Below are 57,671 nucleotides of genomic sequence, written 5' to 3' on the forward strand. Positions count from 1 at the left end.
ATCACAGATGTATCCAGCATGTGATCGTAATAGGAGAAGTCTCCGACAGGAATGCGATCAATCCCCTTATCGCGTTGCTTGCTCAGATGCTCCAACCGTAATTTTTTCATTTCCGTCTGCAGTTCGCTTTCGTTAATGCTGCCGTTCCAGAAGCGTTCCAGTGCTTTCTTCCATTCCCGATTTTCGCCGATACGCGGATATCCCAGATTACTGCTAATTAAGCCGGACAATTCAGGCCATTCAATAATGGACATGTACTTTTCCTCCTAGCGGGTAGCTGTTTTATTTTTACGTACCAAAAAAGGCATTCTTCCCCCCAAGGTTAAAAATAAGTAGGGGAAAGAATGCCTCCGTGATTAAAAAATCAAAAATACGGCGACTGCTCTTAACACCTCCCTATCTTCCGTAGGTACTTGCGATGTTGTTAAAATAGGCAGGTCTCCTGACTTACGGATCATGACGCTCAGCATTCCTTCCCGGTCTGTGGACCAGTGGATATATGAACAGCTGAAAGTTCCCCGTTTACAGTGGCGGGACCGTGCCGGATTTGCACCGGCTTCCCTTTTAAGCCTGATCTGAATAGAACAGACACCTATCTCCAAGCTATGCGGTTAAGGTATGACGAATAATTATGCACTCGTATACTTGTTCACCATCATAAGTGAAACTTACAGGATGCGCAATAGAAACTCCAATGGAATCTGTTAGCTATATGAAAAAAAGACAAGCCTTACCCATGATGGGGGCTTGTCTTAGATTAGATATAGCATCTTGCTTGCTGGGTAAGCATCGCCTTATGTCAATGAAACGGTATAGCCTGCCTGAATACTGGCTTTCACATCTACCAGACGCTGGTTGCGACTGCCCCGGAAGGGAAGGGTCAGGTCCTTTTGCTGTTCTACAAAACGACCATCCACAATCACATCGCACAAAAGCGCCAGTTCCTGTCGCTCCGGATCTGTGAGTAGATCTTCATAGACAAAGCCAGTGTAAGCCCACACGGTTCGGTCGGGACAGGCCTCGCGGAAGTCACGCACAAATTGCGAGCATTCTGCTGCTGAGAAAAACGGGTCTCCCCCGCAGAGAGTCAGTCCGTCCAACAACGGATTTTCCATGATGTCACGAATGACCTCCTGTTGTCGTTGGGGGGTGAATGGCTCGCCTGCACGGAAGCTCCATGACTCTGGATTAAAGCATCCAGGACAGGCATGACGGCAACCGCTAATGAACACGACGGTGCGCAGGCCGTATCCTTCGTTCAGAGATTCCGGAATGTAGCCACACAAATTCACTTATGTTTCACCCGGTCTCGAACTTCTGCCTGTTTTGCGGCATTAAAGCGAACGGTATAATCTCCTGTCAGATATCCGGTTACCCGACGTAAGCGCTGAAAGTGTGTGTGCTCCTCATCTGTGCCACATTGGGGGCAGCTTGTCCCGATAATCCCTTCATAACCACATTCCGTACAACGATCCACCGGATGGTTGATGGAGAAGTAGCCGATGTTCTGATGCAGCGCATACTGAACAATTTTAAGAAACGCATCCGGGTTATTCCGCGCATTACCGTCCAGCTCAATGTATGAAATCGCACCAGCGTTGCATAGGTTATGGAACGGAGCTTCCAAGCTGATTTTACGAGCAGCCGGGAGCGTGTAATACACGGGAATATGAAAAGAATTCGTGTAATATTCTCGATCATTTACCTCAGGAATAATCCCGAAATCACGTTGATCCAGCAATGTGAACTTGCCCGACAGACCTTCGGCAGGCGTAGCGAACAATGTAATATTTAAATTGTGGTACTCACTCATTCGATCGCAATACACGCGCATGGAAGTGATGATTCGCTGTGCCTCGCGGTATACGAAATCATCCTCCCCGTGATGTTTCCCGTATAGTGCCTTCATGCACTCAGCCAGCCCGATGAACCCGATCGAAAGCGTACCGTGCTTTAGTACACTTCCCACCTTATCATCTGGTGCCAGTTGTTCTCCACCTTCCCATACCCCTTCGCGCATCATAAAGTCCGAGGCTTTGGCCGGTTGGCTGGTCTGGATTTGATAACGATGAATTAGGCCATCTACCGCAATGCGCATAACTTCTTCTAGTCTCGCATCAAAGCGATCACGGTCAGGTGTCAGGCGTTTGCCTGTGCAAATACCATACTCAATGCCAAGTCGCACCAGATTAATGGTATTGAAGGAGAGATTCCCCTTGCCACTCTGCCGGTTTCTACCGAAACGGTCAGAAATGGTGCGGGTACGGCAACCCATTGTCGCTATAATGGTATCTGGATCATCAGCACGGTAAAAAGGCAGGTTGAAGGTGGCATCCACATTCACAAAATTGGGATACATCCGTCTACTAGAGCATTCTACCGCCCGTAAGAACAAATCATAATTGATGTCGCCTTCTGCCTGGTTGATTCCCTCTTTACATTGGAAAATATGTTGTGGAAAAATAGGAGTTTCCCCGCTGCCCAAGCCGCGAATAGTGGCCTCCAGCAGCGATTGAGTAACAAGCCGTCCCTCAGCAGACGTGCACATTCCGTAATTCAGTGAAGTGAATGGAATCTGTCCCCCCGCCCGACTGCTCATGGTGTTCAGGTTATGAATGAGCGATTCAGCAGCCTGCCGGGTTTCCGTTTCCGTTTCTTCGCGTGCGAATGCGTAGGAACGAGGGCAGACTTCTTGCAAATGGGGATTGGCCATATGTAGTTCGTCTTCAGACAGACTGGATTCTATCTCTTCCTCGAACAACCGGAGTCCCTTGCGCAGATGCTTGCGGAAGGACCGGGCAACGTATGGGGCAAGGTCCCAATCGATTTTATTGGCAGAGACACCTCCGAATTGGCTGTTTTGCTGAGACTGGAATATGATGGCGACTAGTGCCATAGCAGACATAATCGTTTGCGGTGTGCGCACAGAGCCGTTGCCTGTATTGAAGCCGTCTCGCAGTAAACGACCAAAAGGGATAAAGATACAATTTGTAGTTCCGAGTGCATATTGGTCCAAATCGTGAACATATACATACCCGTGGTCAATCGCGTTCGTCAGTTCAGGCGGAAGTACCCGCAGGCGCGCATACCATTTGGCATACTCGGACCCAAGCTTGCTCATTTTGCCGCTGAACGATTCTCCATTCAAATTTGCATTCTCCCGCAGCATGTCCAGATCTTGTGCCCCAATGACCCGCTCGCCGATGTCGTATAATTGATGTTCCTCCAGCACCTTCATCGTAAAACCCTCCATATAGTAAAATATATATATTTTTCACAAAAACAACATATTGATGATATCTTGTGTTAACCAATTGTTTCGATCTATATATTGTATATACGTATACATTGAGAGTATGTGACTATTGTCACATTGGTAGGAGCAGGCAGCATAAAAAAGCCAGATACAGAGTAAGGGACACATCCACGGATATGCACCTTACTCTATATCTGGCCATCGTAGTTGCGATGAAAATGATAGGCTTGCGAGTACATAGTATATGATCTTGGGATATTGTTTTGAGAAGGTTTAGAGTAGCTTTTTCAACTGGGACACCCGGCCTTGAGAAATATCTAGCATTTCTGCATATACTTTTTGTGGCAGGTTCGGGTGTTCCTGAATTAGCTTGCGTAGCTTTTTTACCATTTCACCTTGTTGCACTCTAGATTGCTTGGGTTGCCAGGTTGTGTTGGTTCGGGTCGGCTTAGAATCTTCTTGAGCCTGGATAGCATCGGTGCTTGTGGCATGCACATTTTCATCGGTCTTTAATACCTGGATGCACTCTGCGCAAATAAAGCTGTCGCGAAAATAAGTTAAATGATCCACCGCGCCGCAAAATTTGCAGGAGACACCGGTGTATTTTCTTAGTACAAACCCTTCTTCATCTACGAAAAATTCAAGTGAATCACCGATATTGATATCCATTGTGGTCCGCATTTCCTTAGGGAGTACAATCCGGCCCAATTGATCTAGAGGCCGTGTCATTCCAGTATTTTTCATTAGCGCTTCCTCCTTCCATGATATATCCTGATTATACCAAAAAATATTATTTTTAGCTTTGTATATTGAAGGTAAAATACAACTTTTTTTGTCTTTATGCTGCGGTCTCTCTTTCAACCAGTATAGGATGTTTTCGGTACTGTTGCCGGGGTATCCCTTTTTAGCTATGATCTATTAAAACGCTTTCATAAATGAACTTTTTATCATCTTAATTAAGCTTATGCCACAATTGAGCTGCGTTTGGATGCGCCGGACAACGAAGCTGTGGCACGTGTGAACGTGGGCAATACAGGAGGGGCGCAAGCATGGACTACGCTCGCGGAAGCGGTACATTCAGTCTCTGGCACACGTGATGTATACCTGTTGTTGAGCGGAGAAGTGCGGCTAGCTCATTTTACTTTGGGCGCTAATGCTACAGAGGATTCCGGCTTTCAGGCTTGAACTTACTTCTGACATCACGTACAATGCATTCAACGAAGTTTCTACAGCTTAGGGGTGTCATCTCATTTGAATAGTGAAAAACGACTACGCACCGCAACGCCCAAATGGCTTGGGGTGGCGGTAAAGGCGCTTGTCTATTTGGAAAAGCACGGAGAACTCTGTGCCAGCGGTTCAATTGCCCGTTCCATTGACTGCGAAGTCACTTTGGTGCGCAGGGTGCTGACGCGACTTGTACAGGCAGATTTGATTGCAGCACGCGAAGGTCGTGAGGGAGGCTATGTGCTTACCCGCTCGGCCGACCATATTACACTTGCCGATATATATCACGCCATTGAAATATGTGATCCGATTTTCCCGGGTATGATGCATGAACCGGAAACCAATCCTTTTTGTGAGGAGTTGGCGATAGCCGTATCCGAAATTTTAGCCGAGAGCGAACGACGTATGCTAGAAGTATGGGGGTCCCATACGCTGGCTTCGCTTGCCAATCGTACATCACTCGTGGTGGAGAAATGCAATCATAATGAAGATTCAAAATGATAATAGCCGATACGACTCTCAAGAGAGGGTTGTATCGGCTATTTCTATGAAATGGTCATGCCTCAAATTATATTTCATATGAGCAAACCCGGTTACGCCCTGCATTTTTAGCTTCGTATAGTGCTTTATCTGCCTGCTCCAGCAGGGCTGCCCCGGACATATCTTCCCCGGTACCAGGAAAGGTCGTCACGCCGATGGACACGGTGATTTTAAGAACAAGATCGTCCGCTAAAATAAACTCGTGCTGATTTACTCCACTTAGAATCTGATTAGCTATGCGCAGCGCTTGTCGAAAAGCACAATTCGGTAAAAGCACAGTGAATTCTTCCCCCCCGCTGCGGGTGACTACATCATTAGGACGACATTTTTCCATTAAAATCTGCCCAAGCTGGCGCAGCACTGCATCTCCTGCCGCATGTCCGTAGGTATCGTTGACTTCCTTGAAGTGATCAATATCCAACACCAGTACAGATAAGTGCTCATGACGTTGGCGAGCTTGAGGGAGCTTCTCTTCCAATGAAAACTCAAGCTGTCTTCTGTTGCTTAAATTAGTGAGATGGTCTGTGTAGGATGTATGCTCCAGTCGAAGTAACAGCTCATTGGATGTGTTGATAGATTCAGCAATGAGGTACAGAAGACATCCGCCGACCATGGAAATGAAGAATTGGAGCGGATACACGTGCAGAACATCATCAAGATTTTTCAAATTAATCATAAGAGGACAGAATATAATGCCCAAAGCAAAAACGTTCATAATCATCAGCTTGGGTAAACGTGACCAGGACAGATGTGACAATAAAGCGCACCCCAGGCCAACGAGCATCATAAAAATAGCGCCTACAATGGCTTGAGTGTTGATACCAAACAGCAGTAATCTACCTACACATACAAACAGGGTAGCCATGAGCGCTGCTGGGCCGCCGATGTAAGTGGCGGTAGCTACGATGGCCAGATGACGAAGATCGGCAATCGTATTAAATCCTACTGGAATTGAATAGTACATCATAACAATGCCGTAGCACCCAAAAAGGGCACCTCCAATCCAATGTATCTTACGCTTCAAGGTGTGCAGCCGGATTTTATATCTTTGTGATATAAGGCCGGTTATGTACAAAAAGGTGACAAGGATACAGGTATTTACAAAAAACGTACTGAACAAGATGCTAACCCTCCCGAGAGGCATATTTCTTCATTTTATCAAAAAAACTGACATTAAGCTTGCAAATGAAGAATTTATTGAAATTTATTACGCGGGTGCGCATATAACGTTTCGTCCACGTGTTTGGTGCATAACTGGGAATAGATTGAGCATACTCCAAAGATACAAGAATAAGGAAAAATGGGCGGTATCTATTGCTGCCTTACTGGAGATGAGGTTTGCTCATGATTCGCTATCCCTATCGCAAACATAATAAAAAGTCGGGTGCGGACAAGAATAAAGAAAATTCTTCACGTTCTTTAAAGATCGAGGCTCATTTGGATACCAACTTACAGCAAATTAAGGAATCGACGTCAAACAGCCCAGACTTCTTGATTCGCCGTTTTAATGTCGGACTAAAGGCGGATGTCCCTGCCGCCATTGTATTTCTAGATAGTATGGTCAAGACGGATACAGTGAATGAGCTCGTCATGAAATCATTGCTTAGCCGCCCATCTGCCGAGGTGGCTGCTGAGGTAGAAAGTGCAGAAGAGCTTTACAATCGGATACAGGCTCATGCGCTGGAACTGGGTGAAGTAAAGGATTGCGATGATTGGAATTCCATGATGGAACAACTCTTGATGGGAGATACGATCATTCTGCTGGAAGGCTGTAAAAAAACCATCGCATGCGGCACACGCGGAGGAGAGACGCGGGCGGTTAACGAGCCCTCCACACAGTCTGTCGTCCAGGGGCCGAAGGATGGATTTGTGGAATCCCTGTTCACGAACGTCTCTCTTGTACGTCGGCGGATTAAAAGCTCCGATCTTACGATGGAGATGTTCAAAGTGGGAAGTACGTCCCTCACGAATGTGGCCATACTGTATATGAAAAATATTGCAGATTCTAGTGTCGTAGATGAAGTTCGCAAACGGGTTAAAGCCATCAATATTGACGCCATATTTGAATCTGGCATGGTAGAAGAGATGATACAGGACCAAAATCTCACACCATTTCCAACGATCTATAACTCGGAAAGACCGGATACGATTAGCAGCAACATTATGGAGGGTCGGGTGGCACTCATCGTCGATGGAAATCCATTTGTACTGGTGATGCCCACTGTATTTGCTCAATTTTTTCAAAGTTCTTCCGATTATTCGGAACGTTATGACATGGCAACTGTCATCCGAGTCATCCGTTATATCAGCTTTATTATTCTAATTTTGGGGCCTTCTCTCTACATCGCCTTAACCACTTATCATTATGAAATGATACCAACCCCACTGCTTATTAGCATACTAGCGCAGCGAGAATCCGTTCCTTTTCCGGCATTTCTGGAGGCGTTTATTTTGGAAATCACCTTTGAAATCTTGCGAGAAGCAGGTATTCGAATGCCCCGTGTGGGCGGACAAACGGTATCCGTTATCGGTGCGCTTGTATTGGGACAAGCGGCTGTGGAGGCTGGAATTGTCACCCCGCTACTCACGATTGTAGTAGCGCTGACGGGAATTGCCAGCTACGCGATTCCGACATATAACATGGCGGTAGCCGGGAGACTGTTCCGGTTTGTTTTTATGGTGCTGGCTGCATTTATGGGGCTGTATGGCATTACATTGGGGCTCATTGCGCTGATCGCCCATATGAACAGTCTTCGCTCTTTTGGGGTGCCCTACATGGCCCCTTTCAGTCCTTTTGTGCTGGAGAGTCAAAAGGATGCGGTATTGCGAATGCCGTTTTGGATGATGCGGAAACGTCCTAAAAGTATTACATCAACAAATCAGACACGAATGAAGGATGGAAGCGGGATTTCCCCTTCCGATAAAACTTCACCAATGCGGGAGGGGGGCGCTCAGGGTGCATCTGGAGAAGGAGAGTGAACGAAGCACAGTAACCTTTAAATGGAGAATATGGATGCTGAGTTTGGTGGGGCTACTAGTCATGCCGCTTCTCTCTGGCTGCTGGGATTCAGTGGAGTTGAACCAGCGGGCAGTAGTCGCGGCTATAGGCATTGATGCGGATGGTGAATCCGATTATGTGGTTTCACTACAGATTATCGTAGCGGATGAAATTGCCGGGGCTAAAGCCCGAGGAAATACCCCAGTTGTGCTGTATCAGCAAAAGGGAAGCAACCTTTTTCAAGTGATTCGCAAAGCTTCACAGAAGATTCCGCGGGTAGTTTCTCTGGCCCATGCGAGGATTGTCGTTTTTGGAGAAAAGCTGGCTCGACGTGGTATCGGGGATACGTTGGATTATTTGGAAAGGGCTGCGGAGCCCCGACTAACGATGAAAATGCTGGTAGCACGTGGTGAAACGGCCAAGAACGTACTGGCATCCATGACTGCAATCGGTCGTATTCCTGCTAATGATATCTCGGGTAAGCTAGAAGCGTCCCAGCGTATGTACGCCGGGGATTACGCAGTGAGTCTAGACGATGTTATCCGGAGTATGTCCAATAAAGGTAGTGGGCCTGTCCTTACTGGTGTAGAAGTAGAAGGTAATTTGGAGCAGGCTCCCCTTAAGGCTAACGTGGATACTATTTTGCCCGAAGCGGTTGTTCGCATTAACGGTATGGGTGTGTTCCGTAAGGATCGTCTCGTCCATTGGCTGGACGATAACCGAGCTATTGGATTATCTATAGTAAACAATAAAGTGAAAAGTGCTGAAACCGCGTTGAGCTGCGGCAAAAAAGGTGAAATCATTGGAATCGAAACCTTGTATTCTAAAACACATGTACACAGTCTGATCGAGCAAGGGAAGCCGGTATTTGTTATTAATTTGGAGCAGACCGGGACGATTCAGGAAGCCGAGTGCTCGATTGACTTAAAAAGTCCAGAGGTTATGTATAGCTTGCAGAAACAGTGGGGAGAAGAAACAAAAAAAGTGATTACTTCAACGGTTAAGGAGGTTCAGCGTAGTCGCAGTGATGTACTCGGCCTAGGCCATGCACTGGAGAAAAGCCATCCTGAACAGTGGAAAAAACTCTCACCTGAGTGGAACCGCTATTTTGCAGAAAGCACCGTTCGTGTTCAGGTGACTTCGGTACTGAAGCATACACAGGCACGGACTAGCCCTTATTCAAAAGGAGAGTCCAATCAGTGAAATCGGGAAAGGAGGGAAGGCATTGAAAAAGATACAAATCGACGCAAAAGAGATGATTTCCCTGATGATGCTGTTTGAGTTGGGGACGTCCATGATGTCTATTCCCGGAAGAGATGCGGGCAAGGATGCGTGGATTGCTATTCTTATCGCCGCAGGTTTGGGAGCCCTACTTTTTCTATGCTACGGCAGCCTTCACCGCCACTTTCCCGACCTACTCATGACACAGTACTGCAAGGTGCTTCTGGGCAAAACTGCTGGGAGCATGCTTGCCTTTTTATATATTGTGTTTTTTCTTTACGGCGGAGCACGCGATCTTCGAGATACTGGAATACTGATTGCCGACCGGACATTACAGCATACGCCGTTAACTATCGTCTGTGTCCTGATGATTGGTCTTGTGATGTATGTGATGCATTTGGGAATTGAGGTCGCAGGCCGGACGGGACTTATGCTTTTATTCTTGCTGCTGCTGCTGGGCTTCGCTACGAATATCTTGATTTTATTGTCAGGTATTGTTCATATGAGCAATATATTGCCTATTGCCCAGCATGGCTGGCAGCCGATATGGGAGGTTGTCTATTCACAAGCCTTGATGTTGCCATACGGTGAGATGGTCACGTTTGCGATGATCCTTCCCACATTAAAGAAAGGCTACCGTGCCAACGGGGTTGGGGTCACCGCTGTATTGTTGGGAGGCGCAATCCTGTCTTTTGTTACACTGTCAAATGTGGTTGTGCTTGGGGAGGACGTATTCAAACGGGCCACTTACCCGCTGCTTTCTATGATCAGCAAGGTGGAAATATCAGATTTCGTCGATAGAGTGGATGTAATTGGGGTCATGACTGTCATTATTTTTGATTTTTTCAAAATTTTTATTTTCTATTATGCAGCGGTTAAGGCTGCTGAAGATGTATTACGTGTTTCATACCATAAACTGATTCTGCCGTTTGGGCTTATCATGCTTGTTTCTTGCGTGTTGATGGCTCAGGGCTATCAAGAACATCTTGCAACAGGCGAGTTTGTACTGAAATGGGTGTTTCCGGTATTTGCTGTGTTCCTTCCTTTCTTGTTGCTTATGGTGTCATGGCTGAAAAAGTTTCGCAACAAAAAAAGAAAGGAGTATGCCTCGTGAGTCATCGTCTTGAAAACAAAACATACATCAGCACGGGGCAATTGCTCATTCTTATGTTTCATTTTCTTACAGGCAACGCAGTCACCATTAATATGGATAGTTATATGGAGCGGGACACGTGGATTATTCAACTCGTTGCTATGATTCTGGGGATGGTATTGTTCCGAATGTACTGCTACACAGCTGAAACGTTCCCTGGTAAGCCTCTTACAACCTATGCTAGTGAATTGGTCGGTCATACATGTGGAACAGTCATGGGAGTATTATATATTTTATTTTTTTTATTTCTAACAGGTGGGAATTTGCGCGATGAGACAGAGCTGATTCGTATTTCCGTACTGGAGCAAACGCCCAACCTGGTCGTTGCCTTCCTTATGGTTTTGTGCGTAATGTATGTCCTTTGGTTAGGATTTGAAGTATTAGCTCGAACAGGACAAATCATGCTTATTGCAGTGGTGACCGTCATTTTTGTGGGGAATGTACTGTTGATTTTATCGGACAGCATTCATCTGCATGAGCTGACGCCGGTGATGGAGCATGGCTTTAAATCTGTGCTTCATTCAGCCATTCGGGAACACTTGGCATTTCCATACGCAGAAATGATTTGTTTTATGATGTTCGTGCCCCATTTGAAAAAAACGTCGCAGATGGCCAGAACAGGCTATGCGGGCATTATCGTAGGTGGTTTCGTTTTAGCTGAAGCCGCAATACTAAATGTGGCTGTTATGGGCACTGACATTGCACAGCGCTCCATCTTTCCTTTACTCAGCACATTTGGGAATGTACAGTTTTCAGAATATTTACAGCGTCTGGATGTGATTGTTCTGATGACGATGATTGTGGGCGATTTTTTTAAAATTGCCCTGTTCTTCTATGCTGCGGTGCTCGGGATCTCCGATATTTTTAACCTCCCCTACCGGAAAACACTACTTTTTGTCGGGATCATTGTCTTACTGTGGTCACAGGTACAAACACCCAGCATGATTGAGCATCTTTCTCTTGGACGATTATCGTTTATTTATATTCATCCGTTATTTGTTTACATCTTTCCCTTGCTGCTCTTTTTGGCCGCTCTTTTGCATCGAAGCAGAGTTAGAACCCGAGGAAGAAGCGGAAACTTTCAGAAAACGGGACCATCGTGAAAAGAGGAAGTGAAATCCGTATTTAATTTGTTTTTTTGCCACGGTCACAAAGAATACAAGCAGCATTCCTGCCAAGACGATATATTCGGATGGACGCATAGTACTAAAAGCCAATGCCATCGATTCCCACGGGGTATGAGTACTGAATAGCCAGTTCACTAGCAGATTGGTGCCGAGCATAAGCATCATAAAGAGTGTGAATATCCACAGTATTTTCATAAAATATTCCTCCTATGTGTATGAGCTGAGATGTACCATGTATACATTGTGTTGCAAAGCTGTTCAATTTATCCGATCCCATTGACTTGAAATAAATTAAGATTTATACTTATTCTAAATTGATTTTTATTATGATTGTAAGTTTGTAATTAATATAATCTGCGTTGGTTAAGGGAGATGCGGTATGAGAACTTTAAATTTAACTTCGCAGCGCCAAGCGGTATATGATGTGGTTCGTGAAGCCCACGATCATCCTACTGCGGCCGATGTTATGAATCGGTTGATGGAGCGCGGATATAATCTGGCCTATGGAACGGTATATAATTCACTGCGTTATTTGACGGATAAGGAATTAATCCGTGAATTGAAGCTGGGGGAAGCTGCTAGTCGTTATGACGGACGGATGGACGATCATCAGCATATTATTTGTCAGGTATGCGGCCGGGTAGATGAAGTGATGAGTGAAGTCCCACATGATTGGATTGACACGGTTGCGCATGAAACGGGGTATAATATTGCCCATGCCCATGTCGTATTCGGAGGAGTGTGTAAGGAATGTCAAAGCAAGCGAATCAGATAACGAATCGTTTCAAAGTGGCTGACATGCCTAGAAGGGTGAAGGGTAGTTGGACATCGATGTTAGCAGCTCCCTCTACACCTACGGTGCAGACCGTTCCCTCCAATGAGCCTTTGTATTGTCCGACCACACGTCGTATCATTCTAATCAGTTCGGTACCGGGTGTAGTTCACGGGTTGGTGCGTACGTTGTCAGATGCGTGTTTTGATGTGATGGTATTTCATCGCTGGGAGCCTGAAGTGCAGCGTCATCTGGGAAGCGATCTATTGATTTACGATTTGACCGCCACCGAACCACAGAGTGAATTACTGGATATCCGCAATCGTCTGGAGGTAGAACACATGAAAGACACACCGGTTATGTACGTGGTTCAGGATCGGGTGTCTGTACATGCGAATGAGCTGCTTCCTTCAGAAGAGGTGCTGGTGTGGCCGCTGGCTTCCAATCATATGGTGCATGACATTGAACGGATGATTGTACGCCATCCTGCCGCTTCCCGTCAGGCAGCGCAAGCCAGCCGTCGTACGGTGTTCAAGGACCTCTGGATTGACCGAGATAAAATGCTGGTATATAAAGAAGAGAGTCAACTGAATCTGACTAAAACAGAATACGATTTGCTGCTCAAGCTGATTGATGCTCAAGGCAAAGTGATCTCTCGCGAGCAAATGATGCACGATATCTGGGAGACGGATTTTGTAGGCGGCAGTAACGTTGTAGATGTGCATGTCAAAAGTTTGCGCAAGAAGCTAGATGATCGACCTGCGGAACCTGAATATATTGCAACCGTAAGAGGTGTAGGATACAGATTGGCAGATTGACCTGAAAGTTATGAATACCGATGAATTTCCGCCGGATGGAGACATTCGGCGGTTTGTATATGATTCCATGAAGAAACTGACATTAGGTGTGACGGTTGACTTTAGCCGGATATATACACTACAATCGGTAGTGTGAGGTGCTTCTTATGAAACGACTGAATTTTAAAGCTGGCGAAACCGGGCTTAACCGATTTTTCGGGCCTCTGGAAGCCAAGATAATGGATATTTTATGGTCCACTTCGGATCGGAGTATCAAAGAAGTGCAGACCGCGTTGGAGGGGGATCGGGACTTTAACTTCAATACGGTAATGACCGTGATGAACCGTTTAGTGGACAAGGGAATACTGAGTAAGAGTATACGTGGGAGAACGTCTTTATATCGTCCAGTTTTAAGTAGGGAAGAGTTCATGGATGAGCAATCCAAGGGACTCAGTCACGAATTGGTGGATGAATTTGGCCCGCTTGCTGTCAATCATATGATTGATGCTCTGGAGGTGGCCGATCCGAAGTTGATCGAACGTCTGGAACAAAAAATTAAACAATGGAAAAAGGATATGTAGCGATGTGGAAAACACGTTCTAAATTACTGTTTACAGCAGGCGCCTTGATTTCGGGTTTCGCCCTTATACAGATGGGTATGTACGCCGGGCAGCATGTTTTCGGCTGGAAATTGAATTATAACGTGTTTCAAATTTGCAGAAGTTTGTTGCAGCACTACGGAATTGGCTACATGGTAGATGCGCTCAGCGGGCTGGTTTTCGTTACCTTTGCTATTGCTGGAGGAGAAGCAGTCAGACAGTGTATGGCTACCAGGGCAGCTTTTCGCAGACTGCACCGAATGCGAGATCTTGCGCTGACCGAAGCACTGGGTGAGCGATATCGTGAACTCGGGACCGATCGGATATGGGTCATTGATTATGCCAAGCCAGCCGCCTTTACCATGGGATTATGGAAGCCACGCATTGTATTGTCCTCTGCACTATTGTCCGTACTGGACAAGCACGAGGAAGAGGCTGTCATATACCACGAAGCCTATCATATGAAACATTATGATCCGTTGAAGACCTGGTTGCTGCAAGTGTGTGCTAAACAGCTGTTTTACTTGCCGGTGCTGCGCCACATTACCAATCATTATAAGACGGCCCGTGAAATTTTGGCTGATAACGAAGCGATCCATCGAGCTGGTTCACCCGTTGGGATTGGGAGCGCATTGCTCAAGCTTTTGAGTATGACGCCTGCCAATACTCGCCTGGTAAACTCCGCCGCTTGTTCCTCGTTTGCAGAAACGTCCATTAATTATCGTATCTCACGTATTTTAGACCCTCAGCAAGAACCGGTCATTCAAATGCCTTGGCGTTCGATTATGTTTTCCAGCTATGTGCTAGTGATGCTGACACTTATGTTCGCACTGGCGCTAATCTAGTTGGACAAGATGTTTCTTACGGGTGGCGCTTTTCGCGCTCCCGATTCTCAATGTGCAATACACTACACTATGTAGTTTATTGCAGGATTTTTATACAATTTAAAAGGAGATGAGCAAATGAATCAAACGCTTATGAATATTGGATTATTGTTGGTACGAATCTTTACAGGGGTTATTTTTATCGTTCACGGTGCACAAAAGTTTCAGGGATTAGACGGAACCTCCGGCTTCTTCCAAAGTATTGGACTCCCTGGTTGGATGGCCCCTGTGGTCGCTACGGTTGAGCTGGTTGGAGGAATTGCACTGGTTCTGGGTATCGGAACACGACTGGCTGGAGCGGCATTGACCATTGTTATGATTGGTGTATTGCTAACCGCTAAAAAAGGACAGCCTTTTGGCTCGATTGAATTTGATCTGCTGATTCTGTTCACCAGCCTTCAGCAAGCGCTTGTCGGTGGACGTTTTCTGGCAGTGGATCAGTTATTTGGCCGCAAAAAAGCTGAAAACAGTAACGTACAGGTCTAAATGTTCATATAACCGCGTCCTTAGTCTTATAGGGCGCGTTTTTTGTTTTTCCCCTTTGTGAAATTTCATTGTAAATCATTTGCTACTTTCAACCGATATAACTAACACGGAATGTAATTCAAATATATCGTTTTATGAGCAAAGGGGAAAAAACATGGGAACAACGCGAAAGAGAAAAACTATATGGACACTCAGGAACAAGCTAAGTTTAGGCTTTTTACTTGTTTTGCTGATTCCGAGCTTAAGTATTTCCATTGCGACCTATAAATCATCATATAATGCTATGGAGAAACAGCTTCACGGGAGTGCGAATCAGGGGGTAGCGACAGCTAACTCGATTATTGAATACGCAATCGCCAGTAAAATTAAAGATGCGAGTTATTTGGCGGAGCGTCTGGACGGCTCGATGATAAATGGTCGAAACAGCCCTTTGATTCAGCCCAAGCTGATCCAATACAAGGGTTTGCACGAAGATGCGACGGATATTTTTGTTGGTACACCGGAGGGGCTGATGATCCGGGGGGTGCCCAAGGAGGATGAAGGGACATTTGACCCTCGCAAACGTCCATGGTACATCGAAGCGATGAAGCAGCCCGGTAAGGTTGCAATTACGCCTGTGATCATCAATTCATCGGGTATTCCTGTAGTCGTAGTATCTCAGACGCTTTCCGACAAGTCCGGGGTTATTGGGATCTCTCTGAATCTGGAAAGTGTACGTAAACTGGCCTCCATCAAAGTGGGCCAGGAGGGGTACATCATCATTTTAGATCATACGAAGAAATTCGTAGTTCATCCTACGGCTAAAGCGGGCTCATCTCCTCAGGAGAGTTCGCTTGATACGTTGTATACTGCGCCGAGCGGGAACTTCAACTATATGCATGAAGGTCGTGAGAAATATTTGACCTTTGTAACGAATCCGGATACCGGCTGGAAAATTGCAGGTACCTTCTATCAATCTGAGATTAGCGATGCCACCGCTGCCATGCGTTATGTAACCATTTTCGTGTTGGCTGCCTCACTAGTGATTGCTCTTATCGCGATTTTCCTGATTACCCGTTCTGTTTTGGTACCGATTCGTAAGCTGCAAAAATCAGCAGAACGAATCAGTGAAGGAGATTTGACGGGCGATTTGGAGACTGGAAAAACGGATGAGGTGGGCGAATTGTCTGCTCACTTTCAAACCATGGTGGATAGTTTGCGCACGATGATTCGAAGCGTACACGAAACGACAGATCGGGTAAGTTCTTCAGCGGAGGAGCTGGCTGCAGGTGCAGATCAGACAACTCAAGCGATTGAGCATGTCACCATTGCTATCCAGGAAGTAGCTGTGGGCAGCGAACGTCAGGTGGAGAGCGTCAAGCACGGCTCCGTAAATATGGAGGAGCTTGCTCAGCAAGCAGCGAATGTATCTGAGCGTATGGTGGGCGTATCTGAACATGTGAAGATGAACGCCGAGTCGGCTCAGGAGGGCAGCAAGGCTGCTACGCAGGCTGTCCAGAAGATGCATGACATCGATGAGACCGTTAATGATCTCGGACAGGCCATGGACTCCCTCAATGAGCGCTCCGGTGAAATCGTGAATATTATCAGCGTTATATCCGGTATTGCCAAACAGACGAATCTGTTAGCTCTGAATGCGTCCATTGAGGCCGCACGTGCTGGGGATCATGGTAAGGGATTTGCCGTGGTCGCTACGGAGGTACGTAAGCTAGCTGAGGAATCAGCGAACTCGGCTACCTTGATCTCGGAGCGTATTGAAGCGATGCAGGTGGATATGAATCATGCTCTGGGCGCTATGCATCAAGCGCGGACACGGGTGACGGAAGGCATTGATTCGGTAACCACGTCTGAGCAATCCTTTGCGGAGATCAGCCAGGCCGTGGAACGAGCTATGGTACATATCAATGACATTACCGGAGTGACTCAGGAAATGGCACGAGGGACGGTAGGTGTCGTAGATATTATGAGCGATATTGCCCACATTTCGGACGAGGCAGCGAGCAACACCGAGTCGATCTCAGCAGCGGCTGAGCAACAGCTTGCTTCTATTGAGGAAATTGCTTCATCTACAGCGGACCTGAGCCAAATGGCAGAGGAATTGCGTGAACTGGTTGGACGTTTTCAGGTTGAAGGAAAATCCTAAAATGATAAAAAGCGCCCGGATACAGGAGATTGTACTCTGTATCCAGGCGCTTTTTTAATGTGTTTAGCATAATTTCTGGTTTGCAGGGTTAGAAGTTAACGTTGGAAGGACTTGCGGCGATCCAGACGGAAACGGACATCCCGTGAGCTGTCGGAAGGACGCAGCGAACTTCTCTGAAACATATTGTTCAGAATCAGTGCGAAAATGACTAGCACTGTCCCATATAGTTCAAAACGGCTAATGACATAACCTTGGAAGTACATGAGTACCAGCGTGGTGATCGGTACAAAGTTAATAAATAGAATTCCGTTCAGTGGAGACAGCTTTCGGATTCCGGCATTCCAGCTAAGCAGGGCAGCTAGTCCTGGAAGCAGGATCATAAAGCTCATTTCGTATTTAACTGACCACACAGCCTGCCAGTCCGGCACCACAATCCAGTTGAAAGCAGAGGCAAATGTGACGACTACGAAGGAGACGAGAGTTCCCAGCAGGCAGGTTAGGGTTGAATACCGAAGAGTAGACCATCCTGCAAAGTGGCTGCCTCCCATGGAATATACGACCCATCCGACGACGCCTACGAAAATAAGCAGCAGCGGCAGTAAATGTTGTCCGGCAAGTGTGAAAAAGGTCCATTTTCCGTTCGTGATCACAAGTAAAGCCCCAGCCAGCGCAATCACCATGCTGATTAGTGTATATTTTGGAGGCATTTTACGGGTCATGATCCACACCATCGCAATGGAAATCATCGGCATTAGCACTTCCATTATAGAAGCTACGAGAGTACCTGCTGCCCCCATCGCGTGCTGTCCCTGGAAAACGGCCATATTATAAATGGTGAATCCCATGGTCCCAAAGAATAACAACGTCTTGCCCTTGCCCTCAAAGCGAAATGCCGTCCGTCCCTCTTTGAGCCACAATAGCACGACTAAAATGAGTGTAACCGATAAATAGCGCAAAAATGAAAAGTACAGTGGATTGATATGTTGTAATGCAATGTGCGAAACCGGAAACATCGCCCCCCAGGACATACTGGCGATTAGGCATAATAAAGATCCGGTCATGATTTGTTTGTTCATGATGTACAAAAGCTCCTCCTTGCCGGTCTCAGCGGACATATCTTATGGACACATCATAAAGGATAGGAAGCTGTTGGTAAAATGATTGAAAATAAACATTATGATCATTTAAAATGATAATAAGTGACAAGGCGCGTCAATTTTGATGGCCCCTTGTCCTTCACAATAAGGAGGAGCAGTAGTGGATCTGAACGATTTAAACATTTTCCAGACGGTGGCTGCGCATGGCAGTGTCAGCAAGGCTGCAGCCGAGCTTAGCTATGTCCAGTCCAATGTAACGGCCAGAATCAAGCTGCTCGAAAAGGAACTGCAAACGCCTTTATTTAATAGACATAAGCGGGGAATGATCCTCAATGCAGAGGGCAAGCGTCTGCTGCAATATACGAAAAGCATTTTATCGCAATTTGAGGAAATGAAACATGCGTTTCAGAATACCTCTGCACCTTCGGGGGTACTGGAGATTGGCATTGTAGAGACTGTCATTGCCCTCCCGGCCATTTTACATGCTTATTATAGCAAGTACCCGGATGTCGAGTTGTCCCTCAAGGCCGGGGTTACAGAGTCTCTGGTGCAGGAGGTTGCAGAAATGCGGCTGGATGGAGCTTTTGTGACCGGGCCGGTCAAGCATCCGCTGATTGAACAGTTTGATGTGTTTCAGGAAAAACTGGTCCTCGTATCCCAAGGAGATGACTTTTCTGTCGAGGATCTTACAACCCGTCCACTCCTGCTGTATAAAAAAGGTTGCGGCTACCGGGGACGGCTGGAAACTTGGCTCAAGATGGAGGGGATTATTCCCAAGCAGATTATGGAGTTTGGGACATTTGAGACAATTATCGGCAGTGTGGCGGCCGGTATTGGAATGACTGTTTTTCCCGAATCGTCGATCAGCGGGCTGGTGTCTCAAGGCCTTGTATGCGGTCATGCGATGCCTGAGCCGTACAATGAAGTAACAACGGTGTTTATCCGGCGTAAGGAAGCCTTTGTTACCAGTACTTTGCAGTCTTTTATAGATGAGATTATCACTCAGACAGAGGCGTAGCTTTATCGCTTGGGCTCGGTTACAATGAGAGGGATTTGATCTCATTTTTCTTCCTGAAGGAGGGCTATTATGTTTACAATATATCCGGCGGCTTCCCGATTCAGCTTCGATAAGGGCTGGTTGCGGGGAAGTCACAGCTTTTCATTCGCGGAGTATCAGGATGAGAACAATACAGCGTTTGGCCCTATGCGTGTCTGTAATGACGATGTCATCGCACCGGGACGGGGATTTGGGGCGCATCCGCACAGTGATATGGAGATTGTTTCGATTGTGCTGTATGGGGAACTGCGTCATGAAGACAACCATGGACATGTAGCGGTAACCCGTTTTGGAGGCATTCAGCGAATGTCAGCGGGGCACGGCATCATTCATACGGAGCACAACGCTTCACAAACGGAGGATGTCAGTCTGCTGCAATTGTGGTTTAGCCCGCATACGAGAGGACTGAAACCGTCATATGAGGCTACAGCATTCAATCCTGAGCGTCTTCACGGTCAGCTTCTGCCTGTCGTTGCCGGAAAGCGCGTACCAAGCACGGAGGGTGAAATAGCTGCAATCAACCAGGATTTAACGATTTATTTAAGCAAGCTTCAGCCTGGAGAACAAGTAGAATTCACACAGGCCGAGGGTCGGCGCGTGTTCCTATTCGTCATTGAAGGCTCGCTGCGTGTGAACGGTGAACATATTCTGCAAGGACGCGATTCCGCTCGTATTGAGCAGGAGCCGAAGCTCTCACTGAAAGCAGAAGATTCTGTTTTTTATATGTTGATTGATTTGCCCTAAAAGGAGGTGCGCACAATGGCGCAGCAGGAAACATGGCTGATCAAGCATGCCGTCACGGGACGTAGCTTTGCTGACAGCCGCAAGCAGAGTTTCGATTGTCATTTTGAATCGGTGGACGGTGTGTTTCGCTTTACGCTTCAAGAGTTGCCGCGTGAGACGGCGGAGGCGATTGTGCGTTATAGCGGGGAGTTGAACGTATTTCGTTTTGTAACCCCGGTAGATGATGGCCCCCTGGTGAAGCATTGGTATTACGTCACCCCGGAAAGCGTGGAATATCATGATCAGACAGATAAGCTTACGTTCGAAGCTAGTTCTAAGATTGAATACCATCCCGAGGAGTATTGGGGCGATTAATCATTCCTTTATCATAAATTTTCGGATATATGATGGATTTTCGAAGGCTCTGCATCATTGCAGGGTCTTTTTGTTATCCGTTCAATATGTTGAGTTCATTGGATACATAATCCTTTGCAGGCTGGTACATCCTATATGTCATATTATCTGTTCGGCTCATTTGTAAAGGGGGAATAACGATGAAGAAAGGGCGCTTTCCCAAGTTGCCGAAGCCACCGTGGAGCCGGAGAGCGATTCCAGCCGCAGACCGCAAGACACGAAATTCCAATGTGCCTAAAGGACTGCCTGAGTCTTCGTGGCTGGAACAGCCGCTACGTAGCAGTGTGGAAGACAATTTGATTGCTTTGCGTGATATTTTCAAGGATTGCTCTGATATCGTCTATCGAGAGCTCATGATTTCCCCTGAACGCAAAGGGGTGTTGGCTTATTTTGAAGGTACGGTAAAATCGGAGGATTTGCAGGATCATATCCTGCGGCCTGTCATTCTGGGCATGATGCTCAAGGACCCTGAAGTGAACGGCAAATTGGAGCCGCTGGATGAAACTCGTATCTCCATGTCCCAGACCAAAACGATGGAAGAATGGAAGATGGTATCGGCAGCGATACTGGACGGCAATGCCGCCTTATTCGTAGATGGCACGCCTCGTGCGTATATTTTTAGCGCCAAGGGGGGCGTTCGTCGTGGCGTAGAGGAACCACAGACAGAAGCGGTTATTCGAGGTCCGCGTGAGGGCTTCACTGAGACTCTTCGCGTTAATACGGCACTGTTACGCTTCAAGCTGAAGACCTCCAAGCTCAAGATGTACAGCATGACCATCGGAACAGAAACTCAAACGAGCGTCGTCCTTACTTATATTGAAGGGATCATAGATTCGAAGCTGGTGGAGGATGTGAAAAAACGGCTCAGCGATATTAAAATTGATGGTGTTCTGGAGACGGGGTATATTGAGGAACTGATTGAGGATCATCCGTTTTCACCATTTCCGCAAATGGAATACACTGAACGTCCGGATACCGTCACTGCGCAGTTACTGGAAGGACGTTTTGCCATTTTTGTGGACGGAACGCCTTTTGCTCTGATTGGGCCAGTCACCATGTGGCAGATGATGCAAGCGAGCGAGGATTATTACGAGCGCTTTTTCATCAGTAATATGGTGCGCTGGATTCGTTTTCTTTTTCTCGTAATGGCTCTCTTTCTACCCGCATTATATGTAGCGGTGACGACCTATCATCATGATATGCTGCCGACGACGCTCATCCTGAGTATTGCGGCGGCTCGCGAATCCATCCCTTTTCCAGCACTGGTGGAAGCATTGATGATGGAGATTTCCTTTGAGGCATTACGGGAAGCAGGGATTCGTCTCCCCAAAACAGTCGGTCAGGCCGTCAGTATTCTTGGTGCGCTCGTCATTGGGCAGGCCGCAGTACAGGCAGGAATCGTATCGGCGCCCATAGTCATTGTTGTGTCGCTCACAGGTATTGCGTCGTTTACTATACCGCGTTTTAACTTTGCCATCACGGTTCGTCTGCTGCGATTTCCCATCATGCTGATGGCGGGTTTATTCGGATTGTTTGGGATCATTATTGCGACAACGCTGATTGCTACGCATCTAACCAAGCTAACCTCGTTTGGTGTCCCTTATATGAGTGGATATAGCCCATACAACCATATGGATCAAAAGGATATCGTCGTCCGCGCGCCTTGGTGGAAAATGACCAAACGTCCTTCCTGGATTGGTAAAGACAACAACAAACGAGCGAAGGAAAAGATGAATGGAACGCCTAAAAGCGAGGAGGGATGGTGATGAAGCCCAAATCGAATACACAACAAATACGTAAAGTCGCTGTGCTCTGTTGTCTGCTGCTATGCTCTGTTCTCTTGGGAGGATGCTGGGATCGCCGTGAAGTGAATGATGTTGCTTTCGTGATGGGTACCGGGCTGGACAAGGAAGGCGATCAGTACCGGGTAACGATGCAAATCGCTCTACCCGGACAACTCGGATCTTCGGGCAGTACAGGAGGAGGGGGAGGTACCAGTGGTACGAAATCCTACTATCTGGAGTCCAAAATAGGCCCAAGCTTTCGAGGAGCAAGTACCGAGGAACAGCGCGGAGTTTCGCGAACACTCAATTACTCCCATCGGCGGGTGCTGCTGTTCGGCGAGGCGCTCGCACGAGAAGGGATTAGCAAAATGATGGATGTACTGGCACGTGTTCCGCAGAACCGTCTGTCGTCCCTGGTTGTTATTACGAAGGGGTCAGCGATGGAAATGCTTCAGGCAGACGCACCGATTGAGCAATATCCAGCGGAAATGGTGCGTGAGCTCAATATTTCCTATATGAAAAAACCTCGTTCCGTTAAGCTGTTGATGAATTCCGTCCTGCTGGAAGGCGTTGACCCGGTGGTACCAGTAATGTCTCTGGTGAAGAATGGGCCCCCTAACCTTAAAGAACAGAAGACGAATATTCAGGTCGATGGACTGGCTGTGTTTCGCAAAGACAGGTTAACAGGAATTATTGATAACCACCTCAGTCGGTTTCTGCTTTTGGGTATGGAGCAGGCCAAGGAGACAGAAATATTTATTCCCCCTCCCAAAGGTAGAGGTTACATATCTGTACACCTCATCGAAAATAAAGTCCAAATTAAGCCCCATATCCAAGGGGATGAGATTCGAATGACCATTCATATGAACTGCAATGGGAATGTGAAGGAAAATGAGACGAGTTTCGATATTTCCAACGAGAAAAATTTGAAGTGGCTGGAGCAGCAGACAGCCGAGGAAATTAAGAGGGAGCTGGGAGAGGCTGTTCAGGTGATTCAGCAAAAGTATCGTTCAGACGTACTTGGTTTGGGCCGGGCTATTATTACGAGTCAACCGGATGAATGGAAACGGATCAAACCTCAATGGGAACAACTGTATCCCAAGGTGAAGGTCACCATAAATCCGGTCGTGCATATTGAGAATATCGGTGCGGTCACCAAACCATTCGGGGTCAAAAAGGAGCAAATCCAGAATGAATAAAGTATTTCTGTTACCTTTGGTGCTGGTTATGCTCTTCATGTATCTGATGGACCGTAAAAATATTCACAATGCACCAGCCATCAATCGCTGGGTCTCCCGCGTACTGTATGTTATTAGCATTGGTATCTGGATTTACGGAACATCAACGAAGAGCACCGTTTATGTGGCTACATGGCTGACCCGTTTTATTGACTTGTGGCTCCCCCCTACGTTGTAAATCGTGTAATGGATGCCTGCGGGCAAAAGGAGGATGTACCTGCATGAAACAGTTCACAACCAGACAAATTGTGCTGCTTGGTGTATTGATGGAGGTCGGTATTACCCTTATACATGCTCCGGCGCAGGCAGCGGATCACGCGAATCAGCATGCTTACTGGACCTGTATAATTGCGGCTATCGTGCTATGCTTGCCGATCTGGGCGATGTTGAAACTTAAACGCCGGTTCCCTGATCAGGATCTGATGCAGGCGATGGTGAGCTCTCACCCTGTGCTGGGCCGTGTGCTGCTTGCAATCTACCTTATTTTATTCCTGATCATCTTTGCACGGGATTTGAGGATTATTACGGATCTGGTGGAGGTGGTGCTTTTGCCGCTGACTCCGATTGTGGTCACTTCTCTTATTGTGCTGTTGACTCTGGTATTTATGGCTAAAGGTGGAATAAGCACCATCGTGAATATGACCGAGAATTTTATACCGCTGTTGATTGTGACGCTGTTGACTATGCCTCTTTTTTTTGGGCGTAATATGGATTTTTCGATGCTGAGACCCTACTTACATCCAGAAGTAGAGGGAGTAATCAAGGGGAGTTGGCGCATGCTGGGTTATATGGCCGATATTATGATAGTCCCCTTTGTGATTTCTGGGAAGAGCTATAATGGGCGTAGTGCGTGGTTTGGGCATTTGCTCGGAACCGCTTTTCTGACCATGCTGGTGCTGCTATCCGAGTTGGTTATTGGTGTTCCTATCTTGTCACGGCTATTTTATCCATCGTATGAACTGGTGCGTCAATTGCAGCTAACAGACTTTCTGGATCGGTTCGATTTGTTCGTGGCAGTACTGACCGTACCGACCTTTCTTACGAAGATTGGGGTTGATCTGTACGTTACCAGTTTGGCGGTAAAACGGATGTTTGCCCAAGCCTGGGGGAGCCTGATGGTTTGGCCCGTAGGTTTGTTAGGCTATGTCTGTTCGTTTATGCTGTTCTCCAACATTGTGCAAATTTATGAGTTCAGCCGGGAGTGGACCGCGGTAATAATCATTTTTTTTGTACTTATGCCCTTGGTGCTATGGATGTTGCTCCGACCCAAATCTAAAGAAAAAGACGACGGTGAGCATTCATCTAGTGGGGAGCGGGATAGTAGTAGTCAGAAAGAAAGCCAGCATGGAGGCAGAACAGAACACGGCCGCTTATAAGATTACTGTATTCATCGGAAAAGTAATTCTTATTTGTCTTTTACCCCTCTGATTGTATACTTGGTAGAAAGAAATACGACTTCTACAAGGGAGGCAACAGAATGGCACAACGCATGGCAGGTAAGAGAGTCGCTCTTGCGGGTCCCCGTAAAGCAGAAGAAATGGCGCTGCTAGTTGTGAAGATGGGGGGTGAGCCAGTACAACGTCCGGCTCAGGGCACGGTTTTTCTGGATGATATCGAGCTGCGCAACGCTGTTGTATCGTGGGTGAAGAACCCTCCGGACTGGTACATCTTCACGACAGGTATGGGGCTGGATGCCTTGTTCGATATGGCAGAGGATATGGGCGTGGCTGAGCAGATTATGGAGCTTCTACAATCTTCCAACATTGCAGCGCGGGGCTACAAGACGGTCAATGGACTCAAAAAGCGTGGCTTTACGCCAGTAGTACGAGACGAGGACGGAAGTTTGATCGGATTGACAGGAGCTTTCGCCCCATACGATCTGAAGGGGAAAGAAGTATTGTTGCAACTGCATGGCGATCCAGCCCCACGGTTGGTAAAATGGCTGGACGAGCAGGGGGCAGTGACCCGCCAGGTACTTCCTTATAAGCATATCCCACCTGAGGAAGCAAAATTGCAGGCGTTACTGGAGGATGTTATCCATCGTAATGTTGATGCTGTTACGTTCACGAGTGGTCCGCAAATCCGATTTTTAGCCCAATATGCGAGAGAGCAAAATCGAATCGAGGATTTACTGGAAGCTTTCCGCGAGGATGTGATTGCTGTATCAGTAGGGAAGGTGACTGCGCAGTCCATTGTGGAAGAGGGGATTGAACGAGTCGTGTTTCCAACCGAAGAGCGCATGGGCGCGATGATGGTGGAGCTTGGCAAATATTTTGAGCATAACGATTCGGTGCATGGCTGTGGTCTGAAGATCGTGAATGGTCATTGAAATGAGATAGAATTATAAATATAGTATGCTAAAAATGAACTTATATTTTTGGATAAAGCGTAAAATAAAGATAAGGGCCTGCGAGGTCTTTATCTTTTTTTTATTGGACATGCATCGACAAAGATTTTTGTTATAGCGAAAATATTTAGCTAATATAATGAATAAGTTTCGATGCATGATACTTAGGACAGGAGCTGAGACGTTAATGAATTCTATTTGTGTATTTGCCGGGTCCAGACCTGGACATTCATCGGTATATGTTGAAGCGGCAGGCAAGCTGGGAGAAGCCATGGCTCGCCATCATATCCGTCTGATCTACGGTGGCTCCAGTAGGGGGCTGATGGGTCAGGTTGCGGATGGCATGCTGGCGGGTGACGGTCAGGTCACTGGCATTATGCCCACCCTGTTATTTGATGCAGAGATCATTCATCGGGGAGTTACCGAATTTATTGAAGTAGCGAGCATGCATGAGCGTAAAGCGGCAATGAGCGAGATGGCCGATGCGTTTATAGCCCTTCCGGGTGGCTTGGGAACCTTTGAGGAGCTGTTCGAGGTATTGTGCTGGGCTCAAATCGGCATTCATCGCAAGCCGATTGGGCTGCTGAATGTGAATGGATATTTTGACCCGTTAGTAGAAATGGTGCGCCATAGCGTGCAAGAGGGGTTTACCGGGGCTGAGCATCCAGCGTTATTAAGTATCTCTGCGGACCCGGATGAATTGCTACATATGTTAAAAAATAAAGCAGAGAACTTGAAATAAAGCGTTTTTCGTGCTTGCACAACTGATTGAGGCAAGGTTATGATAAGACCCATAATCAAATAGCGGACAGACAAGGTGCCTTTGCGGTTGAGCAAAGGGTAACAGGGAATCGGGTGCAAATCCCGAGCGGTCCCGCCACTGTAAGGAAGAGGATTTTTTTAAATGGTCACTCGTGAAAAACGGGGAAGACGAAAGAATCTGTTGATGCCAAGCCAGGAGACCTACCTTGATCTGTATGCACCGTTAACCTTCGCGGAGAGGATGGGTGTACGAAATCAGGAAATCAGGCACACGTTGCTTTTTCCATGTTGGTTAGAGGTTTGCGTGGATATGAACGTGCAGCAGCGTTTGAAGCGTAAACAGACAGGTGGAAAACAACGGCAGGCTGGAGGAAGACAAATAGTGTCTTCTTACGCTGTTTGTTCGTCTGATGAGAGATACGTACATAGAAACCCCATCCGGGCAGGATGGGGTTTTTTGAGTTACAGGATGTCCATAAATCATTGAAATAGATAGGATAGCTGCCCTGAAAAGGATGAATAGGAGGAGCACGATGAGCCCATTAGGAAAATTGTTGGTGATTGGATTTGGACCAGGAGATATGGAACATATCACAAAACGGGCGCTGGATGCGCTGGCCGAAAGTGAGGTCATTATCGGCTACAATACCTACGTTGATTTGATCCGTCCGTTGTTGAACGGACAGGAGATTGTACGCACAGGGATGACAGAGGAAGTGAGCCGTGCGCAGGAGGCGGTTCGCCAAGCAGAGATGGGCAAGAAGGTAGCTGTCATTTCCAGTGGAGATGCAGGAGTCTATGGTATGGCAGGGCTGGTGTACGAAGTGCTGATGCAAAAAGGCTGGCGACGCGAGGACGGGGTTGAGGTAGAAGTCGTGCCAGGGATCTCTGCTATTCAGTCCTGTGCTTCACTGTTGGGCGCGCCAGTTATGCATGATGCTTGCACGATCAGTCTGAGTGATCATCTGACCCCATGGGAAACGATTGTGAAGCGCGTAGAAGCAGCGGCTTCTGCCGATTTTGTGATTGCATTATATAATCCGCGCAGTGGCCGACGTACCCGCCAGATTGTGGAGACGCAGTCCATTTTGCTGCGTTACCGCGATCCGCAAACTCCAGTTGGGTTGGTGAAAAGTGCTTATCGTGAACGTCAGCAAGTTATTGTCACGACGCTGGAAGATATGCTGAATCATGACATCGGGATGCTGACAACTGTAATCATCGGTAATTCCTCGACAACGGTGTATGACGGCTTGATCGTGACTCCGCGCGGATATCAGCGCAAATACACGCTGGATGCGACCGAGCAAGCGCTCAAGCCGCATCAGCGTCTCCGTACGGAAGCGGAGCCGTGGTCGCTGGGCGCGCAAGAGGCCGCACCGCAGGCAGGCGCAGCCCCGACTACGCTCGCTGGTCCCTCCGCGAGCGGCGCTGCGATTGCGACGCAGGCACGCCCGCAAGCGATGGCTGCCGTGCAGGCAACGACCGCTGTGCAAACCGGCGCAGCAACCCCGGCATCGCTGGCGGCAGAGGCACTAAGCCGCCTCGCTGTTGGCGGCAAGCTGCCTGACGCAGCCAACGCTCGCTGGAGCGGGCAAGCGCCTACCGCCGAGAGCACCGCAAGAACGTCAGCGGTGGCCGGAGCGGGGGCTACGGCCGGGATGGCGACAGGCGGCTTTGGCAAGCCTGCGCTGTTTGAGGTGGGCGTTTCCCCGGGTGTGGGAAACAAGAAGTTCACCGCTCGCCAGATGGCAATGCTCGCCGAGGTAGCGGGTGATGACGGCGAGCTGGAGTACACGCCGGATCATCAGATCGTGCTGCGTGTGCCGTGCGCAGACCCCGAGGAACTGGTCGGACGACTGCGGGATGAACGATTCATTGTCATGCCGATCGGCGATGTGTTTAAGGTGAAGGCGTGCGACTTCTGCAATATGGAGAAGGATGACGCTGTGCCTGTGGCTGAACATCTACAGGTTGTACTTGGCGGATTACAGGCACCCAAGGAAACGAGCATTGCTTTGAACGGATGCGGTATGGCCTGCTATGGAGCGGTGCTGGAGGATATTGGCATCGTCTATCGCAAGGGAGGATACGACCTCTTCCTTGGTGGCAAAAAATTCGGGCGCAATGCTCATGCCGCTCAGCCCGTAGCGGAAGGGATTCCGGGTGATCAAATTACTGACATTGTGGAGAACGTCATCGCTGAATATAAGGAAAAAGGGCATCCGAATGAGCGTTTTCATAAATTTTTTAAACGTGTAGGTGTCGTTGCGGGTTTCCGGCATGAAGATGCACCAGCAACGGTAGAAGTGAATGCGGTTTGTGGTGATTAATGGACTGAAGGCCTGATGAACTGGATACAAGCATATATATAAAATAGGGCGTCATGCAGGCTATCCCTATTAAAGAGGAGGAAAAAACAGCAGTGGATGCAATATTGTTAGTTGGACATGGAAGTCGGGACCCGGAGGGGAACCAGGAACTGCTGGAATTTGCACAGGCAGTGGCAGACCGGGTACCGGATATGTGCGTGGAAACCTGTTTCTTGGAGTTGACACGTCCCAGCATTGCTGATGGGATGCAAACATGTGTGGAGAAAGGTGCGACGCGTGTCGTTCTCATTCCGATTATCTTGTTCGCAGCGGTACATGCCAAAATTGATATTCCGATGGCTATTGATCGGGCAAAAGCAAAATATCCACAGGTGGAATTTGTATATGGACGCCCGATTGGCGTTCACGAGAAAATCGTCAGCATTCTGCAAAGCCGCTTGAAAGAGGCCCGTCCGGTTGCAGTTCCAGCGGGAATGAATAGCGCTGTAGAGGCATTTTCCGAGGTATCCGACGAAGAAACGGCGGTACTTGTGTTAGGACGCGGAAGTAGCGATCCAGATGCGAACAGTGACTTTTTCAAAATCACCCGTATGCTATGGGAACAGCTTTCTTATACGTGGGTAGAGAGCAGCTTTATCGGTGTGACGCAGCCTTCTTTTCCCGATGGATTGGAGCGTTGTGTACGACTGGGGGCCAAAAAGATTATCGTGCTTCCCTATTTTCTGTTCACGGGTGTGCTGATTAAGCGCATCGGAGAAATGACCCAGGAATTTGCCGAGGCTCACCCTACATTACAAGTGGAAATGGGAGGATATTTTGGTTTTCATCCTCAATTGATTGAACTGGTGCTGGAGCGAGCTAAGGAAGGCTTGTTCGGCAAGGTTACGGCCAATTGTGATAACTGCCAGTTCCGTCTGGAGGCGCAGGAGCACCACCATCATCACCACGACCATGACCATGACCATGACCATGACCATGACCACCATCACGATCATGAGCATCATCACCATCACCATGCACATGATCACGATCATCATGATCACCATACACACAGCCACGATCACACTCATGAGCATGTCGATGCTCACAGCCATGATGACCATGATCACCATCACGAGCATTCACATACGCCATCTGTAGTGAATGGAAGCGGGCAGGTGAAGGGCTCATGATATTCATGCTATGTGGAACGAGCGATGCTCGGGAATTGGCGCTGCAAATCCGTGACAATGGCTACAACGTATTGACCTCGGTCGTAACCGAAAGCGCGGCAGCCAGCTTGGCCGAAGCAGGACTGGACGTACGTACAGGCCGAATGACAGCCGATGAAATGAGTGCAATGATTCGGGAGCAGGGAATACAGGCGGTTGTTGATGCCAGTCATCCTTTTGCAGAAGAAGCACATGCGAATGCGATGACAGCCGCTCGCGAGTCCGGAGTTCCTTATATTCGCTACGAGCGGGCGGGACTGGTGTATGACAATCATCCATTGCTCCACATCGTTTCTTCCTATGAAGAGGCCGCATTAGAAGCGAAGCAACTCAAAGGCTCTGTCATGCTTACGACAGGCAGTAAGACGCTCGGCACGTTCACCAAGCATTTACTCGGAGACCCGGAGATTCGTCTGGTTGCACGCATGCTGCCGCGCTTGGACAATATGGAGAAATGCGGCGAACTGGGCATGGAGCAAAAGAATATTATTGCCATGCAGGGACCCTTTTCCCGCGAGATGAACGAAGCATTGTACAAGCACTATGGCACGACCGTGATGGTCACCAAGGAAAGCGGACGCACGGGAGCAGTGGATGAAAAGGTTCAATCTGCATTGGAGCTGGGGATTCACGTACTTTTGATTTCCAGGCCGGAAGTGGAATTTGGCACAGTATTTGATCATTTCGACGGAGTCATCGACGCACTGCGCATAGCAAAAGAGAAAACTTCAATTTGAGTTGAGCCTTACCCCTGCGAGTCCAGTCCATCAGGAACGACTTCTGGCATGTATTTAAAATATAGTCATCTTAAAACAGGTGTTTTTAAAAGGTATCTATGATTTTGTAGCAATGAATTGTCATTTTCCTAAACTATTTTCTAATTTTCCATAAGGGAGTGGTCGATACGATGGATTTTAAAACAGATTTCAAACCGCTAACGGTACAGCCGCAGGAAATTGAGGGTAAAAGCTTCGAGATGATCACAGAAGAATTGGGAGAGCATCCTTTTACAGCAGAGCAATATCCCGTTGTACAGCGTGTCATTCATGCATCTGCTGATTTTGAGCTGGGCCGCAGCATGGTGTTTCATCCAAAGGCGATTGAAGCTGGGATTGCAGCTATTCGTGCAGGACAGCAGGTAGTGGCGGATGTGCAGATGATTCAAGCGGGGCTGAGCAAGGATCGTATCCGTCAATTTGGCGGGGATGTGCATGTGTACATATCTGACCCTGACGTCATGGAAGAAGCGAAAAGACTGAATACGACACGCGCCATTATTTCGATGCGCAAAGCGATTCAGGCGGGCGAAGGTGGCATTTATGCCATTGGTAATGCGCCGACAGCGTTGCTGGAGTTGATCCGTCTGGTAAAAGAAGGAGCGGCTAAACCCGGACTGGTGATTGGCATGCCCGTCGGTTTCGTATCGGCAGCAGAATCCAAGGACGAGCTGCGCAAGCTGGATATTCCGTTCATTACGAATATTGGACGCAAGGGCGGCAGTACAATTGTCGTAGCAGCATTGAATGCGATCTCCTTAATGGCTGTCCGCTAGATGCGGTTGTCCGTTTGCTGTATCATGAAATGAATTAGAACATGATCAGCAGAAGAGGTTAAGGAGGAATTGGCATGGAAAAGGAAGCGGCGTCCGCCAACAGGCCCAAACGGATGAAAAGTGGTGAAGCTCCCGCGCCGGACAAGCCGATGCGGTCAGGCTTTACGACGGGGGCTTGTGCGGCTGCAGTGGCCAAAGGAGCGGTACAACTGCTCATCACGGGCATTCCACCGAAGGAAGCAGTGATATCGCTGCCCGCGGGCTTCGATCATGCGTTTGAGCTGATCGAGCCTGTGTTGGACGCGGACGAAGCTTCCTGCACGACGATCAAGGACGGTGGCGATGACCCAGATGCCACGCATCAGGCGAAAATTATCGCCTCCGTTAGCTGGCGCGAGGAGCCGGGTATTGAGCTGGACGGCGGCATCGGCGTGGGACGTGTAACGAAGCCTGGTCTGCCTGTGCCTGTCGGGGAAGCAGCGATTAATCCGGTGCCGCGACGGATGATTACGGAGGCTGTGACAGGCGTGCTTGAAGAACACGGATCGGCCAAAGGTGTCCGTGTCGTCATCAGCGTACCGGACGGCGAAGAAATCGCCAAGAAAACGCTGAACGGGCGACTTGGCATTCTAGGCGGTATTTCCATACTAGGCACGCGTGGTGTGGTCGTTCCGTTTTCCACGTCAGCTTATAAAGCCAGCGTCGTGCAGGCCATATCGGTTGCACAAGCGATGAACTGCCAGGAAATAGTCCTGACTACAGGCGGCAGCAGTGAAAAATATGCCATGCAAATGTACGATCAGCTGACGGAAGAGGCCTTTATTCAGATGGGGGATTTTGTCGGCTTTGCCATTAAGCATGGGAAGCGGCTGGGAATGAAAAAGATTATTCTCGTCGGTATGCCTGGCAAGCTGTCAAAGGTAGCTCAAGGTGTCATGATGGTACACTCCAAGAGCGCTCCGGTGGATTTTGGATTTTTGGCCCAGGTTGCACGTGAAGCAGGTGTGGATGAGTCACTTGCAGCGACAGTGGCAGAGGCCAATACAGCTACGCAGGTGGCGGATATGATGACCGAAGCGAATGCGCTTAGCTTTTTTGAAAAGCTGTGTACCTACGGATGTCAGCATTGTCTGGACCATGCAGGTGGTGGAATTGTCGTGGAAATGGTACTGGTAACGATGAAAGGGAACGTGCTGGGGAGGGCGAGAGTCGGTGAGTAGAGTGATTCGTGTCATTGGTATCGGTGAAAATGGAGCGGCAGGTCTGTCGCAGGAGACGCTGGAGCACATTGAGCGTGCCGACCTGCTGGTTGGTGGAGAACGCCAGCTAGCCTTTTTCAAGGCATTCGTAGGGGAAAAACGAACATTAAAGAGCGGCTTATCTACCGTGGTAGAAGAATTGGGACGGTTGCGCAAGGACAAGGATATTGTCGTGCTTGCGTCAGGCGATCCGCTTTTTTTTGGAATTGCAGGTTATTTGTCTGCCAAGCTGGGGTCGAAACATCTGGATATTTTGCCGCATCTCAGCTCGGTTCAACTGGCGTTTGCGCGTCTCGGTGAAAGCTGGCAGGATGCGGTGCTGGAAAGCGTACATGGCCGTCCGATGACTGGATTGGCGCAGCGGATCGATGGACAGAACAAGGTCGCGCTGCTGACGGACGACCGCAATCATCCCGCCGCACTCGCTGCCTATCTGCTGCATTATGGCATGACGGAATATGATGCCTTTGTCGGCGAGCATTTGGGCGGACCGGATGAGGCGTATCAGCATTATACGTTGGATGAGATGGCGCAGGGAACGTTCCAACCACTGAATGTGGTTATTTTGCGCCGCCGTAAGGGTGAAGACGTGCCTGCAATTCGTCGGGGATTTGGCTTCGAGGATGAGGAATTTCACCAGCGTAAGCCGGAAAAGGGACTGATCACGAAGCGTGAAGTACGCGTATTCAGCTTGTCCGAGCTGCGTCTGACCGAACGAAGCATCGTATGGGATATCGGCGCAGGTTCCGGCTCTGTAGCGGTGGAATGTGCGCGGCTGGCCAAGTATGGGCAAGTATTTGCCATTGAGAAGAACGAAGGCGATCTGGCTAATGTGGAAGCGAACAAAATCAAATTCCGTACCGATTTCCCGGTTATTCATGCCAAAGCGCCTGCCGGACTGGAAGATCTGCCAGACCCGGATGCGGTGTTTATCGGTGGGAGCGGGGGAGAATTGGCCGAACTGATTCGTCTGTGTGCTTACCGTCTGCGGAAGGATGGACGAATTGTAGTGAATGCTGCAACGATTGAGACGCTGCATGACGGGATGAAGGCGATGCAAGCAGCAGGTCTCGATACTTCGGTGACGTTATTGCAAACAGCGCGCAGCAAGCCGATTTTGAATATGACTCGTTTTGACGGACTCAATCCGATATATGTCATTACAGGACAGCCGTCGGTGGACGTGGCTGACGAAGTAGCAGGGGAGTAAGCTGGTAATTCAAGAGGGGGAGAGAGACAGCATGAATACGGCGGCAACAGGAACACTTTACGGCGTAGGCGTGGGGCCGGGTGATCCCGAGCTGATTACAGTCAAGGCGTATCGCATGATTCAGGAATGTGCAGTTGTGGCTTATCCGAAGAAACGCCGGGGAGGTAAGTCGTATGCTCACGAAATCGTGGAATTGTACGTCAACCCGGAGGAAAAGGAGATGCTGGGACTCATTTTTCCAATGACCAAGGACCCGGTTGTACTGGAGCGGGAGTGGAACAAAACGGTGGTTGCTTGCTGGGAGGCACTGAGCCAAGGCAAGGATGTAGCCTTTGTCACAGAGGGAGACCCTAATCTGTACAGTACCTTTATTCATTTGGCACGGCTCATGAAGGATCTCCATCCTGAGGTGCCGATTGTATCTATTCCGGGCATTTCGTCTGTGTTGGGAGCGGCGGCAGCGCTGGAATTGCCTTTGGCAGACGGAGATCAGCAGGTCGGTATTATTCCGGCTACGGATGATCGGGAAGCGATGAAGCAGGCGATTGAGAATCACGATACGGTCGTGTTTATCAAGGTTGCCAAGGTACTGGATTTGATTTTGGATGTGCTGGATGAACTCCATCTTGGGGACCGTGCATCAGTCATTACCAAGGTCACTTCCCCTTATGAAATGGTATGGCGCGACGCACGTGAGCTGCGCGGACAGGAGCTTGAATATTTGAGTTTAATGGTGGTGAGCAAATGACGTTGGAGCCCAAAGTATATATCGTAGGAGCAGGTCCCGGCGACCCGGAGCTGATTACTGTCAAAGGCTCCCGGATTCTACGCACGGCCGATGTGGTATTGTACACGGATTCACTCGTGAACGACGAGCTGATTGCCACGGCCAAGCCAGAGGCGCAGGTATTGCAAAGCTCAGGCATGGATTTGGAGCGGCAGGTCGAGATTATGAGCGAGGCTGTGCAGGCTGGACGCAGTGTAGCTCGCGTACATACAGGTGATCCGGCAGTGTACGGTGCGATTTTGGAGCAAATGGTGTTGCTGAAGCAGCGCGGAGTAGCATACGAAATCGTACCAGGCGTCAGCTCGGTCTTTGCTTCTGCGGCGGTGCTGGGTGCAGAGCTAACTGTGCCTGACCTGACGCAGACGGTCATTCTGACGCGTGCCGAAGGCCGTACACCTGTACCGGATCGGGAAAAGCTGCGGGACTTGGCGTCCCATCACTGTACAGTGGCACTGTTCCTCAGCGCAACGCTGGCAAAGAAGGTGGTCGTTGAGTTTCTGGCAGCAGGCTGGAGTGAGGACACGCCTGTAGCGGTTGTGCAGCGCGCGACCTGGCCGGATCAAAAGATCGTACGCACGACGCTTGCTCAATTACCCGCCGATTTGCGTGCAGCAGGCATAACGATGCATGCCATGATTTTGGCAGGCTGGGCGCTCGACCCGGAGCTGGTGGACAAGGACGCGCATCGTTCCAAGCTGTATGACAAGTCGTTCACCCATGGCTACCGGAAGGGAGTGAAGCCCGGTGAGTAATCCATTTGCCGCTGTGGCGATCACGAAGCATGGAGTGGAGATGGTCCGCAATTTGGGAGCCAGCTTTCCGGGCACGGATGTGTATTACATGTCCAAGTTTGAGCGTGGCGACGAGCAGCAGCGTGGCATTCAATTGTTCGAAGGCTCGGTCAAGCTGATTTTGCCGGATTTATTTAAACAATATAACGGTATTATTTTGTTTATATCTCTCGGTGCAGTGGTTCGTATGATTGCACCAATTTTGGTGGATAAAAAGGTAGACCCAGCGGTAGTTGTCATTGATGATCGTGGCGAGCATGTCATTAGCGTATTGTCTGGCCATTTGGGTGGCGCCAATGAATTGACCCGCCATGTAGCGGCTGTACTGGGCGCACGTGCTGTAATCACGACTGCATCGGACGTGCAGGGCACGATCCCGGTGGACATGTTTGGTCGGGAATTGGGTTGGGTGGTCGATAGCTTCGACAAGGCCACTCCTGTGAGCGCCGCTGTTGTGAACGAGGAGCCTGTTGCGCTCATACAAGAGACAGGCGAACGGAACTGGTGGCGTTATGACAAGCCTGTACCTGGACATATCAAGGTATATGCTTCGACGGCAGAAGCATTGCAAGAACCGTTTAACGCCGCATTGGTCGTGAGTGACCGTTTATTGGAGCCGGAGGAAGAGGAGCAGCTTCTTTCTAATGGCGTGCTGTACCGTCCGAAAAGCTTGGTGCTCGGCATCGGCTGCAACCGTGGAACTGCATTAGAGGAACTGGAGGCGGGTGTGCTGGACACCTTGCAAGAGCTGCGTTTGTCTGTGAAAAGCGTACGGAATATTGCCACCATTGATCTGAAAAAGGACGAAGAGGGCTTACTTGCCCTTTGCGCCAAATACGGTTGGGAACTGGTGACGTATACTCCGTCAGAGCTGAATAAGGTGCAGCTTCCCAATCCATCGGAAACCGTCTTCAAATACACTGGCGCATATGGGGTAAGTGAACCTTCAGCCTTGTTGTCTTCTGGTGCAGACCATTGGCTGCTGGAGAAGAAAAAAAGCGGCAATATGACGCTGTCTGTAGCGCGGGTTTCCTATGACTGACATCATGAAGCAGGCTGTACAGTCTGATCCGTCTGCCGCTACGCGCAGAAGCCGTATTGTTGTTGCCGGAACAGGCAGCGGCGCAGGCAAAACGACTGTTACCCTCGGGCTGATGAAGGCGTTCGCCGACAGCGGCCTGCGAGTGCAAGGGTTTAAGTGCGGGCCGGATTATATCGATCCGACCTATCATACTGCCGCGACCGGGACTTCTTCCCGTAATCTGGATTCATGGATGACCTCACCGGATACGGTGCGTGAAACCTTTATCCGTGCTTCCGAAGGCGCGGATATTTCCGTGATTGAAGGCGTCATGGGGCTGTATGACGGCAAGGACCCGCTCAGCAACACCGGCTCGACCGCTGAGATCGCCATGCTGACGGACAGCCCTGTATTGCTGGTGGTCGACGTGCGCAGTATGGCACGAAGCGCCGCCGCTATTGTGCTCGGCTTTCAGCGCTTGGAGCCCAAGCTGCGCATTGTAGGCGTAATTGTGAATCGCTGCGGTAGCCAAGGGCACTATGGCATCGTCAAAAAGGCGATTGAGCAGGAGTGCGGCATCCCCGTGCTAGGCTGGTTAAAGCGTGATGACGGGCTGGATATTCCTGAGCGTCATCTGGGTTTAGTACCCGCTGTGGAACGCGGCGAGCTGGAGCCGCTTTTCCAACGGGCGGCAGAGCTGATCCGCGCGGGTACGGATCTGGATGCACTGCGGGCATTGGCGGATTCGGCTCCGCCGTTGTCTCTGCCCGCACAACCGTTGTTTCCCCCGGATTGGCTTCCATCAGCAGGGCATGAAGCTGATACCGGGGAACGTCCCGTCATCGCCGTCGCCAGAGATGCGGCGTTCAATTTTTACTACCCGGAAAATATGGATTTACTACGTCAGGCGGGAGCAGAGATTGTCTACTTCAGTCCGCTGGCGGGAGAACGCGTACCTGAGCAGGCAAGCGGCCTATACCTGGGCGGCGGTTTCCCCGAAGAGTTTGCCGCAGATATCGCTGCAAATACGGGCTTTTTGGAAGATATCCGCAACGCGGTAAGCCGGGATATGCCAGTATTCGCCGAATGCGGCGGTTATATGGTACTGGCACGGACACTTACGGATCGTATGGGGAATGCCTATCACATGGCCGGGGTTATTCCGTCGGACGTCCGCATGCAGGAGAAACGGGCTGCACTGGGATACCGGGAAGCAACCGCTTTGCAGAATTGCTTGCTGCTGGAGGCTGGAGAGACCATTCGGGGACATGAATTTCATTATTCTGTCATGCAATATGATGAATCATCCGCCCCCTACTCCTACGCCTATCAAACCAAGGGGATGCGTGGTCTCCAGAGCGAGGGTTATGCGAAAGGGAACCTTTTGGCAGCCTACACGCATGTTCATCTTGCATCTCTTCCCAAGGCGGCAGCACGCTGGGTAGAACAATGCCGGGTTTACGGTCAATAGTTTTGCAAACGAGTGCATCACTTCATATAAGCGAAAAAAAGCCGAGTCCCTAAAGGGCCCGGCTTTTCTAAATTCAATAGATTTAAACCTTACATAGTATGGAAGCGTATACATTAATTTTTTGGTGATTCGCTTACATGAGTTTTTTCAGCTGGGAAATCCTTCCCTGGCTCACGCCAAGCATGGAGGCAAGTTGCTTTTGTGAAGATGCTGGATGTTCTTCCATAAGCTCTCTCATTTTTTCCAAAATAACGTCTGTGCGCTGATAAATTTTTTTCATATGCATATTTTGCTTAAGTGGGGGTGAATGGGTTTCAGTCGCTGTGACCGGAACTAAATCTTCCGTTTTCATCGAGGCTGCACATTCATCGCAGATAAACTGATCTTTAAAGTAGGTGTTGGTATCAACCGCACCGCAAAATATACAGTTGGTTGATTTGTACTTACGGAGCATGAGTGTCTGGTCTTCAATAAAAAACTCTAATGGATCGCCGATGTCAATCTCCATCGTCATGCGCAACTCTTTAGGAAGCACAATTCGCCCCAAGCTGTCCAAGGGCCGGGTCATTCCAGTCCTTTTCATTCATGCAACCTCCCCGGTTTTTTAAGATTTATAGAATGTATAAGGTTTGAGGCAATTCTTATCAATTCTATAACCGCAAGCATAAATTCTTACAAAAAGCGGCCCTTCATTGTTAATCAAGCATGGACGCACTTTTTTTCTTACGAGTATACCATAAACAGGCCGAATCGCCATCGTTCAGATTTATAAATTTTGAATAAGTTTTAATAAGTTTATTGCGAGCGAACATATATGCTATAATCGTCTGCTAAAGGATTTAATAGGTCGTCTGTAGAATTATTTATATATGCCGTAGCTCGGACAATGATGGCGGTGTTATGGGAAATGGATAAGGGCCAAACGGAATTTTCTGAGCGTTTTGACCCCACAAACAAGAATAAATGACACGGGCCCCGCCTTTAAAGTCCTTATATACAAGTCAGGCAAGGAGGATTTATCATGGAAAAAAGAAAAGCATTGTTGTTAGGAGATTATTCGTATCCGGAGTTTCACCCGCTGCAAGGGGTGGACGAAGAGATTAGCCATATTTTACAGGATTGGATGACCGTACAGTGCAGTGAGAATCGTAAAATGCTGCTCAAGGAAAATCTAACCTCATTTGATCTATGTATCTCGTACTGCGATAGCCGCAAGGAGGTTCTGTCACCTCAACAAACAGCAGGATTGCTGTCTTATGTTAGTGGCGGGGGTGGATTGCTTGTGCTGCATAACGGAATCACATTGCAAGGACGGTATGAAATTGCACAGTTAATGGGGGCACGTTTCTTGCGACACCCGGCTGCAGGTCCACTTTCCTTCAAAGTAACGGAGCCGGATCATCCGATTATGGAAGGAATCGAGCCGTTCGAAATGCAAGAGGAGCCGTATCGTTTTGATTTTGATCCATTCACTGAAAAAACACTACTGATGGAATATGAACACGAAGGCCAGTGGTGGCCGGCTGCATGGTCACTGTCCTATGGCTTGGGTCGGGTCGTCTATTTGATGCCTGGACATAATCAGCCAAGCTTCCAGCACGAGGGATACCGCAAGCTGCTGCTTCAGGCTGCCAAGTGGGCTGGACGCTTTCCGGGTTAAACATAGATCATTCCATTCATTGAGGAAGGGGAGCTGCGAACTTTATGCGGCTCCCCTTTTCAGGTTATACTATAGGTAATCACAGGTAGGGGAGGATATATTATGAGCGATTTGTTCAAAAAAGCCATCTCATTGGGGTGGGGCCTCACCGTTGTCAGCAAAGAAAAGGTGGAGAAAGCCGTCGAGGATCTTGTAAACCGGGGAGAACTTGCGCCCTCGGAATCCAAAGCGCTGGTCGATCGTCTGATCGAACGAGGGGCAGAGGAACAGGGACAATTCAAAACAGTGATCCGCGAACAGGTTAGCCGCATTTTGCAGGAGCTGGAAGTACCTACCGAAAATGATGTTACAAGTTTGGAGCAGCGTGTGGCATTGTTGGAAAAACAGGTAGCGGAGCTGGAAAAAGAAAAGGCGGCGCTTACGGGTTCGAGCGACGCTGAAGAAGCGAACCGGCTGGATTAAAATGGCGGTTCGTATGAAGCACGCCGGTCGTTACCGGGAAATTGCCATGGCGCTGGCGCGTCATGGCTTTGGCTATATGGTGGAAGAAATGGGACTGTTCCAGCTGCTGTCATTGCCTCGCAAGTGGCTGACGAGAGAAACTCCCGAGTCCAAAACGCTAGGTGAACGGATTCGACTTGTGCTGGAGGATCTGGGGCCTGCATTCATCAAGCTTGGACAGTTGGCAAGCACACGTGCTGACCTGCTGCCGGAGCCTATTATCCGTGAGCTGGTTAAGCTTCAGGATCAGGTACCGCCGTTTTCATCTGAAACGGCGCGTGGCATTCTGGAGCAAGAGCTGGACACGTCATTAGAGGACATACTGGTTCGTTTTGACGATGTTCCGCTGGCCGCTGCTTCGATCGGGCAAGTGCATCTGGGCAAGCTGCACAGCGGCGAAATGGTCGCCATTAAAATCCAGCGTCCTGGCGTTAATCGCATCATTCGGCGAGATTTGGACATTTTGCGGGAATTGACCGCTATGGCAGCCAAGCGCTGGGAGTGGGTAGAGCGGTATCAGCTTCGCCAGATGGTAGAGGAGCTGGGGAGATCGCTCATTCAGGAGCTGGATTACAACCATGAAGCCCGTAACACAGAGAAGATTGCGCTCCAATTTGAGCAGGACCCACATATCTATATTCCGAAAATATACTGGGATCATACCTCTTCCCGTATACTGACTATGGAGTTTCTAGACGGAACTCACTTGGGTAGTCGTGAAGAGCCGTGGATATAACTTGAAAGAACTGGCGCAGCGGCTGGTGAACAGCATGCTGCATCAAATTTTTATAGAGGGATTTTTTCATGCCGATCCCCATCCGGGGAATTTACTCGTTTTGAAAAATGGCAGTCTTGCTTATTTGGACTTTGGCATGACGGGAAGGTTGAGCGAAGAGATGAAGAATCATCTCGCTTCCCTCATTATTGCCCTGATGCGCAAAAATACCGATGCCATGGTTCGGTCTATCGAACGTTTGGGTCTGGTCGAACCGGACACCGACCTGAATGCGCTGCGTGCTGATCTGGACAAGATACGCGAAGATTACTCAGACGTTCCTTTCTCACAGATCAGTATTGGTGATGCTTTGAACGACCTATTTGGCGCAGCGCAGCGCCATCGGATTGGTTTGCCGTCGGATGTCCTGTTGCTAGGCAAGGCGTTGCTGACACTGGAGGGGGTCGTGGAGCACCTGGACCCCGATCTCAGTATTATCGCTTTGGCTGAGCCCTTTGGTAACAAGCTATTGAAGGAACGCTTCAGCGGTCGTCGTATCCGAGGCAAGCTGCTGGGTGGTGCGACTGAGCTGGTGGAGACGCTGATGGAACTACCAGGACATGCGAGGCATTTGGCCTCGATTATCAGCAAGGGCAAGCTTAAGCTGGAGGTTACTGTGCCGGAGCTGGAAATGCTTCTGCGCAGGCTGGATCAGATCAGTAACCGCCTGTCATTCAGTATCGTGCTGTTAGCGTTCAGCATTATTATGGTCGGACTTATTATCGGTTCATCGCTGAATCATCAGGTGACCATGCTGTGGAATGTACCTGCCATTGAAATCGGCTTTGTTGTCGCTCTCTTAATGGTTGCCTTTTTACTATATTCCATTTTTAAATCGGGAAGATTCTAGATACTGACCAGAAAGGAAAACTTATGGATACACATAAGATGAATAATCTCCAAATTGCAGATGTGCCATGGCACCGCCTGACTACTCCTTATGGTAGGGGCACGGAGTTGCCACAATTGATATCCAACGGGGAGTACGCAGCCATTGCTGATCTGATAGAGCATCAAGGCACATTGTGGCAGGTTACGCCATGGGTGTTACTTTTCTTATTGCGTAATATGCATATGGGAAATTCGGATGATATCACGCGGAGTGAGTTGGAACTGTACCATGCGGTTGTTGGAACATTGGACATGGAAAACGCACAAGAGGATTCACAGAAGTCTGTAGAATCCCTAACCATGCTGCTGGACGAAAAATATCTATGGCCGGCAGACAGCGATCCAGAAGAAGATGAACTGGAGTGGGAAGAGGAAGAAGCACGCGGTTATGATCCGGTAGCTTTTTGGAGTTATTATGACTATAGTTATCGATTATTGAAGCAAGCACTGCCTGACTTTGAAGGCTTACTCCAGCAGCATGCGGACTCTGAGATTGCTGAATCTCTATCGGAGCTTGTACAGAAATTGCGAAAATTTTAATTATAAGAAAACGAATAAGATGAAGATAATGATCGTTATTTCAAGGAAATAGATGATTTCTTTCTGTAAACAGCCTTTTAACTCATTCGTCTCTGCGAATTCCTTACGTTATAATGATGGACTGAATGTAACGGACCGGGTTCGTTTGGGAGAGACGAACTGAATGATAGGAGAGCCTTGGCGATTGGTCGCTGGACGGAGACCCGAAACACACGGGGTGCGAGTCAACACGCTACTCTCCGTAAATATAGGAGGCTGGAACGAGACAGTATGAATCTTAGACAACAATGGTTCGGTAATATCCGGGCCGATATACTTGCGGGCATGACCGTAGCGCTAGCACTAATTCCCGAGGCGATTGCCTTCTCGATCATTGCGGGGGTCAATCCCATGGTCGGACTGTACGCCTCCATATCGATGGCAATTGTCATTTCTTTTGCAGGTGGACGTCCGGCGATGATCTCGGCAGCAACTGGAGCGGTAGCGGTACTGGTCGTTGGCCTGGTGAAGGATCATGGCGTCGAATATCTGTTTGCAGCTACCATTTTGGCAGGAATCATTCAAGTGCTGCTGGGTGTTTTGAAAATAGGTCGCTTTATGAGCTTTATTTCGCAGCCGGTTATGACCGGATTTGTGAATGCGCTGGCGATCCTCGTCTTTATGGCGCAACTCACCCACTTTCATGGAGCTAATTGGATCATGTACGCGATGGTAGCGGGGACGCTGCTCATTGTGTATATTTTACCGAGATTTGTGAAAAGCATTCCTGCTCCATTGACGGCAATCATCATCATGACGATCATTACGTATGTATTTGGATTGAATGTGAAAACGGTAGGAGATATCGGTATGCTAACCAGCTCGCTGCCTTCATTCCATTTGCCGCAAATTGAGTGGTCGTGGCATACTTTGCGGATTTTGTTGCCGTATTCCTTTACGATGGCACTGGTTGGACTGCTGGAATCGCTGCTGACAGCCAGTATTTTGGATGAAATGACCGAAACGAAGAGCAATAAAAACCGGGAAGCCCGCGGGCAAGGGATTGCCAACTTTGTAAATGGCTTTTTTGGTGGTATGGGTGGTTGTGCCATGATCGGACAATCCGTCATTAATGTCAGCTCTGGTGGAAGAGGGCGTTTGTCCACTTTTACGGCTGGGGTATTCTTGGCCTTTCTGCTGCTCGTGCTTGGCGGGGTTGTAAAGGAAGTGCCAATGGGTGCATTGGTAGGAGTCATGTTTATGGTGTGTATCGGAACCGTAGACTGGAAATCGCTCCGAAACATTGCTAAGGTACCCAAGGCGGACACGTTTATTATGGTGGTCACGGTGATCATTGTGGTGGCTACGCATGATTTGTCCAAGGGCGTGATCGTAGGCGTACTGCTGAGTGCTCTGCATTTTGGCTGGAAAATGGCTAAAATTCGCATCAGCGCAACGGAGAACAACGACGAAAAGGTGTACCATGTCAGGGGTCCGATGTTTTTTGCTTCAACGACTCATTTTGTCGATCATTTCGAACCTTCGGATGATCCAGAACGTGTCGTGGTGGACTTCAGTCATTCTCATATTTGGGATCACTCCGCAGTTACTGCCATCGGCAAGGTGTTGCAAAAGTATACGAAATCCGGCAAATCCATCACCCTGCGGGGATTAAATGAGGAGAGCCGTTTAATTGTAGAGAAGCTCGGCGGCCCTCTTGTTACCGAGCCGCTCGTATGATGAATCGTATAGCATAAATCAAAGCTTGAAATGAAATTTATTCATTTCAAGCTTGTTTTATTTATTTCTGAAATAAAACAACACTTTTATTCCTGAATCATAGATAAATATGACAAATTTTCATCCAAGTATTGACGTAATAATTGGGCAGGAATACAATCATTGTTATTAAGCAGAGCAAGTACATAGGAATAATTGAAAATCGAAAGGTATACACATATGAACTTAGACTGGGAGTTTATTGTAGAGAGCTTGCCGTTATATGGAGAAGCTATGTGGTTGACGTTGAAGATCGCCTTTTTTGCTATTCTATTTTCATTAGTCGTCGGTTTGCTGTGCAGCACAGTACTGTATTACAAGGTAAGGGGAATTAGCGGCATCGTTGTTGCCTATATTGAGCTTTCCCGAAATACGCCGCTGCTTGTACAGTTATATTTTCTGTATTACGGGTTTACGAAAGTAGGTCTGCATATGAGCGAAATGACGTGTGCCATTGTGGGCATGACCTTTTTGGGCGGGGGTTATATGGCTGAGGCGTTCCGTGGGGGAATGGAAGCAGTGAGTAAAACCCAGACGGAATCCGGGCTGAGTCTCGGACTGTCCAAGATACAACTGGCGAGATATGTTATTTTGCCACAGGCTTTTGCCATCAGTGTTCCGTCTCTGGGAGCGAATGCGATATTTTTGCTCAAGGAGACTTCCATTGTTGGCGCCATTGCTTTATTAGATCTGATGAATGTGGCAAAAGACCTGATCGGCATGTACTACAAAACGACAGAATCGCTAATTCTGCTGGTATTGGCATATCTCGTTCTGCTTTTACCTTTGTCGATACTGCTGACATGGGTGGAAAGGAAGGTGCGATATGCTGAATTCGGGGATTAATGTACTTTTTGAAGGTTCCAATTTCGAGCGTCTATTAGGGGGATTGCTCGTTACGCTGGAGATTGCGTTACTTTCCATTATTATCGGTACTCTATTAGGCATTTTGATGGGGTTGCTGCGCACCTTAAAATCAAGACCGATTCGGTTTGTGCTGAAATTATATTTGGAGACATTCCGCATTATTCCAATTCTGGTGTGGTTGTATGTTGTATATTTTGGATTTACTCCTTTGTTGAATGTGAATATCAGCGGGGAATTGACAGCAATTATCGTATTCAGCCTGTGGGGAGCGGCCGAGATTGGTGACATCGTTCGTGGTGCATTGGAATCACTGCCCAAGCATCAGGTGGAATCCGGGCAAGCATTGGGACTGACATATGGACAGTTATACCGCTATGTGCTCATTCCCCAGGCGGTGCGCCGAATGCTTCCCGGTTCTATTAATCTGGCGACACGGATGATCAAAACTACTTCATTAGTGGTGCTGATCGGTGTAGTGGAAGTGGTCAAGGTCGGGCAGCAGATTATTGAGCTTGGTGTAATCAAGGCGCCCTCGGCATCCTTCTGGGTGTACGGCTTTATTTTCATATTGTATTTTCTCGTATGCTATCCGTTATCCAGACTTTCCAAAAGATTTGAACGCAGATGGCAAAATTAGCAGGATGGGGTGGATGTCATGGGAGAGGCTGTGGAGGTTTTACTCGAAATTCGAGGGCTGCACAAAAGCTTCGAAGACCGAAAAGTACTGCAACAGATTAATCTGGACGTAACGAAAGGGGAAGTCGTGGTCGTTCTCGGTCCTTCGGGATGTGGAAAAAGCACGCTCCTCCGATGTCTCAATGGTCTGGAGCCGGTCCAGAGTGGAGATATCCGTTATAGAGGGCAGGACCTGACGGATAAGAAAGTGAATTGGCGTGAGGTGCGGCAGCATATCGGAATGGTGTTCCAGAACTACGAGCTGTTTCCACATATGACGGTCTTAGAAAATATATTACTCGGCCCGCTTAAAGTTCAGCGGAGAAGCAAGCAGGAGGCACTTGAGCAAGCGGAGCAGCTATTGGAGCGAGTGGGTCTGCTGGATCGCAAAGATGCGTATCCGAGACAATTATCAGGCGGGCAAAAGCAACGGATTGCGATTGTGCGCGCCCTGTGTATGAACCCGGAAATTATGCTCTTTGATGAAGTCACCGCATCCTTGGACCCGGAGATGGTCAGAGAGGTGCTGGATGTCATGCGAGAGCTGGCACAGCAGGGCATGACCATGATTATCGTGACGCATGAAATGGGATTTGCCAAGTCGGTAGGAGATCGTATCGTTTTTATGGATCAAGGACAGATATGCGAAATGACTACGCCACAGCAATTTTTTACCCAACCGGAAACAGAGCGTGCCCAGCACTTTCTGGATATATTTCAGTACGAAACGATATAAACAGGGGGATGAATACAGATGAGAAAAGGAATGAAGTTCACGACGTTATTACTGGCTTTGAGCTTGCTGATTGTTGGTTTGGCGGGATGTGCAGGAGGCGGAAATACCAACGGTAGTTCAGGCTCGGCTAAATTTGCTTCGATTGAGGACATTAAAAAGAATGGCAAGATTCGAATAGGTGTATTTGCAGATAAGCCGCCTTTTGGCTACGTGGATTCGGAAGGGAAGAATCAAGGCTTTGACGTCTATATTGCGAAGCGGTTTGCCAAAGATCTCTTGGGTGACGAGTCCAAGGTGGAATTTGTTCTGGTGGATGCTGCCAGCCGGGTCGCCTATTTGGAATCCAACAAGGTAGATATCATCATGGCTAACTTTACGGTGACGGATGAGCGTAAAGAAAAAGTCGATTTTGCCAACCCGTATATGAAATTATCCTTTGGCATTGTGTCACCTGATAGCGCTCCAATCACCACGATTGACCAATTGAAAAATTCGGATCAGAAGCTGATTGTCGCAAAGGGAACAACGGCTGAGACCTATTTCACGAAAAATTACCCTGACATCAAGCTGCTTAAATTCGATCAATATACAGAAATCTTCTCAGCCCTCAAAGACAAACGCGGCGCCGCCATTGCCAACGATAATACAGAGTTGATCGCCTGGGCAAAGGCCAACCCTGGCTTTACCGTAACCATCCCGGCCTTTGGTGGTCAAGATACGATTGCACCCGCAGTCGCAAAGGGAAATAAGGAGTTATTAGACTGGATCAACAATGAGCTGGCTACATTAGGCAAGGAAAACTTTGTGCATCAAGCCTACAAGGACACATTGACCTCTGTTTACGGAGAAGGCTTTACAGATCAACTGGTCGTAGAGGGCGGCAAAGTGGATTAATCATAGTATAAGTTGCTTATTAATTATAAAGAAGCGTTGGGCTTGCTGTCCCAACGCTTCTTTCATTTGGGGAAAAGGGAGCACGGGCAACTACTTATTTAGTCATGGAGATGTCCGCTGGGCAATAGTAATCTTCATTCTCATGTTACAGTCTCACTGTTTCTCCATTCCATCTTCGGAGATGTATTCTATAATATCAGCAAGAGTAATAGTCCTTGAAAATCTTCGTTGATAGGCAATTCTGTTCAAAGAATCCAGGATATGGACAAGTGTTTCTAATTCAAGTCTTTGGTTTTGCCATTTACCATATCTATTACGGTAGCCGGACGTATTTTTGCTTCTACGGCCAGTTTATTTCGGGAAATATCAAGTTCTTCTAAAATATCGCCAAGTTTAAAATGATATCTCTCATGAATATTCATGATAAAAAATACTCCTTTATCAGTATAGATTCTAGTTACACGTACTCTGAAATAATGATAACGATTATGCTAAATAACAAGGAAAAAAATATCCCTGCCAGGGCAGAGATATAAGGTGCAGCGGACTATTCTGTGAATGTATCAGTGTTTCTCTGATTCATCCTCAGGTATATATTCGAGAACATCATGTAGGGTTAATGGACGACCAGAGAGCCGAATCAGTGTTTCCATCACGGTATTAAATGTTTTAAATTCGATTCGCTTGGATGTATTGTTACACATCTCATAGATGGTATTAGGCCTGATTTTTGCCTCACGAGCGAGAGCGTTTTTAGTAATCCCGATTTCTCGAAGTAATTCTTCAAGTTTAAAAACAATTCCCATACATACACCTCATTATAGAAATTTAAATAGAAATAGCATTACCTATTGAAGTTTATCTTTAAAGGATATAAAATAACTACAAAGGTTAATCTTGAAAAGTTATAAAAATTACAAATCTAATCTATAGTAAAGGCCGATTTAATAGATGTGAAGGGAGCTAAATCTAAATGAACAAAGGCAATTTTGAAAAAGTAAGTGTCATTCTTGGTCCCTGTGATCTTCCGCATATGTATGAGCTTTTTGAAGGCTATCTGATCAAGGACCGTTACGTCATGATGATCGACAATAGCGTGCTTACTCTTCGACATGTAAAAAAGGAAAAGCATTATTCGCATCTATATGTTGATGGTGACACGGGAGGAATCACTCTTGCAAGACATGTACAACGTGAAGACATAGATGTGATTACTGAGTTGGTCGAACGATTGCGCAACATGGATGCATTAAGTTTTCTTACAGATGAACTGTTATGGAACACATGTCGGGAAGATATAGACTTTGACTTAGTTCGGAATAAAGGACTATGAAAAATGGCGAACGTAAATTCTGATTCGAATTTTTGTTCTCGTTTTACTTATATAATGTAACACAGAAGCGTAAAAGGGTGAAATGAACACTGCCGTAATAAAGATACATACTTCTCCCAAAGCTCTTGCATGCTAGTAGATTTCATTATATAATTTTAAATGATAATGAGAATCATAATCATTAATAACAGTCTTTAGGTGCATGCTCCCAATATGAGCCTAAGTGAATAGGATGGTGATGTGCACATGGCTAAAGCAGATGTGGCAACTGCCAGAAGACAGCTTCGGAGTCCAAACAAGGTAACTCGCAGACGAGCTTTGAGAACGATCAAAGCTGCGAAACGCGCGAAGTAGCAGGTTCCAAGTTAACTGCAAATGGCAATACCAGTGTCAAATTTTTCAGTCTCCTCGTTTTGATATTGCACCTGCCTTCCTGATGGTGGTACACAGGAAAGTAGGTGTCTTTTTTTGAATAATAAAAAAGCGTCAGGCGGGTATCGAACCGTTCTGGCGCTATTTTTTATAGATATGAAAAACAATTTTATTTCTTTTGTGCAAACAGCCATTCAATCATATCCTGATTTTGCAAAGCGGGAACCCAGGAGAAGTGTCCCGTAGGTTTGATAATCCCTGCTTCGTATTCAGTGAAGTGAATGAGGTTTCCGTTTTGTGCTTTAATGGCAGCGACCATTTCTTGCGAGTTTTTAGGACTTACTGTGGTATCGTCTGCAGCATGGAAGGCCCAAATCGGGACGTTTTTCAATGCCTCGACGTGTGTAGGTTCAACAGGCGCATACATGTTAACGGCTTTTTCATAGTTGGTCAAACCGGCAATCGGCACACCTGCGGCGAACAAGTCCAGATTTTTTTCCAACAATCTCCACGTTCCCATAGCTCCTTGAGAAATACCAACAATATAGATTCGGTTGGTATCGATCGGGTATTTTAACGCCGTATCACGTACCAAATCGGCTACAGCGCTGTTGCGTGGCTCATCCGCCCAAATGAATTTATGCTCCAGGTCAATCGGGCTTTGTGGAGCGATGACGAAGGATGGGTGTTTGGCTTGCTGCTCAGGAGAAGCCCAAGTGACAGCACCAGCATTCGCTAACAGGTTGACTCCGTTTCCATCACCGCGTTCGCCGTTTCCGTGCAGGAATACAACCAACGGGTAGGTTTTGTCAGGCTCTACTTTAGGCTCAAATGTAAAGTAGTTCAGCTTGAAGCCTTCTTTATTTTCAAAGGTGTTTTTTTGGAAGTCGTCCACGATTGGTGTAATTTTATCTGTTGCTTTTACAGTCTGTGTAGAGGCTGGGATGACTGTTTTCTTTGAAGTTGCAATATCTTTCTTTTGACTAATCGTATAATTCAACGTGTTGATGCGGTTAACTGCGCTTGTTGCATCGTAAGTAAGGGTACTTGCATTTTTATCTTGCGTATCCAGCTCAATCACGACATATTTGCCATGAGTACTGCGGTTGGTGATGGCTCCAGTATCATTGGTATATACATCGGTTACGGTTCTGTCTGTATATACATCATTGAGTACAGATTGAACCTGAAAGCTGGACGTAGATAAGGATGCCCCGTCAATATTGGTGCTGTATTTCAGTACGACAGCAGAAACGACTTCACCCAAAGGCTGTACCTGAGTAAGTAGGGTAGCCTGTGGCGCTGGGACATCGGCTGCTGCGGCTGAGCTGGAGGATGGGAAAAAGATCGTAAGCAGGAACACGAAAGATAATAATACAAGGGCAAAACGTCTTCTTTGCATGAGATTAATCTCCTTTGGTGTCATTTTTAAAAGCGCTTACTACATGTTCGGGATGGTTGACTGTATGCTGTGGAATTCATACAAATCAAAAAAAGGCAAACTCCGGGTACACGTGTGTACTCGGGTTTTGCCTTTTCAGTAACAATCCCACTTGAAGGATAGCACCTTCATTGGAATCTGACAAGTGAAAGCGCTACATTTTTGGGTGTTTTTTATATAAAAAGTTTTACTTTCGTTACGGATGATTCTACAAAAATCCTTAAAGCAACTTGCAATTAGAAGTGGATATGTCGAACTCATGGTATTCATCTATAGCAGGAAAACCAAGTCATAGGGGCTTTTCAACGGTAATATTGTGGTATATAATCTCCTTAACTTAACAGTGTTAACTTATATAACGATGTTAACAAAAGGGGATGAAATCATGAACCAATACGATGTTATTGTCATCGGTGCAGGACTGGGTGGCTTGTCCTGTGCAGCAAGACTTTCCGCGCTCGGTTACCGAACAGCTGTTTTTGAAAGCCATACTTTAGCTGGCGGTTTCGCAACTGAATTTACAAGAAAGGGATATACCTTTGATGTCTCCTTGCACGGTGTCGGCGGACTCGAGGAGGGCAGCTTCGGTCGGCTGTTAAAGGACTGCAATGCGGACCAGCGAATTGTTCCTCTCCGCAAAAAGCACCCTTACTCCATTCGTTGGGAAGGACAGACCATTGATATTCCGTCCGATGTTCAGGAGTATGTGCAGCTCCTCAAAAATATGTTTCCTGCTGAGGTGTCGGGCATTGTCAGTTTATTCGCGGGCATTCGCCGTTTTGAAACAGGCTTTTCTGCTTTTTCTACTCTCACTTCCTGGCGCAAGGCGGTTGGCCTGCTCAAAGCAGGAACCTTCTTCCGTTGGACGCAAATGACGACCTGGGAAGCTGTAAGCCAGTTCGGTTTGTCTGACCGCTTCATAGAATTCTTTACCGCGCTGTGGGCCTATTATGGATTGCCTCCAAAGCGGCTTGCGGCCTTGTATTTTTTCATTCCCTGGATCGGCTATCATTTGGAGGGGACGTACTACATTGAGGGAGGCGCACAGGCTTTATCCAATGCATTGGTTGACGCTATTAAGTCAGCGGGAGGAGAAGTTCACCTGCGCAGTCAAGTATCTGAGATTATAATCGAACGCAGTAAAGCAGTTGGAGTCCGTCTGAAAAAAGGCGATGTATATAAAGCCAACTGGATTGTGTCTGGTATCAGTCCCCATCATACGTATGGCCGCCTACTGGAAAACCATGATGCTGCCCGTCGTGAGCTGGAAGCTGTCAGCAGTCTGGAGACTGGCACGTCTCTCACCCAGCTATATCTGGGATTATCATGTGAGCCTCATGAGCTTGGCATTACCGAAGAAGACTTAATCCTGTGCAATGAGCCGGATTCGGAAACAGATTATGAAGTTATGATGAGCGGCCAGTATACCAAAGGCAACTGGATGCTCACGAATTATAACGCCATGGACCCTAAGCTTAATGAACCGGGAAAGGGTGTCATTGCAATTACATTTTTGGACAGATTGGAGAACTGGCCAGCCGCACGTCCCCAATATAAAGCCAAAAAAGAAGCCGTGACACAGCAGATACTGGGATGTCTAGAACAGCTGTATCCGGGTTTTCGCAGCAAGGTAGTGGTCGCCGAGTTGGGCACACCGCGCACGATGCAGCGTTATACCGCTAATCCCGACGGGGCCGTTTATGGCTACGCACAAACGGTCCGGCAGTCCGGTATAAAAAGACTGAAGCACAAATCAGCTGTGAATCGTCTGTCATTGGTAGGGGCCTGGACACAGCCTGGGGGCGGGTTTCAAGGGGTTATGAACTCGGGTATAATGGAAGCTGATCGTATCGCCGCCAAATTGGGGTAGGCAGAAAGGGCAAGTATATCTACTCATGAAACATATCAAACGCCGAGAACGTGAAAGCAGTGAGATCCGCCGGAAAATCATTGAGGCCGCCCGGTCGCTTTTCCTGAATCAAGGATATGCCGAAGTCTCCATGCGCAAAATTGCGGATCAGATCGAATATTCACCAACAACTATTTATCATTATTTTGCCAATAAGGAAGCCGTGGTCCGTGAACTGCTGGTAGAAGGAAATACCTTGTTCCTGCAGGCTCTTCAGCAGCGTGTGGATGAAGCACAGGCAGCGGGATTGAACGCTCTGGACACACTGAAAACGGTATCTGATGCGTATGTTCGTTTTGGAACGGCTAACCCGGAATATTACAACATCCTGTTTATCAGCAACCTGGAATCTGTAAGCTTGGTCAGCCTTATAGACAGTGGGCGTTTTAAAGGCTTTGAGCTGCTTGAAGCTGGGCTCAAAGCCGCTATGGAGGAAGGCTGCATCATGCAAGGAGATGAGCGCCTGATCGCCAGATCCGTATGGAGCATGCTGCACGGATTGACTTCTTTGCTCCTGAATTTTGAACTTCCTATGGCAAAATCCAATGATGAATTGATCGCATTCACTATAGATACTTTCCTCAGGGGGTTAAGCCGCTGACGCAGCGGCTAACTTTCTTTGCCTCGCATCACTGTACATGCGAATCCGCGTCTGAAAGCTGCTTAAGCACGGCTTCAATGCGACGTTTATCTTTTTTGAGCATAACGAGCTGCAAAGAAGCAAGAAGCAGATCTGAGATATTGGCCCAAGCGTCTGCTTCCAGAGCGGGAAGGAGATCCCGATGAATCATGATATCCAGCGCCTCCGTTGCAATTTTCTGATGAAGCTCGCTATCGGATAGCCATTCAATCAACTGCTCAGCTGTAGGACGGGAGTGAGCGAAAAGTATTGCCCAGCCATCCACCGGATGATTGACTTTATCCCGCATCCAGTTAATGATCTGTGGTGAACGAAAATGCTGTAGCTGCCCATTAGCCGTGTATCCTTCTAATTTGTCTTCTGCAACCGAATCCTGTAGCAGGTGATTGCAAACACATACCAAGCCTTCCTGCTCGGGTAGGCAACGGGCGCTCAGATAGGCACGTGTGGACACAAATGCACCCTTAGCATGTAGGGTATTGTTTTGAGCTAAAGATGTCCATGCTTGCGCGGTTTCCGGTTCCCACAAGGAGCGGACCCAATCAGCCGCCCCCATCCCCGCGGTCTCCCCTACCAAAACGGCCCAAGTAGAGAATGGAACCTGGCTATGTTGAATGTTCTGCCAGTGCTGCTCCCAGGCAAGAAAAATATCCTTTGGATCATAGGCTTGAAAAGCCTGCAACACAGCAGGATGATCTACGCCATGCATGGTGGTGTAATGGATCAGCGTCTCCAACGACTGCGCATCCTCCAGTTTCATTGTGCAAAACATGTTCAACCAGCGTAGCCAGAGTTGCAGTGGTGGGCTGTTTAGCTGAATGCCATGCTCATCGGCCACTTTAAACCAATCCCATAGCCATAGCCCATGCAAGGTGAGCATGGTGTCTATATAGGCAGGTAGATTTTTCGCAAGCAGCGTGAACTGGTCCAACTCGTGATAATAGCAGAACACCGCTGGCTCTGTAGTGGATGTCGCCATATCAAGCAGTATCGGATCACCCGCACCATTATAATTAAGGATCAGATATCGTTGCTCGTCCGCTACCGAGTCGGTATCTTCCCCATAGGATGTAAAATAGCCAATATACTCATGATTCCAGCCAAACTCTCCTGTGATATCGTCTAGGATACTCTGCTCTTGTTCAAGATCATTGCTGTTTTTATATGAACACTCCGGTCCATCAGCTACAATACAGTGTGGGGGGAGGCACCATAGTAAATTTAAGCTGCCACACCGCTGTATTAATTCAGACAGGGAGGCAGGCAAAGGCATCCGCAGCCGTTCCTCCAGCTCAGTTAGTTCACCTGTAGAAATCCCCTCCGTCCATTGGTATACCACATCAGGCATCCCACTTTGTCTCAGACGATCAACGACTTGTTCCAGTTTTTCTAAGGTTTGTGCAAAATGTACTGTCATTCGTATTCGTCCTCCTCTTACTCTACAACCCGACAATGCTCTTTTTGCAAGAATGCTAGAATTTCATCACGAAGTGCTATCGCTTTCGGTTCATAAATGATCGCCACTTCGCGTCCATATGCATAGTTAAAACGCACGTATCCGCCTAGAGTCTGAAGAAAAGCCATGCAGATATGCTCATTTTCAATCCATAGGTTTGAGGAAAAATGCTGTTTAAACCGCTGAGCCAATGCTTGTATGGATGCCGGAGCGAAATCCAGGGCTTGCTCGTTCGGATGGGCTGGATTGTAGGCCTCGGTCGTATCCGGGGGATTAAACAGTAGGAATGTTGAGGCTTTGTCTGGGCTGACAGGTTCGAAATAACGGGGAAATGGTTCCATCTTTCCGAATTCATCCCGTAAAATATGTTCCAGTGTTTCTGTGAATGGGACTTGAACATCTAAAGTCTTCGTAGTAATGATCTCCGAGTGTCGTGGCAGCCACCGTCGTATGTTGTGTGGAAACCCAATACATGTAGGATACACCTGCTTTCCGGCACTCTATCTATAGGGATAGAGATCAAAAGTAAATGAGAGATATGCTATAATTAGGAAATAAAATAGTTATAGATTAGTCTATCTTAATTCCATAGGAACTACAATTTGTGAGGGGACGAAGGAGGAACACATCTTATGACAACATCAGGGGTACAAGCCTACATAGATCCAATTTTTGAGGCGATTGATGAGGCGTACGCTTCTGAGCAAAAGCGCATCGCCGAATTCCAAATCAAAAGTGTCCTTCACGAAGGGATTCATGAATACTTAAAAGTTACCTGTAAGAAGGATGGGCTGTGGGTGGATACCTACGAACCGTTTGATTGGGATCATCGTAGACCGGACATGGAGATTTCTGGTTTTACGGAGGGGGTAACACTGCAGCAGGTTCAGGACGAATGGATGCCTGTGTTTAGGGAACGGATAGAGGCGCTATTTAATTCGGAAGAATTCAGTTCCATGTTCTTTCGTTATCGGCTGGATTTTCATCTGGAAGTGGTCTTGGAGAATAAGGCCAATCATTTTACATTCTCACTCCTAAATGAAGATAAACGGCAGCAACTGTTAGCCACTATCCAGCAGTTTGTGGAACAGAAGCTCAACCCCTCCAGTAAAGCTATCCCGAAGGAAGAGGACGATTTCTTCTTAGTGAGACACTTGCTTGATCCTCATTTGTACGCTATAGATGCCCAGCGTGTGGATGAGTTGCTCCATATAATGGATGCCAAAGTGAAGGTCAGCCGCAAGCGTGAGGAAGCATGGAGGTATCAGCTCAGCAGTGGCTTAAAGCATTGGGCTGAAGATGAATTTTTGCTGAAGTATGCGGATCGGGAAAAAAGCTATGGGTTGGATTATAAAGTGAAGCCCGATATTCTCCCTTCGGAAATTCCCGCGCCAGCCATGGAGATGTTCCTGTTTACCGCGATGCGGGTGGGTTCGACCGATGCCGATGCACGGCAGAAATATTTGGAGATTGCTGCACAGCTAGGCTCGGAGCAGGCTTCCGTGTGGCTTGAGAGCGGATCAGGAAGCATCCCAGCGCTACATACAAGCGAGCGAGTCATCTGCCAAGCCAATGATATTTTGCAAACATTGGAGGTTCAGATTCGTTCAGAGGAAGAAGAAAGCTATAGACAAGCACTTGTATATTTATGCGATATTTTAAAGAAGGGCTTTACCAAGGAATATCGGATGAAGTTCAAAAGCAAGGTGAAAAACTACCTGCCTGTACCCAAGTTGGCTAAATCTACGCTACATCGTTTCTTCGCCAATGCACTTGAGTATCCGTCGCTGCATCCGTTGCTGGCTGAATATGCCGAAACCGTGATGGAAGAATTCAAATGGTATAACGATGTAGAGCCCGGTGAAAAGTCGGCGATGCCGGGAACCTATGCGGTAATGGGATTAGGACTGAAAGGAACGAACTATTTCCCATTAGTGAATCGTTATATGAAGCTGGTGGACAGTGAACATCAGTCCGTACAGGACGGTTACGCGGCTGCTTTTGCCGAAGCGCATGGGCTAACACCTGACACGATCCCCGTTTGGACGAGGATTCTACTGGCAAGCAACGAGTCTGCCAAACCCCTGAAGTCATCCGGAATCGAAACTGTAGAGCAGGCACAGGTACTGGTGGAGGAGCTTGAGAAGCTGGAAGACTATGAACAAGAGGTGCTTGTTTATCGTATATGGGGTGGCGCGAAGAAACTAAAAAACAGCCTGAAGCAGGCTGTCCCTGAGGTAAAAGAGTTGCTGGAGACGCTTATTCCATAAAAGCATCATATTCATGATAATATTGCAGTCCCTGCGCAATGCGTTCAATATCCGGCTCGCTTCCGCTGTGGCGTAACACTTCAATGACATCCTGTACAGTCGCCACCTCCAGCCAAGATTGCACGTGATGGTCTGGCAGAGATGCAGGGATACTTTCATCACGATGATTGGTGACGGTGAGACCGGCATCCTCCAGCTCCCACAATTCTTCCTCGGGGATGATGTAGTAGGTAGAATTGAGCGGATTACTTTGAACACGTTCCAGGTTGGCAAATACCCATTCATTGATTTCTGTTTGGCCAACGGCATGAACTAGTGCTTCAAGGCTGTCAAAAGTTTGTATGCTCATGTATGGAGGCTCCTCTCTTAGCCTCTGGCTTATGCTGTAGCTTTTGTAATATCTTTAAGATGGCCTGGCGATTCTTCGCATCCTTAATGTACTTGGGAATGGAATGGGAAGCCGTACGCATCATACCGGATGTAGGCTTTTCCCGCAACTCGGCAGAGATATAGGAGAGCAGGTAATTCAGGTGTATCCGGTTAAGAGCCCAGACAGGTTTACCCCGATAGTAATCAATGAAGTACAGCTGGAGCTGGAAAATAGGGTCTTTTCCGTTTTGGATCACGTCCGTATGCCATTCGCGTGATTGAACACGATGCACCGGAACCTGATTGCGTGTCTCACAGTGCGGACAG

59 protein-coding genes, 1 pseudogene and 2 riboswitches (2 of these 62 cut by a window edge) are annotated in these 57,671 nt (G+C 47.9%); of the genes and pseudogenes, 46 read left to right on the forward strand and 14 right to left on the reverse strand.

Annotation, left to right across the window (positions count from 1 at the left end; translation table 11 throughout):
• From metE to WA407_RS01875, 4 genes are all read right to left on the reverse strand, one after another.
• On the reverse strand, positions 1–254 hold the start of the coding sequence (gene metE / locus WA407_RS01860; RefSeq protein ID WP_336076660.1) for a 5-methyltetrahydropteroyltriglutamate--homocysteine S-methyltransferase. 2,065 nt of this gene lie to the left of the window's left edge; only the first 254 of its 2,319 coding nucleotides appear in the window; its start codon is at positions 252–254; its stop codon lies off the left edge, out of view.
• A 161-nt stretch (positions 255–415) separates the two neighbouring features.
• A riboswitch (cobalamin riboswitch) is annotated at positions 416–611 on the reverse strand.
• Positions 612–794: 183 nt separating this feature from the next.
• The gene (gene nrdG, locus WA407_RS01865; RefSeq protein ID WP_336076661.1) at positions 795–1,292 is read right to left on the reverse strand and encodes an anaerobic ribonucleoside-triphosphate reductase activating protein; all 498 of its coding nucleotides are present in this window, start codon (positions 1,290–1,292) and stop codon (positions 795–797) included.
• Positions 1,289–3,238, reverse strand: a complete 1,950-nt coding sequence (locus tag WA407_RS01870; protein ID WP_235306589.1) for an anaerobic ribonucleoside triphosphate reductase — start codon at positions 3,236–3,238, stop codon at positions 1,289–1,291. Before WA407_RS01870 ends, nrdG begins: the two co-directional genes overlap by 4 nt.
• Before the next feature lie 291 nt (positions 3,239–3,529).
• Positions 3,530–4,000 (reverse strand): AbrB/MazE/SpoVT family DNA-binding domain-containing protein, encoded by a 471-nt coding sequence (locus tag WA407_RS01875; protein WP_023990816.1) that lies wholly within the window; start codon positions 3,998–4,000, stop codon positions 3,530–3,532.
• 234 nt (positions 4,001–4,234) lie between these two features.
• On the opposite strand from WA407_RS01875, the gene WA407_RS01880 reads away from it, so the two are divergent.
• Complete coding sequence (locus WA407_RS01880) at positions 4,235–4,441, forward strand: carbohydrate-binding protein (RefSeq protein WP_268819874.1); 207 nt, start codon at positions 4,235–4,237, stop codon at positions 4,439–4,441.
• A gap of 66 nt (positions 4,442–4,507) precedes the next feature.
• On the forward strand, positions 4,508–4,981 hold the full coding sequence (locus WA407_RS01885; RefSeq protein ID WP_061830466.1) for an Rrf2 family transcriptional regulator: 474 nt from the start codon (positions 4,508–4,510) through the stop codon (positions 4,979–4,981).
• Positions 4,982–5,048: 67 nt separating this feature from the next.
• Here the strand turns inward: WA407_RS01885 and WA407_RS01890 are convergent, their stop codons facing one another.
• On the reverse strand, positions 5,049–6,140 hold the full coding sequence (locus WA407_RS01890; protein WP_336076662.1) for a GGDEF domain-containing protein: 1,092 nt from the start codon (positions 6,138–6,140) through the stop codon (positions 5,049–5,051).
• A gap of 224 nt (positions 6,141–6,364) precedes the next feature.
• Here WA407_RS01890 and WA407_RS01895 point away from each other — a divergent pair, with 224 nt between their 5' ends.
• The 11 genes from WA407_RS01895 to WA407_RS01945 all read left to right on the forward strand — a co-directional run bounded on the left by WA407_RS01895 (position 6,365) and on the right by WA407_RS01945 (position 17,200).
• Positions 6,365–7,999 carry a spore germination protein gene (locus WA407_RS01895; RefSeq protein WP_336076663.1) on the forward strand — a complete coding sequence of 545 codons (1,635 nt, stop codon included), beginning with the start codon at positions 6,365–6,367 and terminating at the stop codon, positions 7,997–7,999.
• Positions 7,977–9,221, forward strand: a complete 1,245-nt coding sequence (locus WA407_RS01900; protein ID WP_336076664.1) for a Ger(x)C family spore germination protein — start codon at positions 7,977–7,979, stop codon at positions 9,219–9,221. The genes WA407_RS01895 and WA407_RS01900 overlap by 23 nt, the downstream gene beginning before the upstream one ends.
• A gap of 22 nt (positions 9,222–9,243) precedes the next feature.
• Positions 9,244–10,353, forward strand: a complete 1,110-nt coding sequence (locus tag WA407_RS01905; protein WP_336076665.1) for a GerAB/ArcD/ProY family transporter — start codon at positions 9,244–9,246, stop codon at positions 10,351–10,353.
• The gene (locus WA407_RS01910) at positions 10,350–11,495 is read left to right on the forward strand and encodes a GerAB/ArcD/ProY family transporter (RefSeq protein WP_336076666.1); all 1,146 of its coding nucleotides are present in this window, start codon (positions 10,350–10,352) and stop codon (positions 11,493–11,495) included. The genes WA407_RS01905 and WA407_RS01910 overlap by 4 nt, the downstream gene beginning before the upstream one ends.
• 403 nt (positions 11,496–11,898) lie before the next feature.
• On the forward strand, positions 11,899–12,294 hold the full coding sequence (locus WA407_RS01915) for a Fur family transcriptional regulator (protein ID WP_023990809.1): 396 nt from the start codon (positions 11,899–11,901) through the stop codon (positions 12,292–12,294).
• Positions 12,270–13,109 carry a winged helix-turn-helix domain-containing protein gene (locus tag WA407_RS01920; protein WP_039271688.1) on the forward strand — a complete coding sequence of 280 codons (840 nt, stop codon included), beginning with the start codon at positions 12,270–12,272 and terminating at the stop codon, positions 13,107–13,109. The genes WA407_RS01915 and WA407_RS01920 overlap by 25 nt, the downstream gene beginning before the upstream one ends.
• Before the next feature lie 10 nt (positions 13,110–13,119).
• Positions 13,120–13,245, forward strand: coding sequence for a hypothetical protein (locus WA407_RS01925; protein WP_257785376.1), 126 nt, complete (start codon positions 13,120–13,122; stop codon positions 13,243–13,245).
• Positions 13,246–13,255: 10 nt separating this feature from the next.
• A complete protein-coding gene (locus WA407_RS01930) occupies positions 13,256–13,669 on the forward strand; it encodes a BlaI/MecI/CopY family transcriptional regulator (protein WP_039271686.1) in 414 nt (137 codons plus the stop codon).
• A 2-nt stretch (positions 13,670–13,671) separates the two neighbouring features.
• A complete protein-coding gene (locus WA407_RS01935) occupies positions 13,672–14,532 on the forward strand; it encodes a M56 family metallopeptidase (protein ID WP_039271684.1) in 861 nt (286 codons plus the stop codon).
• Between the two features lie 117 nt (positions 14,533–14,649).
• A complete protein-coding gene (locus WA407_RS01940; RefSeq protein WP_028540751.1) occupies positions 14,650–15,057 on the forward strand; it encodes a DoxX family protein in 408 nt (135 codons plus the stop codon).
• A gap of 154 nt (positions 15,058–15,211) precedes the next feature.
• Complete coding sequence (locus tag WA407_RS01945) at positions 15,212–17,200, forward strand: methyl-accepting chemotaxis protein (RefSeq protein ID WP_254328195.1); 1,989 nt, start codon at positions 15,212–15,214, stop codon at positions 17,198–17,200.
• A gap of 95 nt (positions 17,201–17,295) precedes the next feature.
• Here WA407_RS01945 and WA407_RS01950 read toward each other — a convergent pair whose 3' ends face one another.
• On the reverse strand, positions 17,296–18,276 hold the full coding sequence (locus WA407_RS01950; RefSeq protein WP_336076667.1) for a DMT family transporter: 981 nt from the start codon (positions 18,274–18,276) through the stop codon (positions 17,296–17,298).
• A gap of 181 nt (positions 18,277–18,457) precedes the next feature.
• Between WA407_RS01950 and WA407_RS01955 the strand changes: the two genes are divergently transcribed.
• The 19 genes from WA407_RS01955 (at position 18,458) to WA407_RS02045 (ending at position 38,257) form a co-directional block, all read left to right on the forward strand.
• Complete coding sequence (locus WA407_RS01955; protein ID WP_039271679.1) at positions 18,458–19,315, forward strand: LysR family transcriptional regulator; 858 nt, start codon at positions 18,458–18,460, stop codon at positions 19,313–19,315.
• Between the two features lie 69 nt (positions 19,316–19,384).
• Positions 19,385–20,098, forward strand: coding sequence for a pirin family protein (locus WA407_RS01960; protein ID WP_235306581.1), 714 nt, complete (start codon positions 19,385–19,387; stop codon positions 20,096–20,098).
• 15 nt (positions 20,099–20,113) lie between these two features.
• Positions 20,114–20,452 (forward strand): hypothetical protein, encoded by a 339-nt coding sequence (locus WA407_RS01965; RefSeq protein ID WP_235306580.1) that lies wholly within the window; start codon positions 20,114–20,116, stop codon positions 20,450–20,452.
• A gap of 179 nt (positions 20,453–20,631) precedes the next feature.
• On the forward strand, positions 20,632–22,257 hold the full coding sequence (locus WA407_RS01970) for a spore germination protein (protein ID WP_235306579.1): 1,626 nt from the start codon (positions 20,632–20,634) through the stop codon (positions 22,255–22,257).
• Complete coding sequence (locus WA407_RS01975) at positions 22,257–23,474, forward strand: Ger(x)C family spore germination protein (RefSeq protein ID WP_235306578.1); 1,218 nt, start codon at positions 22,257–22,259, stop codon at positions 23,472–23,474. Before WA407_RS01970 ends, WA407_RS01975 begins: the two co-directional genes overlap by 1 nt.
• The gene (locus WA407_RS01980) at positions 23,467–23,691 is read left to right on the forward strand and encodes a hypothetical protein (RefSeq protein WP_254328199.1); all 225 of its coding nucleotides are present in this window, start codon (positions 23,467–23,469) and stop codon (positions 23,689–23,691) included. Before WA407_RS01975 ends, WA407_RS01980 begins: the two co-directional genes overlap by 8 nt.
• Before the next feature lie 43 nt (positions 23,692–23,734).
• Positions 23,735–24,889 carry a GerAB/ArcD/ProY family transporter gene (locus tag WA407_RS01985; RefSeq protein ID WP_254328200.1) on the forward strand — a complete coding sequence of 385 codons (1,155 nt, stop codon included), beginning with the start codon at positions 23,735–23,737 and terminating at the stop codon, positions 24,887–24,889.
• A gap of 101 nt (positions 24,890–24,990) precedes the next feature.
• Complete coding sequence (locus tag WA407_RS01990; protein ID WP_235306577.1) at positions 24,991–25,842, forward strand: uroporphyrinogen-III synthase; 852 nt, start codon at positions 24,991–24,993, stop codon at positions 25,840–25,842.
• 205 nt (positions 25,843–26,047) lie between these two features.
• A complete protein-coding gene (locus WA407_RS01995; RefSeq protein WP_235306576.1) occupies positions 26,048–26,602 on the forward strand; it encodes a TIGR00730 family Rossman fold protein in 555 nt (184 codons plus the stop codon).
• Positions 26,603–26,659: 57 nt separating this feature from the next.
• A riboswitch (cobalamin riboswitch) is annotated at positions 26,660–26,845 on the forward strand.
• A 310-nt stretch (positions 26,846–27,155) separates the two neighbouring features.
• Positions 27,156–28,955 carry a precorrin-3B C(17)-methyltransferase gene (cobJ, locus tag WA407_RS02000; protein WP_235306575.1) on the forward strand — a complete coding sequence of 600 codons (1,800 nt, stop codon included), beginning with the start codon at positions 27,156–27,158 and terminating at the stop codon, positions 28,953–28,955.
• Positions 28,956–29,047: 92 nt separating this feature from the next.
• Entirely contained in the window at positions 29,048–30,127 is a 1,080-nt protein-coding gene (locus WA407_RS02005) for a sirohydrochlorin chelatase (protein ID WP_336076766.1), read from the forward strand.
• Complete coding sequence (gene cobK / locus WA407_RS02010; RefSeq protein ID WP_254328202.1) at positions 30,124–30,903, forward strand: precorrin-6A reductase; 780 nt, start codon at positions 30,124–30,126, stop codon at positions 30,901–30,903. Before WA407_RS02005 ends, cobK begins: the two co-directional genes overlap by 4 nt.
• Positions 30,904–31,073: 170 nt before the next feature.
• Positions 31,074–31,718 carry a precorrin-8X methylmutase gene (locus tag WA407_RS02015; RefSeq protein WP_226002540.1) on the forward strand — a complete coding sequence of 215 codons (645 nt, stop codon included), beginning with the start codon at positions 31,074–31,076 and terminating at the stop codon, positions 31,716–31,718.
• Positions 31,719–31,792: 74 nt separating this feature from the next.
• Positions 31,793–32,938, forward strand: coding sequence for a cobalt-precorrin-5B (C(1))-methyltransferase (locus tag WA407_RS02020; RefSeq protein WP_254328203.1), 1,146 nt, complete (start codon positions 31,793–31,795; stop codon positions 32,936–32,938).
• Positions 32,931–34,187, forward strand: coding sequence for a precorrin-6y C5,15-methyltransferase (decarboxylating) subunit CbiE (cbiE, locus tag WA407_RS02025; protein WP_336076668.1), 1,257 nt, complete (start codon positions 32,931–32,933; stop codon positions 34,185–34,187). The genes WA407_RS02020 and cbiE overlap by 8 nt, the downstream gene beginning before the upstream one ends.
• Before the next feature lie 31 nt (positions 34,188–34,218).
• Positions 34,219–34,935 carry a precorrin-2 C(20)-methyltransferase gene (cobI, locus tag WA407_RS02030; RefSeq protein ID WP_254328205.1) on the forward strand — a complete coding sequence of 239 codons (717 nt, stop codon included), beginning with the start codon at positions 34,219–34,221 and terminating at the stop codon, positions 34,933–34,935.
• Positions 34,932–35,726: a precorrin-4 C(11)-methyltransferase gene (gene cobM / locus WA407_RS02035; protein ID WP_160788663.1), complete on the forward strand. Its 795-nt coding sequence runs from the start codon at positions 34,932–34,934 to the stop codon at positions 35,724–35,726. Before cobI ends, cobM begins: the two co-directional genes overlap by 4 nt.
• Positions 35,719–36,807 (forward strand): cobalt-precorrin 5A hydrolase, encoded by a 1,089-nt coding sequence (locus WA407_RS02040; RefSeq protein WP_336076669.1) that lies wholly within the window; start codon positions 35,719–35,721, stop codon positions 36,805–36,807. The genes cobM and WA407_RS02040 overlap by 8 nt, the downstream gene beginning before the upstream one ends.
• Positions 36,800–38,257 carry a cobyrinate a,c-diamide synthase gene (locus WA407_RS02045; protein WP_336076670.1) on the forward strand — a complete coding sequence of 486 codons (1,458 nt, stop codon included), beginning with the start codon at positions 36,800–36,802 and terminating at the stop codon, positions 38,255–38,257. Before WA407_RS02040 ends, WA407_RS02045 begins: the two co-directional genes overlap by 8 nt.
• Before the next feature lie 133 nt (positions 38,258–38,390).
• Here the strand turns inward: WA407_RS02045 and WA407_RS02050 are convergent, their stop codons facing one another.
• On the reverse strand, positions 38,391–38,840 hold the full coding sequence (locus WA407_RS02050) for an AbrB/MazE/SpoVT family DNA-binding domain-containing protein (protein WP_025721620.1): 450 nt from the start codon (positions 38,838–38,840) through the stop codon (positions 38,391–38,393).
• A 438-nt stretch (positions 38,841–39,278) separates the two neighbouring features.
• Between WA407_RS02050 and WA407_RS02055 the strand changes: the two genes are divergently transcribed.
• From WA407_RS02055 to WA407_RS02095, 9 genes and pseudogenes are all read left to right on the forward strand, one after another.
• The gene (locus WA407_RS02055) at positions 39,279–39,917 is read left to right on the forward strand and encodes a ThuA domain-containing protein (protein ID WP_039271649.1); all 639 of its coding nucleotides are present in this window, start codon (positions 39,279–39,281) and stop codon (positions 39,915–39,917) included.
• A 102-nt stretch (positions 39,918–40,019) separates the two neighbouring features.
• Complete coding sequence (locus tag WA407_RS02060; protein ID WP_013312404.1) at positions 40,020–40,379, forward strand: phasin family protein; 360 nt, start codon at positions 40,020–40,022, stop codon at positions 40,377–40,379.
• A 1-nt stretch (position 40,380) separates the two neighbouring features.
• A pseudogene (locus WA407_RS02065) lies at positions 40,381–42,043 on the forward strand (ABC1 kinase family protein).
• A 23-nt stretch (positions 42,044–42,066) separates the two neighbouring features.
• Positions 42,067–42,624: a hypothetical protein gene (locus WA407_RS02070; RefSeq protein ID WP_336076671.1), complete on the forward strand. Its 558-nt coding sequence runs from the start codon at positions 42,067–42,069 to the stop codon at positions 42,622–42,624.
• A gap of 270 nt (positions 42,625–42,894) precedes the next feature.
• Positions 42,895–44,343: a SulP family inorganic anion transporter gene (locus WA407_RS02075; RefSeq protein ID WP_336076672.1), complete on the forward strand. Its 1,449-nt coding sequence runs from the start codon at positions 42,895–42,897 to the stop codon at positions 44,341–44,343.
• 219 nt (positions 44,344–44,562) lie between these two features.
• Entirely contained in the window at positions 44,563–45,228 is a 666-nt protein-coding gene (locus WA407_RS02080; protein ID WP_254328211.1) for an amino acid ABC transporter permease, read from the forward strand.
• On the forward strand, positions 45,209–45,886 hold the full coding sequence (locus WA407_RS02085) for an amino acid ABC transporter permease (RefSeq protein ID WP_250266856.1): 678 nt from the start codon (positions 45,209–45,211) through the stop codon (positions 45,884–45,886). The genes WA407_RS02080 and WA407_RS02085 overlap by 20 nt, the downstream gene beginning before the upstream one ends.
• Before the next feature lie 18 nt (positions 45,887–45,904).
• Positions 45,905–46,660: an amino acid ABC transporter ATP-binding protein gene (locus tag WA407_RS02090; RefSeq protein WP_165177831.1), complete on the forward strand. Its 756-nt coding sequence runs from the start codon at positions 45,905–45,907 to the stop codon at positions 46,658–46,660.
• A gap of 18 nt (positions 46,661–46,678) precedes the next feature.
• A complete protein-coding gene (locus WA407_RS02095; protein ID WP_069290583.1) occupies positions 46,679–47,554 on the forward strand; it encodes a cysteine ABC transporter substrate-binding protein in 876 nt (291 codons plus the stop codon).
• A 275-nt stretch (positions 47,555–47,829) separates the two neighbouring features.
• On the opposite strand, the gene WA407_RS02100 is transcribed toward WA407_RS02095, so the two are convergent.
• Complete coding sequence (locus WA407_RS02100; protein ID WP_235306564.1) at positions 47,830–47,976, reverse strand: hypothetical protein; 147 nt, start codon at positions 47,974–47,976, stop codon at positions 47,830–47,832.
• Positions 47,977–48,117: 141 nt separating this feature from the next.
• A complete protein-coding gene (locus WA407_RS02105; RefSeq protein ID WP_235306563.1) occupies positions 48,118–48,360 on the reverse strand; it encodes a helix-turn-helix domain-containing protein in 243 nt (80 codons plus the stop codon).
• Positions 48,361–48,527: 167 nt separating this feature from the next.
• Here WA407_RS02105 and WA407_RS02110 point away from each other — a divergent pair, with 167 nt between their 5' ends.
• Together WA407_RS02110 and WA407_RS02115 are read left to right on the forward strand one after the other, a co-directional pair.
• Positions 48,528–48,887 carry a hypothetical protein gene (locus WA407_RS02110; RefSeq protein ID WP_235306562.1) on the forward strand — a complete coding sequence of 120 codons (360 nt, stop codon included), beginning with the start codon at positions 48,528–48,530 and terminating at the stop codon, positions 48,885–48,887.
• 246 nt (positions 48,888–49,133) lie between these two features.
• Positions 49,134–49,241, forward strand: coding sequence for a putative metal homeostasis protein (locus tag WA407_RS02115; RefSeq protein ID WP_158451783.1), 108 nt, complete (start codon positions 49,134–49,136; stop codon positions 49,239–49,241).
• A 187-nt stretch (positions 49,242–49,428) separates the two neighbouring features.
• On the opposite strand, the gene WA407_RS02120 is transcribed toward WA407_RS02115, so the two are convergent.
• A complete protein-coding gene (locus tag WA407_RS02120; RefSeq protein ID WP_235306561.1) occupies positions 49,429–50,661 on the reverse strand; it encodes a PHB depolymerase family esterase in 1,233 nt (410 codons plus the stop codon).
• A 424-nt stretch (positions 50,662–51,085) separates the two neighbouring features.
• Here WA407_RS02120 and WA407_RS02125 point away from each other — a divergent pair, with 424 nt between their 5' ends.
• A complete protein-coding gene (locus WA407_RS02125) occupies positions 51,086–52,570 on the forward strand; it encodes a phytoene desaturase family protein (protein WP_336076673.1) in 1,485 nt (494 codons plus the stop codon).
• Between the two features lie 25 nt (positions 52,571–52,595).
• On the forward strand, positions 52,596–53,210 hold the full coding sequence (locus WA407_RS02130; protein ID WP_061831995.1) for a TetR/AcrR family transcriptional regulator: 615 nt from the start codon (positions 52,596–52,598) through the stop codon (positions 53,208–53,210).
• Positions 53,211–53,238: 28 nt separating this feature from the next.
• On the opposite strand, the gene WA407_RS02135 is transcribed toward WA407_RS02130, so the two are convergent.
• Together WA407_RS02135 and WA407_RS02140 are read right to left on the reverse strand one after the other, a co-directional pair.
• A complete protein-coding gene (locus WA407_RS02135) occupies positions 53,239–54,666 on the reverse strand; it encodes an SMI1/KNR4 family protein (RefSeq protein ID WP_336076674.1) in 1,428 nt (475 codons plus the stop codon).
• Positions 54,667–54,683: 17 nt separating this feature from the next.
• Positions 54,684–55,046: a hypothetical protein gene (locus WA407_RS02140; protein WP_336076675.1), complete on the reverse strand. Its 363-nt coding sequence runs from the start codon at positions 55,044–55,046 to the stop codon at positions 54,684–54,686.
• Positions 55,047–55,337: 291 nt separating this feature from the next.
• Between WA407_RS02140 and WA407_RS02145 the strand changes: the two genes are divergently transcribed.
• The gene (locus tag WA407_RS02145; protein WP_336076676.1) at positions 55,338–56,975 is read left to right on the forward strand and encodes a DUF6138 family protein; all 1,638 of its coding nucleotides are present in this window, start codon (positions 55,338–55,340) and stop codon (positions 56,973–56,975) included.
• Here the strand turns inward: WA407_RS02145 and WA407_RS02150 are convergent.
• Together WA407_RS02150 and WA407_RS02155 are read right to left on the reverse strand one after the other, a co-directional pair.
• Entirely contained in the window at positions 56,965–57,324 is a 360-nt protein-coding gene (locus tag WA407_RS02150) for a DUF7716 domain-containing protein (protein WP_336076677.1), read from the reverse strand. The genes WA407_RS02145 and WA407_RS02150 overlap by 11 nt on opposite strands.
• Positions 57,305–57,671: the 3' portion of a hypothetical protein gene (locus WA407_RS02155; RefSeq protein ID WP_336076678.1), read on the reverse strand. The gene runs 293 nt beyond the window's last position; 367 of the gene's 660 nt are visible here — the last part of the coding sequence; the start codon falls outside the window, past its right edge — the gene reads right to left on this strand; it ends in the stop codon at positions 57,305–57,307. The genes WA407_RS02150 and WA407_RS02155 overlap by 20 nt, the downstream gene beginning before the upstream one ends.

It is taken from the genome of Paenibacillus sp. 203 (assembly GCF_037027525.1).
Taxonomy (GTDB): Bacteria; Bacillota; Bacilli; order Paenibacillales; family Paenibacillaceae; genus Paenibacillus; species Paenibacillus polymyxa_B.

Coding starts and splice junctions, on each gene's coding strand:
- cobJ (WP_235306575.1), top strand. CDS start 27,156: ATGAGCCCATTAGGAAAATTGTTGGTGATTGGATTTGGACCAGGAGAT.
- WA407_RS02125 (WP_336076673.1), top strand. CDS start 51,086: ATGAACCAATACGATGTTATTGTCATCGGTGCAGGACTGGGTGGCTTG.
- WA407_RS02115 (WP_158451783.1), top strand. CDS start 49,134: ATGGCTAAAGCAGATGTGGCAACTGCCAGAAGACAGCTTCGGAGTCCA.
- WA407_RS02050 (WP_025721620.1), bottom strand. CDS start 38,840: ATGAAAAGGACTGGAATGACCCGGCCCTTGGACAGCTTGGGGCGAATT.
- WA407_RS02105 (WP_235306563.1), bottom strand. CDS start 48,360: ATGGGAATTGTTTTTAAACTTGAAGAATTACTTCGAGAAATCGGGATT.
- WA407_RS01920 (WP_039271688.1), top strand. CDS start 12,270: ATGTCAAAGCAAGCGAATCAGATAACGAATCGTTTCAAAGTGGCTGAC.
- WA407_RS02110 (WP_235306562.1), top strand. CDS start 48,528: ATGAACAAAGGCAATTTTGAAAAAGTAAGTGTCATTCTTGGTCCCTGT.
- WA407_RS01975 (WP_235306578.1), top strand. CDS start 22,257: ATGAAGCCCAAATCGAATACACAACAAATACGTAAAGTCGCTGTGCTC.
- WA407_RS02145 (WP_336076676.1), top strand. CDS start 55,338: ATGACAACATCAGGGGTACAAGCCTACATAGATCCAATTTTTGAGGCG.
- WA407_RS02120 (WP_235306561.1), bottom strand. CDS start 50,661: ATGCAAAGAAGACGTTTTGCCCTTGTATTATTATCTTTCGTGTTCCTG.
- WA407_RS01995 (WP_235306576.1), top strand. CDS start 26,048: ATGAATTCTATTTGTGTATTTGCCGGGTCCAGACCTGGACATTCATCG.
- WA407_RS01935 (WP_039271684.1), top strand. CDS start 13,672: ATGTGGAAAACACGTTCTAAATTACTGTTTACAGCAGGCGCCTTGATT.
- WA407_RS02075 (WP_336076672.1), top strand. CDS start 42,895: ATGAATCTTAGACAACAATGGTTCGGTAATATCCGGGCCGATATACTT.
- WA407_RS02070 (WP_336076671.1), top strand. CDS start 42,067: ATGGATACACATAAGATGAATAATCTCCAAATTGCAGATGTGCCATGG.
- WA407_RS02150 (WP_336076677.1), bottom strand. CDS start 57,324: ATGAGCATACAAACTTTTGACAGCCTTGAAGCACTAGTTCATGCCGTT.
- WA407_RS02100 (WP_235306564.1), bottom strand. CDS start 47,976: ATGAATATTCATGAGAGATATCATTTTAAACTTGGCGATATTTTAGAA.
- WA407_RS01915 (WP_023990809.1), top strand. CDS start 11,899: ATGAGAACTTTAAATTTAACTTCGCAGCGCCAAGCGGTATATGATGTG.
- WA407_RS02140 (WP_336076675.1), bottom strand. CDS start 55,046: ATGGAACCATTTCCCCGTTATTTCGAACCTGTCAGCCCAGACAAAGCC.
- WA407_RS01930 (WP_039271686.1), top strand. CDS start 13,256: ATGAAACGACTGAATTTTAAAGCTGGCGAAACCGGGCTTAACCGATTT.
- WA407_RS02095 (WP_069290583.1), top strand. CDS start 46,679: ATGAGAAAAGGAATGAAGTTCACGACGTTATTACTGGCTTTGAGCTTG.
- WA407_RS01895 (WP_336076663.1), top strand. CDS start 6,365: ATGATTCGCTATCCCTATCGCAAACATAATAAAAAGTCGGGTGCGGAC.
- WA407_RS02045 (WP_336076670.1), top strand. CDS start 36,800: ATGACTGACATCATGAAGCAGGCTGTACAGTCTGATCCGTCTGCCGCT.
- WA407_RS02130 (WP_061831995.1), top strand. CDS start 52,596: ATGAAACATATCAAACGCCGAGAACGTGAAAGCAGTGAGATCCGCCGG.
- WA407_RS02080 (WP_254328211.1), top strand. CDS start 44,563: ATGAACTTAGACTGGGAGTTTATTGTAGAGAGCTTGCCGTTATATGGA.
- WA407_RS01990 (WP_235306577.1), top strand. CDS start 24,991: ATGGCACAACGCATGGCAGGTAAGAGAGTCGCTCTTGCGGGTCCCCGT.
- WA407_RS01985 (WP_254328200.1), top strand. CDS start 23,735: ATGAAACAGTTCACAACCAGACAAATTGTGCTGCTTGGTGTATTGATG.
- WA407_RS01950 (WP_336076667.1), bottom strand. CDS start 18,276: ATGAACAAACAAATCATGACCGGATCTTTATTATGCCTAATCGCCAGT.
- WA407_RS02085 (WP_250266856.1), top strand. CDS start 45,209: ATGCTGAATTCGGGGATTAATGTACTTTTTGAAGGTTCCAATTTCGAG.
- WA407_RS02060 (WP_013312404.1), top strand. CDS start 40,020: ATGAGCGATTTGTTCAAAAAAGCCATCTCATTGGGGTGGGGCCTCACC.
- WA407_RS01875 (WP_023990816.1), bottom strand. CDS start 4,000: ATGAAAAATACTGGAATGACACGGCCTCTAGATCAATTGGGCCGGATT.
- WA407_RS01965 (WP_235306580.1), top strand. CDS start 20,114: ATGGCGCAGCAGGAAACATGGCTGATCAAGCATGCCGTCACGGGACGT.
- WA407_RS02020 (WP_254328203.1), top strand. CDS start 31,793: ATGGAAAAGGAAGCGGCGTCCGCCAACAGGCCCAAACGGATGAAAAGT.
- cobM (WP_160788663.1), top strand. CDS start 34,932: ATGACGTTGGAGCCCAAAGTATATATCGTAGGAGCAGGTCCCGGCGAC.
- WA407_RS01980 (WP_254328199.1), top strand. CDS start 23,467: ATGAATAAAGTATTTCTGTTACCTTTGGTGCTGGTTATGCTCTTCATG.
- WA407_RS02055 (WP_039271649.1), top strand. CDS start 39,279: ATGGAAAAAAGAAAAGCATTGTTGTTAGGAGATTATTCGTATCCGGAG.
- WA407_RS02090 (WP_165177831.1), top strand. CDS start 45,905: ATGGGAGAGGCTGTGGAGGTTTTACTCGAAATTCGAGGGCTGCACAAA.
- WA407_RS02135 (WP_336076674.1), bottom strand. CDS start 54,666: ATGACAGTACATTTTGCACAAACCTTAGAAAAACTGGAACAAGTCGTT.
- cobI (WP_254328205.1), top strand. CDS start 34,219: ATGAATACGGCGGCAACAGGAACACTTTACGGCGTAGGCGTGGGGCCG.
- cobK (WP_254328202.1), top strand. CDS start 30,124: ATGATATTCATGCTATGTGGAACGAGCGATGCTCGGGAATTGGCGCTG.
- WA407_RS01945 (WP_254328195.1), top strand. CDS start 15,212: ATGGGAACAACGCGAAAGAGAAAAACTATATGGACACTCAGGAACAAG.
- WA407_RS02015 (WP_226002540.1), top strand. CDS start 31,074: ATGGATTTTAAAACAGATTTCAAACCGCTAACGGTACAGCCGCAGGAA.
- WA407_RS01970 (WP_235306579.1), top strand. CDS start 20,632: ATGAAGAAAGGGCGCTTTCCCAAGTTGCCGAAGCCACCGTGGAGCCGG.
- WA407_RS01960 (WP_235306581.1), top strand. CDS start 19,385: ATGTTTACAATATATCCGGCGGCTTCCCGATTCAGCTTCGATAAGGGC.
- WA407_RS01870 (WP_235306589.1), bottom strand. CDS start 3,238: ATGAAGGTGCTGGAGGAACATCAATTATACGACATCGGCGAGCGGGTC.
- WA407_RS01925 (WP_257785376.1), top strand. CDS start 13,120: ATGAATACCGATGAATTTCCGCCGGATGGAGACATTCGGCGGTTTGTA.
- WA407_RS01940 (WP_028540751.1), top strand. CDS start 14,650: ATGAATCAAACGCTTATGAATATTGGATTATTGTTGGTACGAATCTTT.